This window comes from Brucella sp. NBRC 113783 (assembly GCF_040372265.1).
Classification (GTDB): domain Bacteria; phylum Pseudomonadota; class Alphaproteobacteria; order Rhizobiales; family Rhizobiaceae; genus Brucella; species Brucella teleogrylli.
Genome location: NZ_BAABRX010000002.1, coordinates 511,335 through 565,900, shown reverse-complemented (window position 1 = coordinate 565,900; position 54,566 = coordinate 511,335). Strand labels below are relative to the sequence as shown.

The following is a 54,566-nucleotide window of genomic DNA, read 5'->3' as shown; positions in this document are numbered from 1 at the left end:
CCGGATGAAACCGGCATCGACATTTATATCGGCATCGGCGGCGCACCGGAAGGCGTGCTGGCTGCGGCAGCTCTGCGCTGCATCGGCGGCCAGATGCAGGGCCGTCTCCAGTTGAACACGGACGAGAAAGTCGCCCGTGCGCTGAAGATGGGCATCTCGGATCCCAAAAAGGTCTACACGATGGAAGAAATGGCCAAAGGCGACGTGCTCTTCGCCGCCACCGGCGTGACGGACGGCAACATGCTTTCTGGCGTGAAATTCGCCCGTGATTACATCCAAACGCATACTATCGTGATGCGCTCGAGCTCGCAGACCGTGCGCGAAATCAAGGCTCGCCATCAGGATCTGTCGAAGTTCTAGAGCATTTCCAGCAAAAGTGCGAAGCGGTTTTGCGTCGGATAATGCGATAAAATAAAGAACCCAATCGCGTCGAACATCACGACGAACCGGCAAATCCCGAAAAGCCCCGCGCTTTTCGGGATTTCTGTTTATGGAGCCTTGCGCAGATGCTTTGGCCAAAGATTTGTCATTTTGATCGCGACTGTGTTCAATCACCTTTGATGAAAAAATGGAGTGGGCATGACCGAAACGCCGAACAAGCTACGGATCGCGGTACTCTTTGGCGGGCGTTCCGCCGAGCATGAGGTGTCGGTTCTTTCCGCAACAAATGTCATGACTGCGTTGGATCCCGCGAAATATGAAGCCATTCCGATCTATGTCACCCATGAGGGGCAATGGCTTTTGGCGAGTTTTGCAGGCGGCAAGCTGGAACGGCCCGAACACGGTACTGAAGTGTCATTGCTGCCGGGCGGCAAGGGACGCGCTGTTGCGCTGCCCGAAAACGGTTTGCCTTATGAACTGGCGCGGATCGATATCGTCTTCCCGGTCTTGCACGGGCTTCACGGCGAGGATGGCAGCGTGCAGGGGCTGACCGAAGTGGCGCGTGTGCCGATGGCGGGTTGCGGTATCTGTGGTTCAGCCAATGCGCTCGACAAGGATATTGCCAAGCGCCTGCTGTCCGAAGCGGGCATCCCGGTGGCGCGCGCCATGACGATTACGCGCGACACGGTTCCATCCTTCGATGTGCTGATCGAAGCACTCGGCCTGCCGATCTTCATCAAGCCCGCGCGCCAGGGGTCATCTGTCGGTGTCAGTAAGGTTCAGACAGAAGCCGATTATCAAAAGGCGCTGGCGGAAGGTTTCAGGCACGACGCCAAGCTTCTGGCGGAAGAGTTCATACAAGGCCGCGAAATCGAATGCGCAGTGCTGGAGGACGAGAATCACGGCCTGTTCGTGTCGCGAACGGGCGAGATAGTCCCGGCAGAAAGCCACGGTTTTTATAGCTATGATGCCAAATATATTGATGAAGACGGTGCGGCGCTGAAAGTCCCGGCAGAGTTGCCGGCGGATATCGAGACCGAACTTCAGGCGGTCGCGGCGCGGGCGTTTCGAGCGCTCGGTTGTGACAGCATGGCGCGTGTCGATTTCTTCGTGACGCCGGACATGCGGTATTTGATCAATGAGCTGAATACCATACCGGGCTTCACCAATATCAGCATGTATTCGAAAGTCATGGCGGTGAGTGGCGTCAGCTATCCCGAGGTCATTGACCGGCTCGTGGCGCACGGACTGGCCCGGGCAGCGCGCGACAATTAAGGTTGGGCACGGCTGATAAATTGCGGGCGGCATTGCAAAGATGCCGCCTTTTGTGTCTTTAAGAGTTTATGACGACAGAGCGCCTTTTCCTTGGAATAAAACAATCTGCAACCGGCCAGAAATGGGTGGATCGACTGGGCTTGCGCGAATCCAACACCGCGCTTGCCATTGCCCAGCATCACGGCATTTCCGATCTGGTGGCGCGGGTTCTGGCGGGGCGGGGCGTAACGGTGGAAGGCGCGCCGGAATTCGTTGATCCCACACTGCGCAATCTCATGCCCGACCCGGCCACGTTGACCGATATGGAGAGCGCGGCAGGCCGCATTGCCGATGCCATCGAGCGCCGCGAGACCGTTGCGATCTTCGGCGACTATGACGTGGATGGTGCCTGTTCATCGGCGCTGATGGCGCGTTTTCTGAAGCATTACGGCATCCAGCATTCGATCTATATTCCTGACCGGATTTTCGAGGGTTACGGCCCAAATCCCGATGCCATGCGCGAGTTGGTTTCCAAAGGCGCGAGCCTGATCGTCACCGTGGACTGCGGCACGAACAGCGTGCCCTCAATCAGTGCAGCCAAACAGGCTGGGGCGGATGTGGTCGTGCTCGATCACCATCAGGTGGGCGGCGATCTGCCGGAAGATGCGGTGGCCATCGTCAACCCGAACCGCGAAGACGATATTTCGCAACAGGGCCATCTTTGCGCTGCGGGCGTTGTGTTCCTGACACTGGTACAGGTCACCAAGATATTGCGCGAGCGCGGCAAAGGTGCTGCACCTGATCTGTTGTCGCTGCTTGATCTCGTCGCGCTGGCAACGATCTGCGATGTGGTGCCGCTGCAAGGCGTCAATCGCGCCTTCGTCGTCAAAGGTTTGCTGGTTGCGCGAGCGCAGAGCAATGCCGGATTGGCGGCGCTTGCGCGGGTGTCCCGTATCGGCGAGCCGATCAATGTCTTCCATCTTGGCTATCTCATCGGTCCGCGCATCAATGCGGGCGGTCGCATTGGCGATGCCGGACTGGGCGCAAGGCTGTTGACGCTCGACGATCCATCGATGGCAGATCGCATCGCCATCGAACTCGACCGGCTCAATCAGGAACGTCAGGCGATGGAAGCGGAAATGCTTCTGGAAGCCGAAGCGGAAGCATCGCTTGAGATTTCCGGCGGTGCAGGCGCTTCGGTGATCGTGACGGCCAGTGAACGCTGGCACCCGGGCATCGTTGGCCTGCTGGCATCGCGATTGAAGGAAAAGGCACGGCGACCTGCCTTCGCTATCGCTTTCAATGCCAATGGCGTCGGCTCCGGTTCGGGGCGCTCGATCAGCGGTCTGGACCTTGGCAGACTGGTGCGCGGCGCGATGGAGCGCGGGCTGCTTGTCAAGGGCGGTGGCCACGCCATGGCGGCCGGCATCACCATTGAACGGGCCAAGCTTGGCGCGCTTCGTGCCTATCTGGAAGACGAATCCGCCCATATCGTTGCGCGTCTCCGTGAAAATCAGAGCCTTTCCATCGATGGCGCGCTTGCCGCTTCCGGCGCGACTGTTTCGCTTTATGAAGCCTTGCAGAAGGCCGGACCTTACGGTTCCGCCCATCCGCAGCCAACTTTGGCCCTACCGCATCATGTGCTGGCCGATGTGCGTGGTGTCGGTCGCGACCATGTGCGCGTCGTCTTACGCGGCGCCGATGGCAAGCGGGTCAATGCCATTGCGTTTCGTGTGGCGGAAGGCGATCTCGGGCGCTTTCTGTTCAACAATATCGGGCAGAGCGTTCATGTGGTCGGCAACCTGTCGCTCAACCATTGGAACGGTTCGGTCTCGCCGCAAATCCAGATTCTGGATGCGGCAAAGCCGCTTTGACCGCATTTGAAATTTCTCGATTTTTTTGAGTTCACGCCCTTGTGAAGAACGGGGGGCAATTCCCATATGTGCAATGATTTAAACATTCAGTCATGTCTCTAAATGGGAGTAAACAATGCCGGGTTTCGGAAACCGCCTGACAAAACTGACCGCCGCGATGGTTCTGGGCCTGATCGCCTCATTCGCCGCTGTCGATTTCGCCGAGGCTCGCCGTGCAGGCGGAGGCGGTTTTGGCAGCCGTGGGGCGCGTACCTATCAGGCGCCTGCGCCGACGCGCACCGCACCGAATAATGCAGCACCAATTGAACGTTCAATGACGCCGAATACCGGCGCAACGCAGACGACCCGTCCTGCCGCCGCTGGCGCGCAGAATGCGGCTCCGGCACGTGCGGGTGGCATGTTTGGCAATTTCGGTCGCTCCATGTTGGGCGGCCTGCTCGTTGGCGGTCTGATCGGTATGATGCTCGGTAACGGCCTCGGTGGTCTCGCTGGCATGTTCGGTCTTCTGTTGCAGGTGGGCGTGATTGCGCTGATCGCAATGTTCGTCATGCGCATGTTTGCCAATCGTCGTCAGGGCGCGACCGCAACGGCAGGCGCTGGCAATGCCAACGCTCAGCCTTTTGGTTCAGCGCAGCCTTTCGGCGCAGCCAAGAGCGCCGCGCCACAGCAGGCTGGCAACTTCGGCGGTCGCACGCCTTCGGTCAATCCATTCGGCGCGGGCGCCAAGCAGGCTGAAGAGCCGGTGGCTCAGGCTGTTGAAGATGAACCGATGGATGTCGGACAGGAAGAGCTTGATCGTTTCGAGCAGATGCTTTCGGAAATCCAGAGTGCCTATGGCCGCGAGGATTACGCAGCGCTCCGCAAGCTGACCACGCCGGAAGCCATGTCCTATCTGGCGGAAGAACTGGGTGAAATTGCTTCCAGCGGTATGCGCAACGAAGTGAAGGACGTGAAGCTGCTTCAGGGCGATGTTTCGGAAGCCTGGCGTGAAGGCAATGTCGAATATGCCACCGTGGCGATCCGCTACTCCGCAATCGACCTCATGCTTGACCGCAACACGGGCGCGGTTGTCGAAGGCAACCCGAACGAGCCGGTCGAAAGCACCGAAATCTGGACCTTCACCCGCGTTGACGGCGGAGATTGGCTGCTCGCAGCCATTCAGGGAACGGAATAAGCGTTCTAATCAAAAAAAAGCCCGGTCGCGAGACCGGGCTTTTTTCGTTTAAGCATTTCTCGCGAAACTGCGAAGCGGTTTTCGCGCAGGATAATGCGTGCAAGCAGAGTGTTTTACCAGCTGCCGACATTCTCGGCGGAAGCCCATGGCTCCTGCGGTGCGAGGCGCTCGCCCTTCTGGATCAGTTCGATGGATATGCCATCCGGCGACTTGATGAAAGCCATGTGGCCGTCGCGTGGTGGGCGGTTGATGGTGATTCCGGCATCCTGCAGCTTCTGACAGGTGGCGTAGATATCGTCCACTTCATAGGCGAGGTGGCCGAAATTGCGCCCGCCCGTATAGGCTTCCTGATCCCAGTTATAGGTCAGTTCGATGGTCGGTGCGCGCTCTGACTTGGCGCGTTCAGCATCGCCCGGAGCGGCAAGAAAGATCAGCGTGTAGCGCCCTTTTTCGTTTTCGATGCGACGGGTTTCTTCAAGGCCGAATTTATTCACGTAGAAATCGAGTGATTCGTCGATGTCGCGGATTCGAACCATCGTGTGCAAATAGCGCATTTTATTCTCCTGAAGCATTTCCAGCATGTGGCGAAGCGTTTGGGGCTCGCGAAGGGATATAGCAAATAGCGGGCGCTTTTCCACTTTCCTCTTTGGGTTTTGATTTCTGGTAAGGTGCAGTCACGCGCAATGTCGGCAAAAAACATCAATTGGGGAATTGCCCTCGAGCGTCGTTGCCATATGTCCCGAAATGAAGCCGGTTTCGAGGCTTTGCGGCAGGTGCGCTAACCATGGAAACACAAAGTCTGTGATGATCTCGGGGGAGAACAAAAGTTTAGGCTTGCCGCCTCCGGTTAAGGAAGTGTTATTCTTTGGACAAGAATCAGCTTTGAATCGCAACGGAAGAATAGAGGAGGGGCGAACGCATGGCGGACAAGTCTGTGTCGAATGACCAGTTTCACAGCCAGCACGCCTCGGAAGAGCTGGGCGATATCATTGAAATATCGGGCCATATCAAATGGTTCGACGTGGCCAAGGGCTACGGTTTCATTGTGCCGGATCAGCCGGGCCTGAACGATATCCTGCTTCATGTGACGTCGCTTCGTCGCGATGGCTTCCAGACGGCGCTGGAAGGCGCACGTATCGTCTGCGAAGTTCGCAATGGCGATCGCGGCCTGCAATGTTTCCGTGTTCTCTCGATGGACACATCCACAGCGGTTCATCCGGCGCAGATGCCGCCGCAGCGCACCCATGTGACGGTTACCCCGTCGAGCGGCCTTGAGCGTGTCATCGTCAAGTGGTTCAACCGTACCAAGGGCTTCGGCTTTCTCACCCGCGGTGAGGGCACCGAGGATATTTTCATCCATATGGAAACGCTGCGCCGTTTCGGCATGATGGAACTGCGCCCGGGTCAGGTTGTGCTTATTCGCTTCGGCACGGGCGACAAGGGCCTGATGGCTGCTGAAATTCACCCAGATATCGGCACGGCTATCCCGGTTTCGCACTGATTTACATCAAATTGAGCATGTCATCCCACAGTGAAATCCTTTGGGAGCGGCTATGTGTGGAGACAATCCACATCGCCCTGTGAACTGCCCTTGACGTTCTCGGTCAAAAGGCGGTGAGGGGTGGGTCTTCGTCTCTTGTCCCCATTATACCGCGTTGATAATCTCCCCGCCCGAATTGCAGGTTTTTGGCGTGGGTTGAGTATGGCTCGATTATTTTTTGTTATCGCATTTTTATTTGGAGCTTTTGGCGCGCAGGCGCAGGAAAAGCAGCCGATGCGGCTGCCGGTGGATGCCGCGCCGCTGACCTTCATTACGGCCAAGGGCAATAAACTCCCCTTCGCACTGGAAGTGGCGGATTCTGACGATGCGCGTGTGCGCGGGCTGATGTGGCGCACCGATTTTCCCAAGGACCGCGCGATGATCTTCATCTTCGGTGAGATGCGCCGCGTCATGATGTGGATGCAGAACACCCCGCTGCCGCTCGACATGGTTTTCCTTGACGAGAAGGGCCGTGTCACGGCAATCCATGAAAATGCGGTGCCCTATTCGGAAGATATCATTTCATCCGAGGTTCCCGCAGCCTTTGTTGTCGAGCTTCTGGCCGGTACGGTAAAGCGCACGGGCATCAAGAAGGGCGACAGAGCTGTCCATCGCGTGATATGCGGCGCGTGTCGATCCTGAAATCGCGCCGAACACCGCCGACGGAACAATCATAAGGAATAAACAGTTGAGTGCCCTCGATATCGAATATTTCGACCATGACGGCTTGCGTCTTGCATATCGTCAGGATGGAGAAGGCGATCCGATCCTGCTGATCCACGGCTTTGCGTCGTCAAGCCTTGTCAATTGGGTTTCGCCCGGCTGGTTCCGGACTCTGACCGAGGCAGGCTATCGCGTTATCGCCATCGACGATCGCGGACATGGGTTTTCGGCCAAAAGCCACAACGCGGATGATTATACGCCGACCAAGATGGCAGGCGATGCAGCAGCGCTGCTCGATCATCTGGGCATCGAAAAGGCGCATGTGATGGGCTATTCGATGGGCGCGCGGATCACCGCTTTTCTGGCTATCGAGCATCCCGAGCGGGTTCACAGCGCAATCTTTGGCGGATTGGGCATCGGCATGGTCACCGGCGCTGGCGACTGGGAGCCGATCGGCGAGGCGCTTCTGGCCGAAGATCCGACGACGATCACCCATCCGCGCGGGCAGATGTTCCGCAAATTCGCCGACCAGACCAAGAGCGACCGCATCGCGCTGGCCGCCTGTGTGATCACCTCGAAGGAACTGGTTCCGGCGGAAGCCATTGCGCGCATCATGCAGCCGGTGCTGGTTGCCGTCGGCACGACCGACGACATTGCCGGTAATCCGCAGGAACTGGCGGATTTGCTGCCGAACGGTCAGGCGCTCGATATTCCGGGGCGCGACCACATGCTGGCTGTCGGCGACAAGGTCTACAAGAAGGCGGTTCTGGAGTTTCTCGCGGAAAATCCGCTCTGATCTTCCTTTGAGGCCTGTGTCAATTTCTGCGGTGTCAAGGCAAAGCATTTTCAGTTATGCTGCGCGCCGAACTCGTATTGCGGCGCGGAGCCATGCCGGAAATTCGGCTTTCGTCTGGCCTGCGCGGTGCAAAACCGGAGTATATCTATGTCTATTCGCTCAACTGCTAAAGTGAATGCCAGCCTTGGGCAAGTTGATCCAATCTGGCACTCGGTCCGCGCTGAAGCGGAGGAAGCCGCCAAGTCCGATCCCGTGCTTGGAGCCTTTCTTTACGCGACTATCCTTAATCAGCCGAGCCTTGAAGATGCGGTCATGCACCGCATCGCGGAACGCCTCGGTCATGCCGATTTGAGCGCCGATATTCTGCGCCAGACATTCGATGTGATGCTGGACGCCAATCCGGAATGGTCGCAGACTGTTCGCGTGGATATTCAGGCCGTTTACGACCGCGACCCGGCCTATAGCCGTTTCATGGACCCGATCCTCTACCTGAAAGGCTTTCATGCAATCCAGACGCACCGTCTGGCGCATTGGCTCTATCATCAGGGCCGCCGGGATTTTGCCTTTTATCTCCAGAGCCGTTCGTCTTCGATCTTCCAGACCGACATTCACCCGGCAGCGCAATTGGGCAGCGGGCTTTTCCTCGATCACGCGACCGGGCTGGTCGTCGGCGAGACCGCGGTGATCGAAGACAATGTGTCGATCCTGCATGGCGTCACGCTCGGCGGCACCGGCAAGTCGAGCGGTGATCGTCATCCCAAGATTCGCCATGGCGTTCTAATCGGCGCGGGCGCGAAGATTCTCGGCAATATCGAAGTGGGGCATTGCTCGAAGGTCGCGGCGGGTTCTGTCGTCGTCAAGCCTGTACCGAATAATGTCACGGTTGCCGGTGTTCCTGCCAAGATCATCGGTGATACGGGCTGCGCTGAACCGTCCCGCGTCATGGACCAGTTGCTGGGCGACGGCGTGCTGGGTGACGGCATTTAATCGCGCAAACGCCGAATGCACAGAATCCGGGCCGCTTGCTGGTTTTTCTCCGCGAGCGGCCTATATTTTGTCGAAAGCGGTGGTTAGGCGCTAAAACCCCGAGGGACTACTCCCCCAGGGGTTTACATCACAAAAGCCCGGGTGCAATAAACCGGCTTGAATTCAATATCAGGAGAAGCCGGTTGAAACCCGAAGAACTAAAAAAACTGGACGCCTATTTCAAACGGACCTTCAACAATCAGGGCCTTCAGGTGAAGGCGCGCCCGCGCAAGAACGACTCGGCCGAGCTTTATATTGACGACGAGTTTTTGGGCCTGATCTACAAGGATGAGGACGAAGGCGAACTGTCCTACAATTTCTCGATGGCTATTCTCGACGTCGATCTCTAAGGCGCGGCTTGGGAAAAATCGCGAGATTTTTCGAGAGTTGTCCATGATGATCCGTCACAGCCCGACGATCTGACGCCCTTTCCGCTTTGCGGAGAGGGCGTTTTGTTTAGTCATTCCCCAACAAGTGCCCGGTTGCGAACTGTCGCATGGCTTCATCGAGTGTTTTCCACTCGGCCAGCATATCGCGGGGAAAACGATAGAGAATCTGCAGCCCTTTTCCAAACTGGATATCGCGCTCGCAGGCGTTGAAATTTTCCGCTGATGCATCGCTCATGCAACGGGCGACGAAGGCCGGATTACCGCTTGCGATATCGGAGAGGACCAGTTCTTCTCCGGTATAACCACTGCCTTCCAGAAACCGGTGGACCATCAGTCCTCCCGGGAGAGATTCACCCTCCGGATCGATCAGCGCAGCATAGATCGGCAGATAGCGTCCGCTCATGTCGCGGGACATGGTGCGCTCTTCAATCGACATGAATAGCAATTGGCGCTTCGGCGTGAGCAGATTGAAGATTGCCCGGTCTGCTTCCGTATAGCCGGTCAGTCCGGGCCAGCGCGCGTAGAGATCGAGGCGCGTTGTCAGACCGTCCCGCCGCTGATTGGAAAAGCGGATCATATTGGCTGGCATTGACAGGACATTGTTGCCGATCAGCACTTTATAGAGATGCGTGCTGTCGGAATGGCCGCTGCGCGCGATCATTGGGCCAAGCAGGCGACCACCAATATTGATCGCAACGGAAGCCACAACAAGCACGACAACAACCAGCAAGATGCGGACGAAGAGCCGATTGCCATCTTTTGTCGTGGTAGTTTCGATTGCGCTGTCCATTGGCGGGAAGGCCATGCTGATGATATTGCAGCGATTATTGGTCTTTTATGGTTAACGGAGGGTGAAGCCGCGCTTGTCCCTCATCCAAAAAAAGCTTAGCTCTTTTCATGAAGACATTCTGATGGAGGAGCCCACATGCCGATATATGCTTATAACGGACACAAGCCGCAATTCGCAGACCGCGCCAGCAACTGGATTGCACCGGATGCGACACTGATCGGCAAGGTCGTCGTGGGCGAAAATGTGGGCTTCTGGTTCGGCGCCGTCCTGCGCGGCGATAATGAGGTGATTGCCATCGGCGACGACACCAATGTGCAGGAACTTTGCGTCATGCATACCGATATCGGCTATCCGCTGACGATTGGCGCGGGCTGCACCATCGGCCATCGGGCGATCCTGCATGGCTGCACCATCGGTGAGAACACCCTGATCGGCATGGGAGCCATTGTGCTCAATGGCGCGAAGATCGGCAAGAACTGCCTTATCGGAGCCGGGGCTCTGGTGACGGAGGGCAAGGAAATTCCGGACAACTCGCTGGTTGTCGGCTCGCCAGCGCGCGTTTTGCGTGGACTGGACGAGGTTGCGGTGGAAAAGCTGAAGCAATCCGCCAAGCATTATGTGGAGAAGGGGCATTCCTTCATGCGCGGCATGGAACCGGCCTGACGGTTTGATATTTAAAAAGGACGGGGCCAGAGGGAGACTGGCGACCCGTCCTTTGAACTTCATCGGTGTCTGATCAGTTTTTGATGCTGCCGACGAGAATGTCGCGGTCATCCTTGATCGAAACCCAACTGCCGCTGTTCGCGGTCGACTGACGCTTCAGGTAGGTGTAGTCGGTCTTGTTCCAGGCCAGAACGCGCTCATCGAGATTGTCGAGAATGAAATCGCCGCGGTCGGTGCGAAGCGTCAGGACGGCGTGGCCATCGCCATTCGGCTGGCGAACGACGGTGAACAGAAGCGTGTTGGCAGGAATGCCAAGCGCCATCAGTTCGCGCTGCTTTTCCAGCATGTAGTCGTCGCAGTCGCCGGCGGTTACCGGATATTCCCAATATTCTTCGCGACCCCAGACTTCCATGTCGGTGGCTGGCTTGATTCGCGTGTTCACGCTGTCATTGACGGCAATGATCTGCTGCCAGAGCTTCGGCGTCAGCTTGAGAGCATTGGTGTTGCGGCTGACGATCTTGCACTCAGCCGGGTAGCGCTCGCAAAATTCATAATGCCCGATTGGCTGCGAGGTGCGTTCGCCGGTGCTCATCCATGGCGATTTTGATGCCGGGTTCGCTGCTTGCGCCAGTCCGACGCCGAGCAGCAGAAGGATCGCTGCGATGATGGTTTGCTTGGTCATTCTTTTATCTCCCTGTTGGAGATCAAAATGACCGGGACAATTTGAAGGCGCGCAAATTTGAGCGCGAAAATGCGAGTCAAATTCGATTAAAACTGCGCGGAATATTGAAAGTTTTTGTAAAGAAAGCGGCCAATTCAGCCCGAAAACGCGGGTTTTCGCGATATTTTACTGTTTATACCCGCGCGGGCGGTTTGCCAATCCGTAACCTTGACGCGCGTTCATCTTTTCAGCCGTACAAAGTTTAGCTGAAAAGACTGTCGAGCGTCGTGCTGGTCTGGATTGTGGCGAACTCGATGGCGAAACCGTCTGCGAAATGGCGCACGACCCGTCCGCGGATCGGCCCAAGCAGGACGCCGCTCTTGATCGCCGGTTTGACATCGCATTCGATAGCCGCGCCCGAAAGCGACAAGTCGGCGATGCGGCAGAGCAATTGGGTGCCATCCGGGAAGGTGACATTCTGATGCGACTTGCGCGGAACGACACGCTCATGGCGGCGATCTTCCGGCAGCGAGAGTTCATGCCGATTGGCAAGCCATGTCAGCTGCGCCGAAAGCTTGTCCTTCTTGGTCGCGGTATTGGTGAGGAGAAGATGAAAGCCTTCCGCCGAAATCTGGTAGGCCGTACCTTCGATGCGCCCGACATGATCGATATAGGCAATGATACGCTCGCCATTACGCGGCGTGGCGATACCGGTCATCAAGGCAGTGCCGGGCGACATGCGCTTCAGGACACAAGGATACTCGTTGCGATTTTCGAGCATATAGCGACCGTTGAGATCAACGTTCACGGCATTGAAATTATCCTGCCGCCCGCTGTTTGCAGGTGATGCCGCCGCGAATCCCCTCATTGAAGCTGGCCCATCTCAGTCTTTCGCCAATAAGCTGTTATTTATATTATACTTAAAGCAGTTCGGCGCAAAAGAGAAACGCGATTTCAAGCTTTGCCGCCATTGATGACGCGCAGATGCGGCGCCTTGCGCATGGGTGGTGTTGCCAATCGGGTTTCCGTCCACTGACGGGTGCGATTCGATGCATTGACCGTAAAGATCGCCGCCTTTACCGCTTCGTCGGCAAGCGCCACATCCGGTGCAATCGGCTCGATGTGATTGAGATGGCCGAGCACCAGAGGGTCGGCACCCGCCCAGGTCACATTGTCCAGAACGGCGATGCTGCCCATCAGGCCCAAGCGACCGTTGCTCGCTTCTAAGGGCGCGAGCAGCATTTCAAAGCTGAGACTGCGGCCCGAAAGGCTGATTCCATCATGCAGGCTAAGTGCGGGGATCTGCATTGCGCTGACATTCTGCGCCAGTTCGCTGAGGGCAGGGCGGTCGCGCTCCGGCCACAGGGATAAAAGGCGCACACCTTTCAACTCGCGACCGAACAGGGTGCAGATTCGTGTACCGCCAAGACGAAAGACAAGTTCGCCATTTTCATCGGCTTCTACGAAAAAAAGATCGGACAAATGCCGTCCAAGCCGACGCGGTTCGATATCGGTCCGCTGCGGCGCTTGAAAGCCGTGCTCCAGATCGTCATTGCGATCAAAGGCCAGTCGCTGCCATTCGCTGAATATCGCGATCGTGCTGCGGTGTTTCATCGTGCGCCGTTCGTTTGATTCTGGGTGAATTGGGACTGTTGATCGATTTCGAAGCGCCGTGGCTCCGTCTCACGACCATTAAAATAGTATTAACGGCGCGGATGCCAGCTTAACCCTTTCTTCATCCACGGCGCTCAGCTGTTAAGGTTAACGGCAAGTAACTGTTGCAATGGCAAGAGCACAGGCGTTTGATGAACACATCAGATGAAGCCGTTGTCTTGATTTGTGTTTTTCTGAGATCCAGTCGTTAATTTTGCGAATCTCGCTGGTTCGCATCAGGGCCGGTGGTTGACCTCCACTGGCCTTTATTTTTAACGATTTCTATCTTATCAAATGCTGGTTTCGCCACGCGAACGGTCCGACCGGGCCGATTTTCGTTTCCGGGCCTCATTGGCCCCATCGCGGTTTCGCAATCTGGAAAGCAGTGTTCATGGTCCTTCCGCAACCGGAAATGCAGGATAATCGCGGTCGTTCCGGCGGAAGTGAGCCGATCTTCAATATTCCAGGCGTGGTGATCGCGCTGATCGGCATCTGCGTGGCGGTCTATGTTTATGAGAACTACCTGATCAGCGAGCAGCAGAACTATGAGTTCATGCTGAACTTCTCACTGATCCCGGCGCGGTTCTCAATGGCTGGCGGTTTTTCTGACCCGGCAGGCCTGTTCACTTTGATCAGCTATTCCTTCATGCATGGCGGTATCGAGCATATCGTGGTCAATATGATCTGGCTCGCCGCCTTCGGCTCTCCGCTCGCCGGGCGAATCGGAACCGCGCGCATGATCATTTTCTGGATTTTCACGGCGATCATCGCCGGATTGACCCATTACGCGATTTATCCGGATAGCGTGACGCCGCTGGTTGGAGCATCGGGCGCGATTTCCGGCATGATGGGTGCTTCGGCGCGCTATGGGTTCAGGCGCGTGAATGCTGGACGACGCGCGGAATTTGCCGGTCCTGTGCTGCCGGTCGGCTTAACGCTGACGCTGAAACCGGTCATCACCTTCGTTGGCGTCTGGTTCGTGATCAATATCATCACCGGCATTTACACGACCGGCGGGGCTGATCTGTCGGGCATCGCCTGGGAAGCACATATTGGCGGTTTTATCGCCGGTTTCTTCGGGATTTCGCTGCTGGATCGTCCGCGCAGCTATGACGCGGTTCTAAGGCGTTAGAAGAGTTACCTCCCAGTTTTATGGTACTTGCTAATCGGGCAATCAAAGCGCACCATCATGGAACGCGGCGGGAGGAGCTGCGTTCTGTTTTCAGGTGTTTGAGCGCCTGAAACAGCGAATGCTAAATCTTTGGAGGGACTTGGCATGACAGTAAGATCGATTCTCGAACATAAGGGCAGAGACGTTGTCGTCATCGCACCTGCCGACACGCTTTCCCACGCCGTCGCCATGTTGAACCAACACAAGATCGGCGCTCTGGTGGTTTGCGACGAGGCCGGTCATATCAAAGGCATTCTTTCCGAACGCGACGTGGTCCGGGCGCTGTCCCTCAAGGAAAGCGGCGCGATGGCCATGCCGGTTGCCGAGGTCATGACCGCAAAAGTGCAGGTCTGCCGGGAACATCACACGATCAATCAGGTCATGGAAATCATGACGCGTAGCCGTTTCAGACATATGCCGGTTGAAGAACACGGCAAGCTTGTCGGAATCATCTCCATCGGTGACGTCGTGAAACGGCGAATCGAAGATGTGGAACGCGAAGCCGAAGAAATTCGCACCTATATTGCGACCGCTTGAATCAGTTCGTTCGCAAACTCCATGCGCCGGTCGGGATTGCCGATACGGCGCATGAAAACCGAATCAACGATTGCGCAGATAACGCTCCGCCGCATAAAGCGAAATCGCTGCGGCGTTTGAGACGTTCAGCGATTTGATTTCGCCGGGCATGTCGAGGCGGGCAAGCGCGGTCACTGTTTCCCGCGTCTTCTGGCGCAGGCCTTTGCCTTCCGCGCCGAGAACCAGTGCGATTCGTCCACCGGCAAGCGCTGCTTCCATTTCCTGCGGGCCTTCCGAATCAAGGCCGATGGTCTGGAAACCCAGAGCGTGTAGCTCTTCAATCGCTTCGGCGAGGTTTCTGACCTCAATATGTGGAATCATTTCCAGCGCGCCGGAGGCAGCCTTGGCCAGAACGCCAGTTTCCTGCGGACTGTGGCGGCTGGTTGTGATCAGCGCACCCGCGCCAAAAGCCACAGCAGAGCGCATGATGGCGCCGACATTATGCGGATCGGTTACCTGATCGAGCACCAGCAAAAGCGGGCTTTCCCGCAATTCAGAGAGTTTCTTGGCGCGCAGCGGCTCGGCTTCGATCATCACGCCCTGATGCACGGCGTCGGAACCGGTTTCCTTGTCGATATCCTTCGGGTCGACAATCTCGACCGGGAAGGGGAGCGAATCGGCTTCTCCGATTTCAAGCCGCGCAAAACCATTGCGCGTCGCGCGCATACGCAGAATCCTGCGGGCAGGGTTTTCAACGGCTGCGCGCACCGTATGCAGCCCGTAAAGGCGCACGGTGCCATCCGCGACGGCGCTGGCTGAAATAGACGGGCGCTGTGGTCTGTGCGGTGCCTTGCCTTCTGCGAGGGCCTTCTGGTCGCGATGCTGGCGGCGCAGGCGCGCATAATGTGTATCTTTAGGGGTGCGGGGCGTGTTTTGATCGGTCATGGCGCGCTTATAACTCTTATAGGAGAGGGAAGATAGCTGTTTGCCCTGTAAATGCTATCAGGCTGTTATGGCTGCCTATTAAGAGGCGAAAGCCCGCATATCCCGATTTTTCCGCATGTCGGAATGCATGGGCGAGCCCGGTCTTCCGGAATGCTTTGGCCAAACTGTGGATAGGCATGCATTCTTTTCGCTTTTACCCTGTTGACAGGGGAAGCGCTTATCGTCATAAGGCCCCCCGTGGAGCGACGGCGCGGCCAACAGCCAACCGACTGCTTCACGAAAATGCCTAGTTACTCGACTCTGCTGATAGTGATATTAGGAGGAATGCCCGAGCGGTTAAAGGGGACGGACTGTAAATCCGTTGGCTAAGCCTACGTTGGTTCAAATCCAACTTCCTCCACCACTGTCGGATCAGAGTTTAGAGTATGCGGGTATAGCTCAATGGTAGAGCAGCAGCCTTCCAAGCTGAATACACGGGTTCGATTCCCGTTACCCGCTCCAGTTTTCAAGAGCGGATAGGCGTGTAAGGAATCATCGACGGGCGGTTCGCCGTTCCGTTTTGGCATAAATGCTGGCCCCGAAGCCGATCGGCTTTTGCGCTGGCGCTTGAGCGGTTCTAGAACGAAGAGAACAACGGCGATGGCTAAGAGCAAATTCGAACGTACGAAGCCCCACGTTAACATCGGCACCATCGGTCACGTTGACCATGGCAAGACCTCGCTGACTGCAGCGATCACGAAGTTCTTCGGTGAATTCAAGGCGTATGACCAGATCGACGCTGCACCGGAAGAACGCGCCCGCGGTATCACGATCTCGACGGCTCACGTTGAGTACGAAACTGCCAACCGTCACTACGCACACGTCGATTGCCCAGGCCACGCTGACTATGTGAAGAACATGATCACCGGCGCTGCACAGATGGACGGCGCGATCCTGGTTGTTTCGGCAGCTGACGGCCCGATGCCGCAGACCCGTGAGCACATCCTGCTCGCTCGTCAGGTTGGCGTTCCGGCAATCGTTGTGTTCCTGAACAAGTGCGACCAGGTTGACGACGCAGAACTGCTCGAACTGGTTGAACTGGAAGTGCGCGAACTTCTCTCGAAGTACGACTTCCCGGGCGACGAAGTTCCGATCATCAAGGGCTCGGCTCTTGCAGCTCTCGAAGATTCCTCGAAGGAACTCGGCGAAGACGCAATCCGCAACCTGATGGACGCTGTCGACAACTACATCCCGACCCCGGAACGTCCGGTTGACCAGCCGTTCCTGATGCCGATCGAAGACGTGTTCTCGATCTCGGGTCGCGGTACGGTTGTGACGGGTCGCGTTGAGCGCGGTATCGTCAAGGTCGGCGAAGAAGTTGAAATCGTCGGCATTAAGGCAACCTCGAAGACGACGGTTACCGGCGTTGAAATGTTCCGCAAGCTGCTCGATCAGGGCCAGGCTGGCGACAACATCGGTGCACTGGTTCGCGGCGTTGGCCGTGACGACGTTGAACGCGGTCAGGTTCTCTGCAAGCCGGGTTCGGTCAAGCCGCACACCAAGTTCAAGGCAGAAGCTTACATTCTGACCAAGGACGAAGGTGGTCGTCATACGCCGTTCTTCACCAACTACCGCCCGCAGTTCTACTTCCGTACGACTGACGTGACCGGTATTGTGACCCTGCCGGAAGGCACGGAAATGGTTATGCCTGGCGACAACGTTACCGTTGACGTTTCGCTGATCGTCCCGATCGCCATGGAAGAGAAGCTCCGCTTCGCTATCCGTGAAGGTGGCCGCACCGTCGGTGCAGGCATCGTCGCTTCGATCATCGAGTAATGAATTATCATTGATCGGCGGTTCGCCGCCGGTCATTATGACGCCTAGCGTCATATAGGGGTATAGCTCAGTTGGTAGAGCGACGGTCTCCAAAACCGTAGGTCGCGGGTTCGAGCCCTGCTGCCCCTGCCATTTTTGATACGGGTGTATGCGGCTTGACTGCATGCGCCCGTTTTCTATATAAAGAAAAGTCTGGCGGCGTTTGCGCTGCCTTAACTTTTTCAGTTTTGTTCGTGTCGAGCGCTTTATGAGCGGTCCATGACATTGCTGGAAAACGATAATTCCCTGGCGGATATGTTGGCCGGGCAGGGAAGGCCGTAATCACACGATTGAATGGTGTGATAGAGCGGTGTGTGCAAGGGTCGGGTTTCCGACAAGCCTGTATGGTATTCTTTTAACCTTTGGGCTTGTGTTTTGTGGGAATCGATTCTATGTAACGTCAACAGACACGCGGTGCGTGGGGCTGATAATTCAGCTTTGCGCGCCGTATACGCGTGGGTTCCGGCTTCTGATTCGCTGATTGATATGATTGGCAGTTCAAAGTTTGGAGGTCGCGCTCGATCAATGACAGAGCGGCAGATGGCATCCAAAACGAATCCGATCACCTTTCTTCAGCAGGTCCGCGCCGAAACGGCAAAGGTAACCTGGCCGACCCGGCGTGAAACGGTCATCTCCACTATTATGGTGGTGATTATGGCGTTTCTGGCTGCTGCGTTCTTTTTCCTTGCCGACCAGCTTATGGCCTATGGCGTAGAATTTATTCTCGGCCTTGGTCGATAAGTCAGGATTGGGGAGTTTTTAGATGACGGCGCGCTGGTACATCGTTCACGCCTATTCAAATTTCGAAAAGAAGGTAGCTGAGGATATCGAAGCCAAAGCTGCGCAGAAGGGTCTGTCCAATCTGATTGAACAGATCGTTGTGCCGACCGAAAAGATCGTTGAAGTGCGCCGCGGCCGCAAGGTCGATGCCGAGCGCAAGTTTTTCCCGGGTTACGTGCTCGTGCGTGCCACGCTGACCGACGCTGTCTTTTCGCTGATCAAGAATACGCCGCGCGTCACCGGTTTCCTCGGTGACTCCAAACCGGTCCCGGTTTCCCAGAAGGAAGTCGATCAGATTCTGAACCAGGTTCAGGATGGCGTTGATCGTCCGAAGACTTCGGTCTCCTTCGAAATCGGTGAGCAGGTTCGCGTTTCCGATGGTCCGTTTGCATCGTTCAACGGTATCGTTCAGGAAGTCGACGAAGAGCGCGCGCGTCTCAAGGTCGAAGTTTCCATCTTTGGGCGCGCGACGCCTGTGGATCTGGAATACGGTCAGGTCGATAAGCTCTGATCGTTTGCCCATAAGGGCATTTCACTCCGGAGCGAGATCCTGAATTGAGCCTGAGGGCATAAGCGGGATCAAAATTCCAACCGGAGTGGAAGTGGTGGAAGGGAAGGTGGCTTAGCCGGTCGTCGATCTCCGCACCACCGAACTGCCCGCCAGTCCGACATTTGTCTGGTTGGCGTCAGTCGAAAGCCGGGTTTCCCGGCGTCAATCGAGAAGCCGGTTTTCCGGCATTGTAAAAAAGGCAGAAAGTAATGGCTAAGAAAATTGCAGGCCAGCTCAAGCTGCAGGTAGCAGCCGGTGCGGCCAATCCGTCGCCTCCGATCGGCCCGGCTCTGGGTCAGCGCGGCATCAACATCATGGAATTCTGCAAGGCGTTCAACGCTGCCTCGCAGGAAATGGAAAAGGGTTCGCCGATTCCAGTCGTGATTACCTATTACCAGGACAAGTCTTTCACTTTTGTGATGAAGACCCCTCCGGTGACCTACTTCCTCAAGAAGGCCGCTAACCTGAAGTCCGGTTCGAAGACCCCGGGCAAGGCAAGCGCCGGCACGATCTCCCGCGACAAGGTTCGCACGATCGCTGAAGCGAAGATGAAAGATCTGAACGCCGCTGACATTGAAGCAGCGATGCGCATGATCGAAGGTTCTGCCCGTTCGATGGGCCTGGAAGTGGTGGGCTGAGACGATGGCGAAGATTTCCAAGCGCATTAACAAGATCCGCGAAGGCGTTGATCGTAACAAGCTGTACGATCTGTCGGCTGCTATCGGTCTCGTCAAGGAACGTGCTGTCGCAAAGTTCGATGAAACCATCGAAATCGCGATGAACCTCGGCGTTGATCCGCGTCACGCTGACCAGATGGTTCGCGGCGTTGTCAACCTGCCGAACGGCACTGGCCGTACGGTTCGCGTTGCTGTTTTCGCACGTGGCGACAAGGCTGAAGAAGCCAAGAAGGCTGGCGCCGACATCGTCGGTGCGGAAGAACTGTTCGAAATCGTCAATGGCGGCAAGATCGATTTCGATCGCTGCATTGCAACCCCGGACATGATGCCGCTCGTCGGTCGTCTCGGTAAGGTGCTCGGCCCGCGTGGCATGATGCCGAACCCGAAGGTTGGCACCGTCACCACTGACGTTGCTGCTGCTGTTGCTGCTTCCAAGGGCGGTGCAGTCGAATTCCGCGTCGAAAAGGCTGGTATCATCCATGCCGGTATCGGCAAGGTTTCGTTCGACTCGCAGAAGCTCGAAGAAAACATCAAGGCTTTCGCTGACGCCGTCATCAAGGCAAAGCCGTCGGCTGCCAAGGGCGAATACGTCAAGCGCGTTTCGCTTTCCTCGACCATGGGCGTTGGCGTCAAGGTCGATCCGGCAACCGTCAAGGTCGTCGCTTAATTTATCTGGGCTCCGGTTCGCCGGAGCCTAAGCCTTTCCTTCGGGGGAGGTGAAACGGTGGCACGCCGGGGATGCGAAGGCAGACCGAAGTGCAAGAATTCCGGATCGCAAGATCCGGATAGCCGGACGAAAGTCCGGTTATCCTGTCCGAGATTGCAGGCGGATCATCATCTTCGGGTGATAATCCTTAAACATACGGCCTGCATGAGACGTGGAATAACCCTGTTTCGCACGAATGTGCATGCAAGGTTTGAACCGTAGTTGCCTTTGAGTGATGCCTGGTTTCCAGGATAGCTGAAGGGGACAGGATCCTCGAGCGCCGGACCAACTGTGAAGTTTGTTCGGCAAAGGCAACCGGCAGGGCCATGTGGTCCTGCCTACTGGAGAGAGACAGTGGATAGAGCGGAAAAACGCGAATTTGTCTCGTGGCTGAACGGCGCTTTTAAAGAGTCCGGTTCGGTCGTCGTGGCCCACTATACCGGTCTCACCGTTGCGCAGATGAGCGATCTTCGCTCGAAGATGCGTGATGCAGGTGGGTCCGTTAAAGTCGCGAAAAACCGCCTTGCCAAAATCGCTCTTCAGGGCACGGAATCGGAAGGCATTTCTGATCTGTTTACAGGTCAGACGGTTGTTGCTTATGCAAACGACCCGATTGCTGCTCCGAAAGTAGCCGTCGAATTCGCCAAGGCTAACGACAAGCTCGTTATCCTCGGTGGTGCAATGGGTGCAACGACGCTTAACGCCGATGGCGTCAAGTCGCTTGCTTCGCTCCCATCGCTCGACGAACTGCGCGCAAAGCTGGTTGGAATGATCCAGACCCCGGCTCAGCGTCTCGCAGTACTTACCAGCGCACCAGCGGGCCAGATCGCTCGCGTTATTGGCGCGCACGCCCGGAAGAACGAGGCGGCGTAAGGCCGTTTTTCGCTGTCAATTGTTCAAACCTTGAAACTAAGGAAATACCAAAATGGCTGATCTCGCAAAGATCGTTGACGACCTGTCGGCACTGACCGTTCTCGAAGCTGCTGAGCTTTCGAAGCTTCTCGAAGAGAAGTGGGGCGTTTCGGCTGCTGCTCCTGTAGCAGTTGCTGCTGCTGGTGGCGCTGCTCCGGCTGCTGCTGCTGAAGAAAAGACCGAATTCGACGTCGTTCTCGCTGACGGCGGCGCTAACAAGATCAACGTGATCAAGGAAGTGCGCGCAATCACCGGTCTCGGCCTCAAGGAAGCCAAGGACCTGGTCGAAGGCGCTCCGAAGGCTGTCAAGGAAGGCGCTTCGAAGGACGAAGCTGAGAAGATCAAGGCACAGCTCGAAGCTGCTGGCGCCAAGGTCGAACTCAAGTAAGTTCGGACTATTCTGGCGGATGGTTTCCATCCGCCAGTTTCCGCCCGTGAAACGGTGGATCGACTGACTGGAAACCCTTTTTCTGAACGCCAGAATGGCTTTCAGAAAACGGGTTTTAGCCCATTAGAGCGCCACGCGTCGGTACGACGCGTAAAGGCCGCTCTAATTTGAGAGTTTGCGCATGATCCTTTCTTCAAATCTATCCGATTTGAAGGGTTATGCGCTTGAAGGACCGCCGAAAGGCGGCGCACGATAAAGGCCGCAAGGCGTGAGCAAGCCGCAAGGCTATAGAACGAGGAGCGACGATGGCTCAGACCCATTCATTCAATGGTCGCAAGCGCGTACGCAAATTTTTCGGCAAGATCCCAGAGGTCGCCGAGATGCCGAACCTTATCGAGGTTCAGAAGGCATCTTACGACCAGTTCCTAATGGTTGAAGAACCATCCGGTGGGCGTCCTGACGAGGGTTTGCAGGCGGTTTTCAAGTCTGTTTTCCCTATCCAGGATTTCTCCGGCGCTTCCATGCTCGAATTCGTCCGTTACGAATTCGATCCACCGAAGTTCGACGTTGACGAATGCCGTCAGCGCGACCTGACCTATTCCGCGCCGCTCAAGGTGACGCTGCGTCTTATCGTATTCGATATTGACGAAGATACCGGCGCGAAGTCCATCAAGGACATCAAGGAGCAGGACGTGTACATGGGCGATATGCCGCTCATGACCGACAACGGCACCTTCATCGTCAACGGTACGGAGCGCGTGATCGTTTCGCAGATGCACCGTTCGCCGGGCGTCTTCTTCGATCATGACAAGGGCAAGACCCATTCTTCGGGCAAGCTCCTGTTCGCTGCTCGCGTCATTCCTTACCGTGGTTCCTGGCTCGACATCGAGTTCGATTCCAAGGACATCGTCTACGCGCGTATCGACCGTCGCCGCAAGCTGCCGGCAACGACGCTGCTCATGGCGCTCGGCATGGACGGCGAAGAGATTCTGTCGACCTTCTACAAGACCGTCACCTATTCGCGTGATGGCGACAACTGGCGCATTCCGTATTCGGCCGAACGCTTCAAGGGCATGAAGATCATTTCTGATCTCATCGACGCGGATACGGGCGAAGTTGTTCTGGAAGCCGGCAAGAAGCTCACGGCCCGTTCGGCCAAGCAGCTCGCTGAAAAGGGTCTGAAGGCCATCAAGGCCACTGAAGACGACCTGTTCGGCGCTTATCTGGCGGAAGACGTCGTCAATTACGCAACCGGCGAGATCTATCTCGAAGCTGGCGACGAAATCGACGAGAAGGTCCTCAAGACGCTGCTCGACACCGGTGAAACCGAGATCAACATCCTGGACATCGATCATATCAACATCGGCGGTTACATCCGTAACACGCTGGCTGTCGATAAGAACGAAAGCCGTCAGGATGCACTGTTCGACATCTATCGCGTGATGCGTCCGGGCGAACCGCCTACGATGGATTCCGCCGAAGCGATGTTCAACTCGCTGTTCTTCGATGCAGAACGTTACGACCTTTCGGCCGTCGGTCGCGTCAAGATGAACATGCGTCTGGACCTTGATGCGGAAGACACCGTGCGCGTGCTGCGCAAGGAAGACATCCTGGCCGTGGTCAAGATGCTGGTCGAACTGCGTGACGGTCGTGGCGAAATCGACGACATCGACAATCTCGGCAACCGCCGCGTGCGTTCGGTCGGCGAGCTGATGGAAAATCAGTACCGCGTCGGTCTGCTCCGCATGGAGCGCGCGATCAAGGAACGTATGTCCTCGATCGAAATCGACACGGTCATGCCGCAGGATCTCATCAACGCGAAGCCCGCAGCGGCTGCCGTTCGTGAATTCTTCGGTTCGTCGCAGCTGTCGCAGTTCATGGATCAGACCAATCCGCTTTCGGAAATCACCCACAAGCGCCGTCTTTCGGCTCTTGGACCGGGCGGTTTGACCCGTGAGCGCGCTGGCTTCGAAGTCCGCGACGTGCATCCGACCCACTATGGCCGTATCTGCCCGATTGAAACGCCGGAAGGCCCGAATATTGGTCTGATCAACTCGCTTGCAACCTTTGCCCGCGTCAACAAGTACGGCTTCATCGAGAGCCCGTACCGTAAGGTGATCGACGGCAAGGTAACGAACGACGTTGTCTATCTGTCGGCCATGGAAGAAGCCAAGCACTCGGTTGCCCAGGCAAACGTGGAGCTGGACGAGCAGGGCGGTTTTGTTGACGAATTCGTCATCTGCCGTCATGCCGGCGAAGTGATGATGGCCCCACGTGAAAACGTGGACCTGATGGACGTTTCGCCGAAGCAGCTCGTTTCGGTTGCAGCAGCGCTCATTCCGTTCCTTGAAAACGACGACGCCAACCGTGCTCTCATGGGCTCGAACATGCAGCGTCAGGCTGTGCCGCTCGTTCGCGCTGAAGCGCCGTTCGTCGGTACGGGTATGGAACCGATTGTGGCTCGCGACTCTGGTGCAGCAATTGCAGCGCGTCGTGGCGGTATTGTCGATCAGGTCGATGCGACCCGTATCGTTATCCGCGCTACGGAAGATCTCGATCCGTCCAAGTCGGGCGTCGATATCTATCGTCTGCAGAAGTTCCAGCGTTCGAACCAGTCGACCTGTATCAACCAGCGTCCGCTCGTTCGCGTCGGCGATCCGATCGGCAAGGGCGACATCATCGCTGACGGTCCGTCGACCGATCTCGGCGATCTGGCTCTCGGCCGTAACGTGCTCGTCGCGTTCATGCCGTGGAATGGTTACAACTACGAAGATTCGATCCTTCTCTCGGAAAAGATCGTTTCGGACGACGTGTTCACCTCGATCCATATCGAGGAATTCGAAGTTGCCGCCCGTGACACCAAGCTTGGACCTGAGGAAATCACCCGCGATATTCCGAACGTTTCGGAAGAAGCGCTGAAGAACCTCGACGAAGCCGGTATCGTCTACATCGGTGCTGAAGTGCATCCTGGCGACATTCTTGTCGGCAAGATCACGCCGAAGGGCGAAAGCCCGATGACGCCGGAAGAAAAGCTTCTGCGCGCCATCTTCGGTGAAAAGGCGTCCGACGTTCGTGACACCTCCATGCGTATGCCGCCCGGAACCTACGGTACGGTTGTGGAAGTTCGCGTTTTCAATCGCCACGGCGTTGAAAAGGACGAACGCGCCATGGCTATCGAGCGCGAGGAAATCGAGCGTCTCGCCAAGGACCGTGACGACGAACAGGCTATCCTGGACCGTAACGTCTATGGCCGTCTGGCCGACATGATCGATGGCAAGGTTGCCGCTGCCGGCCCGAAGGGCTTCAAGAAGGGCACGACGATCAGCCGCGAGCTCATGACCGAGTATCCGCGTTCGCAGTGGTGGCAGTTTGCCGTTGAAGACGAAAAGCTTCAGGGCGAGTTGGAAGCGCTGCGTGGCCAGTACGACGAATCCAAGAAGCTGCTCGAAGCACGCTTCATGGACAAGGTCGAAAAGGTACAGCGCGGCGACGAGATGCCTCCAGGCGTCATGAAGATGGTCAAGGTCTTTGTCGCTGTGAAGCGCAAGATCCAGCCAGGCGACAAGATGGCTGGCCGTCACGGCAACAAGGGCGTGGTTTCGCGCATTCTGCCAGTCGAGGACATGCCGTTCCTCGAAGATGGTACGCATGCCGACATCGTGTTGAACCCGCTTGGCGTTCCGAGCCGTATGAATGTGGGCCAGATTCTGGAAACCCACCTCGGCTGGGCATGCGCTGGCATGGGCAAGAAGATCGGTGAGCTTCTCGACGTTTACCGCAAGACGGCCAATATTGAGCCGCTGCGCGAGACGCTGGAGCACATCTATCCGGACAACGACCGCAACGAACCGATCCGGTCTTATGACAACGATTCCGTTGTCATGCTGGCTAATCAGGTGAAGCGCGGCGTGTCGATCGCAACCCCGGTCTTCGACGGTGCCGTCGAAGCCGACATCAATGCGATGCTGACGGATGCCGGTCTTGCGACCTCGGGTCAGTCGACGCTTTACGATGGACGTACGGGTGAGCCGTTCGACCGTCAGGTGACCATGGGCTACATCTATATGTTGAAGCTCCACCACCTGGTCGACGACAAGATCCACGCACGTTCGATCGGACCTTACTCGCTCGTTACGCAGCAGCCTCTGGGCGGCAAGGCCCAGTTCGGTGGCCAGCGCTTCGGCGAAATGGAGGTCTGGGCACTGGAAGCATATGGTGCGGCTTACACGCTGCAGGAAATGCTTACGGTCAAGTCGGACGACGTGGCAGGCCGTACCAAGGTCTACGAAGCCATCGTGCGCGGAGACGACACGTTCGAAGCGGGCATTCCAGAGAGCTTCAACGTTCTCGTCAAGGAAATGCGCTCGCTCGGCCTCAATGTCGAACTCGACGACACGCGTGATGCTGAACAGCCGGCCCTGCCGGACGCTGCAGAGTAAAAATATCGAGGCGCGCCATGGTCTTGCCGTGGCGCGCTCGTATATTCGTTTCATCAGAGTGGTTTTCTGAGCCGCTGGAGGGAACGAGACTACGGCAAGCCAGTTCAAAAACTGAGTAGTACCGCGATTTCTTTTCCAGATGGCAGGGATTTTCAGCCTGTCATCGACGACACACAGGGCGGCGGATCGCCCTTAAGGAGAACGGCATGAACCAAGAGGTCATGAATCTTTTCAATCCTCAGGCTCCAGCGCAAACGTTCGATTCCATCAGAATCTCGATCGCCAGCCCTGAGAAGATTCTGTCCTGGTCATACGGCGAGATCAAGAAGCCGGAGACGATCAACTACCGCACGTTCAAGCCAGAACGCGATGGTCTCTTCTGCGCGCGCATCTTCGGCCCGATCAAGGACTATGAATGCTTGTGCGGCAAGTACAAGCGTATGAAATACAAAGGCATCATCTGCGAAAAATGCGGTGTGGAAGTCACGCTCTCTCGCGTTCGTCGCGAGCGTATGGGCCATATCGAACTCGCAGCTCCGGTTGCTCACATCTGGTTTTTGAAGTCGCTGCCGAGCCGTATCGGCACGCTGCTGGACATGACGCTCAAGGATATCGAGCGCGTCCTGTATTTCGAAAACTACATCGTGACCGAACCGGGCCTGACCTCGCTGAAGGAGCATCAGCTTCTTTCGGAAGAGGAATACATGATCGCCGTCGATGAATTCGGCGAAGATCAGTTCACGGCTCTTATTGGTGCAGAAGCTATCTACGAGCTTCTGGCTTCGATGGAACTCGAAAAGATTGCCGCCGATCTGCGCGTCGATCTGGCCGAGACCACCTCGGACCTGAAGCAGAAGAAGCTGATGAAGCGTCTGAAGATCGTCGAAAACTTTCTGGAGTCGGGAAACCGTCCGGAATGGATGATCATGAAGATCGTGCCGGTCATCCCGCCGGATCTGCGTCCGCTCGTGCCGCTGGACGGCGGTCGTTTCGCGACGTCGGATCTGAACGATCTGTACCGCCGCGTCATCAACCGTAACAACCGTCTGAAGCGTCTGATCGAACTGCGCGCACCGGGCATCATCATCCGTAACGAAAAGCGCATGCTGCAGGAAGCTGTGGACGCGCTGTTCGACAACGGTCGTCGTGGCCGCGTGATTACGGGCGCCAATAAGCGTCCGCTGAAGTCGCTGTCCGACATGCTCAAGGGCAAGCAGGGTCGCTTCCGTCAGAACCTGCTCGGCAAGCGCGTCGACTATTCTGGCCGTTCGGTTATCGTGACCGGTCCAGAACTGAAGCTGCACCAGTGCGGTCTGCCGAAGAAGATGGCGCTCGAACTGTTCAAGCCGTTCATCTACGCTCGCCTTGACGCCAAGGGCTATTCGTCCACCGTCAAGCAGGCGAAGAAGCTGGTTGAAAAGGAACGTCCGGAAGTCTGGGATATCCTTGACGAAGTGATCCGTGAGCATCCGGTTCTTTTGAACCGCGCTCCGACGCTGCACCGTCTCGGCATCCAGGCCTTCGAACCCACTCTGATCGAAGGCAAGGCAATCCAGCTGCATCCGCTCGTTTGTACGGCTTTCAACGCCGACTTCGACGGTGACCAGATGGCTGTTCACGTGCCGCTGTCGCTTGAAGCCCAGCTTGAAGCACGCGTGCTGATGATGTCGACCAACAACATCCTGCACCCGGCCAACGGCGCGCCGATCATCGTTCCTTCGCAGGACATGGTTCTCGGCCTCTATTATCTGTCCATCGTGGCAGACAAGGAGCCGGGCGAGGGCATGATGTTTGCCGATATGGGCGAACTTCAGCACGCTCTGGAAACCAAGGTCGTCACGCTGCACACCAAGATCAAGGGTCGTTTCAAGACGGTCGATGCCGAAGGCAAGCCTGTGTCGAAGATTTACGACACGACGCCTGGCCGCATGATCACGGGTGAACTGCTGCCGAAGAACGCCAATGTGCCGTTCGATATCTGCAATCAGGAGATGACCAAGAAGAACATCTCCAAGATGATCGACCACGTCTACCGCCATTGCGGTCAGAAAGAGACGGTTATCTTCTGCGATCGCATCATGCAGCTCGGCTTTGCCCATGCCTGCCGTGCGGGTATCTCGTTCGGTAAGGATGACATGGTCATTCCGGACACCAAGGCGAAGATCGTTGCGGACACCGAAGCGCTCACGACCGAATACGAACAGCAGTACAATGACGGCCTGATCACTCAGGGCGAAAAGTACAACAAGGTCGTCGACGCCTGGGGCAAGGCAACCGATAAGATCACCGAAGAGATGATGGCGCGCCTGAAGGCCGTCGAATTCGATCCGGTGACCGGTCGCCAGAAGCAGATGAACTCGGTCTACATGATGTCGCATTCGGGTGCCCGTGGTTCGGTCAACCAGATGCGTCAGCTTGGCGGTATGCGCGGCCTGATGGCCAAGCCGTCAGGTGAAATCATCGAAACCCCGATCATCTCGAACTTCAAGGAAGGCCTTACCGTTAACGAGTACTTCAACTCGACCCACGGTGCCCGTAAGGGTCTGGCAGACACCGCCTTGAAGACGGCTAACTCGGGCTACCTGACCCGTCGTCTCGTTGACGTTGCACAGGATGCGATCATTTCGGAAGTCGATTGCGGCGCCGAAATCGGTCTCACCATGCAGCCGATCGTCGATGCCGGCCAGATCGTGGCTTCGATTGGTCAGCGCGTTCTGGGCCGAACGGCTCTTGATCCGATCCTGCATCCGGCAACCGGCGAAGTCATCGTCGAAGCTGGCCGCATGATCGAGGAAAAGGACGTCGAGATCATCGAGAAGGCTGGTATCCAGTCGATCCGCATCCGTTCGGCACTGACCTGCGAAACCCGTAACGGCGTTTGCGCCAAGTGCTACGGTCGCGACCTCGCACGCGGTACTCCGGTCAACCAGGGCGAAGCTGTCGGCGTGATCGCCGCTCAGTCGATTGGCGAGCCGGGCACCCAGCTCACCATGCGTACCTTCCACTTGGGCGGCACGGCACAGGTTGTCGACTCGTCCTATCTGGAAGCTTCGTATGAAGGCACCGTCAAGCTGCGCAACCGCAATGTGGTTCGCAACTCCGATGGCAACCTCGTAGTGATGGGCCGTAACATGGCTGTGCTGATCCTCGACAACACGGGCAAGGAACGTGCGGTCCATCGCGTGACCTACGGTTCGCGTCTGTTCGTTGACGAGGCCGACACGGTCAAGCGCGGTCAGCGTATTGCCGAGTGGGATCCGTATACCCGTCCGATCATGACCGAAGTTGAAGGCTACGTTGAGTTCGAAGATCTCGTCGATGGTCTTTCGGTTTCGGAATCGGCTGACGAGTCGACCGGTATCACCAAGCGCGTCGTTATCGACTGGCGTTCGACCCCGCGCGGTTCGGATCTCAAGCCTGCCATGGTCATCAAGGACAAGGCCGGCAAGATCCTCAAGCTGTCGAAGGGTGGTGATGCCCGCTTCATGCTCTCGGTGGAATCGATCCTTTCGGTCGAACCGGGCGCGCATGTGAAGGCTGGTGACGTTATCGCCCGTCTGCCGATGGAAAGCGCCAAGACCAAGGACATCACCGGTGGTCTGCCGCGCGTTGCCGAACTGTTCGAAGCACGTCGTCCGAAGGACCATGCCGTCATCGCAGAGATCGATGGTACTGTTCGTTTCGGTCGCGACTACAAGAACAAGCGTCGCATCATCATCGAGCCGAACGACGACACGGTCGAGCCGGTCGAGTACCTCATTCCGAAGGGCAAGCCGTTCCATCTTCAGGACGGTGACGTCATCGAAAAGGGTGAGTACATCCTCGACGGCAACCCGGCACCGCATGACATTCTGGCGATCAAGGGCGTCGAAGCTCTGGCTTCGTACCTCGTGAACGAAATCCAGGAAGTCTATCGTTTGCAGGGCGTTTTGATCAACGACAAGCACATCGAAGTGATTGTCCGTCAGATGCTGCAGAAGGTCGAGATCACCGAATCCGGCGATACCGGTTACATCACCGGCGATCACGTGGATCGTATCGAACTCGACGAGATCAACGAACGTCTGGTCGAAGAAGGCAAGAAGCCGGGTTACGGCAATCCTGTCCTCCTCGGCATCACCAAGGCTTCGTTGCAGACTCCGTCCTTCATCTCGGCTGCGTCGTTCCAGGAAACGACCCGCGTGCTTACCGAAGCTGCGGTTGCCGGCAAGATGGACACGCTGCAGGGGCTCAAGGAAAACGTCATCGTCGGCCGTCTTATCCCGGCCGGTACTGGCGGCATGACCAACCAGATCCGTCGTATCGCGACAGCTCGCGACGAGCTGATCATCGACGAGCGCCGCAAGTCTTCCGGTTCGTCGGAAGCCAATGCGATGCTGGTGGACATGACCAACAACGCTGCCGAGTAATCGGTAGATACAAAACTGAAAAGGCCGCCCTTCGAGGCGGCCTTTTTGTTTGTCCCTTTGAGCAGGAGATGGGGCGCTATGAAAGCAAAAGAAAAAGGCGCATCCGGTTTTCGGAATGCGCCTTGTTCACGGAAGCATTTTCCGCGGAGTGCTTCGCACCCGTACCGGAAACGCTTTCGCTAAATCTTACTCTTCTTCTTCGTCGTCGCCGTCAAATTCGATCAGCGCGACTTCACCGCTCAGAGCGGTTGCCCATGCACTTTTGTGCGGCTCTTCAGCAGGCTCTTCGGTGAGGGTGCCCATCTCAAGAAGTTCGGCTTCATGATAACCTTCCTCAGCGAGAATGCCGAGAACGGTCTGAACCAGATCTTCGTCTTCGTCCGCCTTCAAGAGCAGATGCACTTCGACGGGGGATTCTTCACCCTCGTTCCAGACGTCGGCGATGACCAGGTGGACGGTTGGCGAATCGTCGCCGGTGGATGCAGTGGTGGAAGACATTGAGAATCTCTTAATATTGGGTTGCGTTTCGACTCGGATGTGTTTCAATAACGGCTCACGGGCGCCAACACCATGGTGCCACGTGAAAATGACGGTTTTGATCGCGAAATAAGTGCGATTTCGCGCCGATTACAGCGCAATAACCTGTCCGGCGAAGGCCGAAACGCCGGTTTCCTGCCCTTTGGCGAAGAAACTTGGCCCAACTCCCTTGACGAAACGTCGCTAAAGACGTATCAGCAGCCCATCTGAGCCGATGTGAGGCAGGCTTGTTCGGGACGACGCGTCCTGAAGTTCGTCTCAAACAGGGTTCGTTTTACGATCGAAATGCAATTTGCCGTTCGCATGAAGCGTCAGCTTCCTCTGCTTTTGTTCGGGGTGGTCACCGGTTGTCGTGACTTGTCCCGAATTCGTGCATCAGCATGGCGGTGAAACGGCCCATATGGGCGTGGATACGAGATTTTTTATAGAGGAAGGTTGTATGCCAACCGTAAACCAGCTTATCCGCAAGCCGCGCATTGCGCCGGTAAAGCGCAATAAGGTTCCTGCACTGCAGGCAAACCCTCAAAAGCGCGGCGTTTGCACCCGCGTGTATACGACGACCCCGAAGAAGCCGAACTCGGCTCTCCGTAAGGTTGCCAAGGTTCGTCTGACGAACGGCTTCGAAGTTATCGGTTATATCCCTGGTGAAGGGCATAACCTGCAGGAGCACTCGGTCGTCATGATCCGCGGCGGTCGTGTAAAGGACTTGCCGGGTGTGCGTTACCACATCATCCGCGGCGTTCTCGATACCCAGGGTGTCAAGAACCGCAAGCAGCGCCGTTCGAAGTACGGTGCAAAGCGTCCGAAGTAAGATTTTCCGGGGATACCGGCCGCCAGAAGGCGAGCTGAGCCCGATGTAATTGAAAGAAGAGACGAAATGTCCAGACGCCATAAGGCTGAGAAGCGTGAGATTAATCCGGATCCAAAGTTCGGCGATCTCGTTATCACGAAGTTTATGAATGCAGTCATGCTGCATGGCAAGAAGTCGGTTGCTGAAAGCATCGTTTACGGTGCGCTCGATTCAATCGAAGCCAAGGCGAAGTCCGAGCCGGTCGCGCTGTTCCATCAGGCGCTCGACAACGTAGCTCCGCACATCGAAGTCCGTTCGCGCCGCGTTGGTGGTGCAACCTATCAGGTTCCGGTCGATGTGCGTCCAGAACGCCGCCAGGCGCTTGCCATCCGTTGGCTCATTAATGCTGCTCGTGGCCGTAACGAGACGACAATGATTGATCGTCTGTCCGGTGAGCTGCTTGATGCTGCTAACAACCGTGGTTCTGCTGTGAAGAAGCGTGAAGACACGCATCGCATGGCTGAAGCCAACCGCGCCTTCTCGCATTACCGCTGGTAATCGTCGAAACCTATTCAAAGAGCGACTATCATGGCCCGCGAATACAAAATCGAAGACTACCGCAATTTCGGTATCATGGCTCACATCGACGCCGGTAAGACGACGATGACCGAGCGCATCCTGTTCTATACCGGTAAGAACCATAAGATCGGCGAAACCCACGATGGTGCGTCGACCATGGACTGGATGGAGCAGGAACAGGAACGCGGTATCACCATCACGTCCGCTGCTACGACCACGTTCTGGCAGGGCCGGGATGGCAAGAAGCGCCGCTTCAACATCATCGACACTCCGGGCCACGTCGACTTCACGATTGAAGTTGAACGTTCGCTCCGCGTTCTCGACGGCGCGATCGCGCTGCTCGACGCCAACGCTGGCGTTGAGCCTCAGACGGAAACCGTGTGGCGTCAGGCTGAAAAGTACCACGTCCCCCGTATGGTCTTCGTCAACAAGATGGACAAGATCGGTGCTGACTTCTACCGTTGCGTAGAAATGGTTGGCTCGCGTCTTGGCGCTGTTGCACTTCCGGTTCAGCTGCCGATCGGCGCTGAAAACGAGTTCACCGGCGTTATCGACCTGATCGAAATGAAGGCCCTGACCTGGGATGGCACCATCGGCGCAGCTGCCGAAGTTGGCGAAATTCCTGCAGACCTCAAGGACAAGGCTGAAGAATACCGCGAAAAGCTCATCGAGCTGGCCGTGGAAATCGACGAAGCCGCGATGGAAGCATATCTGGAAGGCACCATGCCGACCAATGATGAGCTGCGCGCGCTGATCCGCAAGGGCACGATCGACGTCAAGTTCCATCCGATCCTCTGCGGTACCGCATTCAAGAACCGTGGCGTTCAGCCGCTTCTTGACGCTGTTGTCGAGTTCCTGCCGGCTCCGACCGACGTTCCTGCCATCAAGGGCATTGACGTCAAGACGGAAACCGAAACGACCCGCGAATCTTCGGATGAAGCTCCGCTGTCGATGCTTGCGTTCAAGATCATGAACGACCCGTTCGTCGGTTCGCTCACCTTTGCTCGTATCTACTCTGGCAAGCTGACCAAGGGCGTTTCGCTGGAAAACACCGTCAAGGGCAAGCGTGAGCGTATCGGCCGTATGCTGCAGATGCACTCGAACAGCCGTGAAGACATCGAAGAAGCCTTTGCTGGCGACATCGTTGCTCTGGCTGGCCTCAAGGAAACCACCACTGGCGATACGCTCTGCGATCCGCTGAAGCCGGTTATCCTTGAACGCATGGAATTCCCGGATCCGGTTATCGAAATCGCGATCGAGCCGAAGACCAAGGCCGACCAGGAAAAGATGGGCATCGCGCTCAATCGTCTGGCAGCTGAAGATCCTTCGTTCCGCGTAAAGTCGGATGAAGAATCCGGTCAGACCATCATCGCCGGCATGGGCGAACTTCACCTCGACATTCTCGTCGATCGCATGAAGCGCGAATTCAAGGTTGAAGCCAACGTCGGTGCTCCGCAGGTTGCTTACCGTGAATCGATCACCCGTCAGGCTGAAATCGATTACACCCACAAGAAGCAGTCGGGTGGTTCGGGTCAGTTCGCTCGCGTGAAGATCATCTTCGAACCGCATGATGGCGACGATTTCATCTTCGAATCGAAGATCGTCGGCGGATCGGTTCCGAAGGAATACATTCCGGGTGTCCAGAAGGGTATCGAAAGCGTCATGGGTGCGGGTCCGCTCGCCGGCTTCCCGATGCTCGGCGTGAAGGCCACCCTGATCGACGGCGCGTACCATGACGTTGACTCGTCTGTTCTCGCCTTCGAAATCGCGTCCCGTGCAGCGTTCCGTGAAGGTGCGCAGAAGGCTGGCGCTCAACTCCTCGAGCCGATCATGAAGGTCGAGGTTGTTACGCCGGAAGATTACGTTGGTGACGTTATCGGCGATCTGAACTCGCGTCGCGGTCAGATTTCCGGCACCGAAGCCCGCGGCATCGCCACGGTCGTCAATGCAAACGTTCCGCTGGCCAACATGTTTGGCTACGTGAATTCGCTGCGTTCGATGTCCCAGGGCCGTGCACAGTACACGATGCAGTTCGACCATTATGAGCCGGTTCCGACGGCGGTCGCACAGGAAATCCAAAAGAAGTTTGCGTAATCGGAGCGCATGTCTCCCGGAAGTGGATACCGGTTCCGGGAGAAAGACATGCGTAATCTGAAGGTTACGCTCCCAATCAAAAGAATGCCTGAGCAGGCTAAATTTACGGAGAGCTCAAATGGCAAAGAGTAAGTTTGAACGTACGAAGCCCCACGTTAACATCGGCACCATCGGTCACGTTGACCATGGCAAGACCTCGCTGACTGCAGCGATCACGAAGTTCTTCGGTGAATTCAAGGCGTATGACCAGATCGACGCTGCACCGGAAGAACGCGCCCGCGGTATCACGATCTCGACGGCTCACGTTGAGTACGAAACTGCCAACCGTCACTACGCACACGTCGATTGCCCAGGCCACGCTGACTATGTGAAGAACATGATCACCGGCGCTGCACAGATGGACGGCGCGATCCTGGTTGTTTCGGCAGCTGACGGCCCGATGCCGCAGACCCGTGAGCACATCCTGCTCGCTCGTCAGGTTGGCGTTCCGGCAATCGTTGTGTTCCTGAACAAGTGCGACCAGGTTGACGACGCAGAACTGCTCGAACTGGTTGAACTGGAAGTGCGCGAACTTCTCTCGAAGTACGACTTCCCGGGCGACGAAGTTCCGATCATCAAGGGCTCGGCTCTTGCAGCTCTCGAAGATTCCTCGAAGGAACTCGGCGAAGACGCAATCCGCAACCTGATGGACGCTGTCGACAACTACATCCCGACCCCGGAACGTCCGGTTGACCAGCCGTTCCTGATGCCGATCGAAGACGTGTTCTCGATCTCGGGTCGCGGTACGGTTGTGACGGGTCGCGTTGAGCGCGGTATCGTCAAGGTCGGCGAAGAAGTTGAAATCGTCGGCATTAAGGCAACCTCGAAGACGACGGTTACCGGCGTTGAAATGTTCCGCAAGCTGCTCGATCAGGGCCAGGCTGGCGACAACATCGGTGCACTGGTTCGCGGCGTTGGCCGTGACGACGTTGAACGCGGTCAGGTTCTCTGCAAGCCGGGTTCGGTCAAGCCGCACACCAAGTTCAAGGCAGAAGCTTACATTCTGACCAAGGACGAAGGTGGTCGTCATACGCCGTTCTTCACCAACTACCGCCCGCAGTTCTACTTCCGTACGACTGACGTGACCGGTATTGTGACCCTGCCGGAAGGCACGGAAATGGTTATGCCTGGCGACAACGTTACCGTTGACGTTTCGCTGATCGTCCCGATCGCCATGGAAGAGAAGCTCCGCTTCGCTATCCGTGAAGGTGGCCGCACCGTCGGTGCAGGCATCGTCGCTTCGATCATCGAGTAATTAAGGTTTGTGCAGGAGCGTCTCTCCGGAGACGCTCCGCGTAACAAGGAACAGATGAAATGAACGGTCAAAATATCCGCATTCGCCTTAAGGCGTTTGATCATCGGATCCTTGACGCTTCGACGCGGGAAATCGTGTCGACTGCCAAGCGTACCGGTGCAAATGTGCGCGGACCGATCCCGCTTCCAACACGGATCGAGAAGTTCACGGTAAACCGGTCGCCGCACATCGACAAGAAGAGCCGCGAGCAGTTCGAGATGCGCACGCACAAGCGTCTTCTCGATATCGTTGACCCGACCCCGCAGACTGTTGACGCGCTGATGAAGCTCGATCTGTCCGCCGGTGTCGATGTCGAGATCAAGCTTTAATCGGCTTGAGGACGGAAGGAACGAACCCGATGCGTTCAGGTGTTATTGCACAGAAGCTGGGCATGACCCGCGTCTATAACGACGCCGGCGAGCATGTGCCGGTGACGGTTCTCCGCATGGAGAATTGCCACGTGGTAGCTCAGCGTACAGTTGAAAAGAATGGTTACACGGCTGTTCAGCTTGGCGTTGGTATCGCCAAGGTAAAGAACACGTCCAAGGCTATGCGCGGTCATTTCGCGAAGGCCGAGGTCGAGCCCAAGGCGAAGCTTGCGGAATTCCGCGTTTCTCCGGACAACCTCCTCGAAGTCGGCGCGGAAATCACCGCCGAACACTTCGTCGCCGGCCAGAAGGTCGACGTGACGGGTACTTCGATCGGTAAAGGTTTTGCCGGTGTTATGAAGCGTCACAATTTTGCTGGTCATCGCGCCTCCCACGGTAACTCCATTACCCACCGCGCTCACGGCTCGACCGGTCAGCGTCAAGACCCGGGTAAGGTGTTCAAGGGCAAGAAGATGGCTGGTCATATGGGCCAGACCCGCGTGACCACGCAGAATATTGAAGTTGTCTCGACGGACACTGATCGTGGCCTCATTCTGGTCCGCGGTGCGGTTCCGGGCTCCAAGGGCGCCTGGATCATCGTCCGCGACGCAGTCAAGGTCTCGCTGCCTGAGAACGCGCCGAAGCCGGCCGCTCTGCGTGCAGGTGCCGCCAAGGCTGAAGCCGCCGCGACTGAGGGAGCCGAATAATGGATCTCACGATTACAACTCTTGAAGGCAAGGATGCCGGCAAGGTCAAGCTGAACGAAGATATCTTCGGCCTCGACCCGCGTGACGACATTCTTCAGCGCGTTGTGCGCTGGCAGCTGGCTCGCCGCCAGCAGGGCTCCCATCAGGCTCAGGGCCGTGGCGACGTAAGCCGCACCGGCGCGAAGATGTACAAGCAGAAGGGTACGGGTCGCGCTCGTCACCATTCGGCTCGTGCTCCGCAGTTCCGCGGTGGTGGTCAGGCTCACGGACCAGTTGTCCGTAGCCATGAACACGACCTGCCGAAGAAGGTTCGCGCTCTTGGCCTGCGTCATGCTCTTTCCGCCAAGGCAAAGGCATCCGACCTGATCATCATCGATGATCTGGCGGCTTCCGAAGCCAAGACGAAGCAGCTTGTTTCTCAGTTCGCCAAGCTCGGTCTTGAAAATGCACTGCTCATCGGCGGCGCAGAGATCGACGTGAACTTCCAGCGTGCGGCTTCGAACATCCCGAACATCGACGTTCTGCCAGTGCAGGGCATCAATGTTTACGACATTCTTCGCCGTGGCAAGCTCGTGCTTTCCAAGGCGGCTGTCGAAGCCCTCGAGGAGCGTTTCAAATGACTGATCTTCGCCATTACGACGTGATCGTCAGCCCGGTTATCACCGAGAAGTCTACTCTGGTTTCTGAACACAACCAGGTCGTCTTCAACGTAGCCCGCAAGGCAACGAAGCCGGAAATCAAGGCTGCAGTCGAAGCGCTGTTCGGCGTCAAGGTTACCGCAGTCAACACTGCAGTGCGCAAGGGTAAGGTCAAGCGGTTCCGCGGCATTATCGGGCGCCAGAGCGACGTCAAGAAAGCGATCGTTACTTTGGCTGAAGGCCAGAGCATCGACGTTTCGACCGGTCTCTGAGAGGCCTTGGAGTAAGAAACAATGGCACTCAAGCATTTTAATCCGACCACGCCGAGCCAGCGTCAGCTGGTCATCGTGGATCGCTCGGAACTCTACAAGGGCAAGCCGGTCAAGTCCCTGACCGAAGGTCTGTCCAAGAAGGGTGGCCGTAACAACACCGGTCGTATCACTGTTCGCTTTCAGGGCGGTGGTCACAAGCGTTCGTACCGCTTCATCGATTTCAAGCGTCGCAAGCTTGACGTCGTGGGCACCGTCGAACGCCTGGAATACGATCCGAACCGCACCGCGTTCATCGCGCTGATCCGTTACGAAGACGGCGAACTCGCATACATCCTGGCTCCGCAGCGTCTTGCTGTCGGCGACAAGGTGATTGCTGGTAATTCCGTCGACGTTAAGCCGGGCAACGCAATGCCGCTTGCTTCGATGCCAGTTGGCACGATCGTCCACAACGTCGAACTGAAGCCTGGTAAGGGCGGTCAGATCGCACGTTCGGCTGGCACCTACGCCCAGCTCGTCGGTCGCGACCAGGGCATGGCGATCCTGCGCCTCAACTCTGGTGAACAGCGTCTGGTTTCCGGCGCCTGCTTCGCTTCGGTTGGTGCAGTTTCGAACCCGGATCACGGCAATATCAACGACGGCAAGGCCGGTCGTTCGGTATGGCGTGGCAAGCGTCCGCACGTTCGCGGTGTTGCAATGAACCCGGTCGATCACCCGCATGGTGGTGGTGAAGGTCGTACCTCGGGTGGTCGTCACCCTGTCACTCCGTGGGGCAAGCCTACGAAGGGCAAGAAGACGCGCTCGAACAAGGCGACTGACAAGTTCATCATGCGTTCGCGCCATCAGCGCAAGAAGTAAGAGAGGTAGTCTAAAGTGGCTCGTTCAGTTTGGAAAGGTCCGTTTGTCGACGGCTATCTTCTCAACAAGGCTGAGAAGGTACGCGAAGGCGGTCGTAACGAAGTTATCAAGATGTGGAGCCGCCGCTCCACCATCCTGCCGCAGTTTGTCGGTCTGACTTTCGGCGTCTACAACGGCAACAAGCATGTGCCGGTGTCGATTTCGGAAGAAATGGTCGGACACAAGTTCGGTGAATTCGCGCCTACGCGTACCTACTACGGTCACGGCGCGGACAAGAAGGCAAAGAGGAAGTAACGATGGGCAAGGCCAAGGCTCCCCGCCAGCTTAAGGATAACGAGGCGAAAGCCGTCGCCCGTACGCTCCGCGTCAGCCCGCAGAAGCTTAACCTTGTCGCGAGCATGATTCGCGGCAAGAAAGTGAATGCGGCACTTGCCGATCTGACGTTCTCGCGCAAGCGGATCGCCGATACGGTTAAGAAGACGCTAGAGTCGGCGATTGCAAACGCTGAAAATAATCACGACCTCGACGTCGATGCTTTGATCGTCGCCGAAGCCTATGTGGGCAAGTCGATCGTCATGAAGCGCTTCCACGTCCGTGGCCGTGGCCGCGCGAGCCGTATCGAGAAGCCGTTTTCGCATCTCACCATTGTTGTCCGCGAAGTCGCGGAAAAAGGGGAGGCCGCATAATGGGTCAGAAGATTAATCCGATCGGTCTTCGTCTCGGCATCAACCGCACCTGGGATTCGCGTTGGTACGCAAATACCGGTGAGTACGGCAAGCTGCTGCATGAAGATGTGAAGATCCGCGAGTTCCTCACCGAGGAACTCAAGCAGGCTGCGATTTCGAAGATCGTAATTGAGCGTCCGCACAAGAAGTGCCGCGTGACGATCCACTCGGCTCGTCCGGGCATCATCATCGGCAAGAAGGGTGCAGACATCGAAAAGCTCCGCAAGAAGCTTTCCGAGATGACCAATGCCGATACTTCGCTCAACATCGTTGAAGTTCGCAAGCCGGAAATCGACGCTACGCTGATCGCTCAGTCGATCGCTCAGCAGCTCGAACGCCGTGTGGCATTCCGTCGCGCCATGAAGCGTGCCGTTCAGTCGGCAATGCGTCTTGGAGCCGAAGGTATCCGTATCAACTGCTCGGGTCGTCTGGGTGGTGCGGAAATCGCTCGCATGGAATGGTACCGTGAAGGTCGCGTTCCGCTTCATACTCTGCGCGCCGATATTGACTACGGTACAGCAGAAGCGAAGACCGCTTATGGTATCTGCGGCGTGAAGGTCTGGGTCTTCAAGGGCGAGATCCTTGAACACGATCCGATGGCTTCCGAACGTCGTGCGGTCGAGGGTGACAATCAGGGTTCCTCGTCGAACCGCCGCCGCGAAAACGCTTAAAAAGCGGGCCGCGGGCGAGAAATTTGGAGTAGAGAACAATGATGCAGCCTAAGCGCACCAAGTTCCGCAAGCAGTTCAAGGGCCGTATCCACGGCAACTCGAAAGGCGGCACGGATCTGAATTTCGGTGCTTTCGGTCTGAAGGCTCTCGAGCCGGAACGCGTCACCGCACGTCAGATCGAAGCGGCTCGCCGCGCGATCACCCGTCACATGAAACGTGCCGGTCGCGTGTGGATCCGCATCTTCCCTGACCTGCCGGTAACTTCGAAGCCTACCGAAGTCCGTATGGGTAAAGGTAAGGGTTCGGTTGACTTCTGGGCATGCCGTGTGGCACCAGGTCGCGTGATGTTTGAGCTTGACGGCGTACCCGAAGATGTGGCACGCGAAGCCCTCAGACTCGGCGCAGCAAAGTTGCCGATCAAGACGCGCTTTATCCAGCGCATTGCTGAATAAGGAGAGGCAACGATGAAAGCCGCAGACGTTCGGGCGAAAAGCACCGATCAGATGAACGACGAGTTGGCCGCACTGAAGAAAGAACAGTTCAATCTGCGCTTTCAGAAGGCTACCGGCCAGCTCGAAAAGACCGCGCGCGTGAAGCAGGTTCGCCGCGACATCGCGCGTATTAAGACTATTGCCCGCCAGAAGGCGGCCGAAAGCAAGGCATAAGGAAAAAATATCATGCCTAAACGCGTTCTGCAGGGCGTTGTCGTCAGCGATAAGAACGACAAGACTGTTGTGGTTAAGGTTGAGCGTCGCTATTCGCATCCGCTCCTCCAGAAGACCGTGCGTCAGTCGAAGAAGTACAAGGCGCATGACGAAAACAACCAGTTCAAGGTTGGTGATTCCGTTTCCATTCAGGAATCGGCTCCGATCTCGAAGGACAAACGCTGGGTCGTTCTGACGAACGAAGCAGCGGGCTAAATTACAAACACGCAGCTTAGGTAGGGCAGGAGCCCTTAACCAGCTGAAGGAAAAGAAGGCGGCCAGTCATGATTCAGATGCAAACAAACCTCGACGTGGCGGATAACTCCGGCGCACGTCGTGTCATGTGCATCAAGGTGCTGGGCGGCTCGAAGCGGCGTTATGCTTCCGTTGGCGACATCATTGTGGTGTCGATCAAGGAAGCTATTCCGCGCGGCCGCGTCAAGAAGGGTGACGTGATGAAGGCGGTTGTTGTACGCACCGCCAAGGACATCCGTCGTCCGGACGGCAGCGTAATTCGTTTTGATAACAACGCAGCTGTTCTCATCGATAACAAGAAAGAGCCTATCGGCACGCGTATCTTCGGACCGGTTCCGCGCGAACTTCGCGCAAAGAACCACATGAAGATCATCTCGCTGGCTCCGGAAGTTCTGTAAGGAAGCACAACGATGCAAAAGATTCGCAAAGGCGACAGCGTTGTCGTGCTGTCCGGTAAGGACAAGGGCCGTAAGGGCGAGGTTCTTAAGGTTATGCCTAAGGACGAGCAGGCGCTCGTTCGTGGCATTAATATTGTGAAGCGTCATCAGCGCCAGACCCAGACCCAGGAAGCCGGCATTATCTCCAAGGAAGCGCCGATCCACCTGTCCAACCTGGCAATTGCTGATCCCAAGGATGGCAAGCCGACCCGCGTCGGTTTCCGCGTTGAGGACGGCAAGAAGGTTCGTGTCGCAAAACGTTCTGGAGCGCTGATCGATGGCTGAAGCTAAGGCACTTCCACGCTTCAAGAAGCTTTATCAGGATAATATCCGTAAAGCGCTCCTTGAAGAGTTCAAATACGACAACGAGATGCAGATTCCACGCATCACGAAGGTTGTCCTCAATATGGGCGTTGGCGAAGCCACCGGCGATTCGAAGAAGCCTTCGGTTGCCGCTGAAGACCTCAGCCAGATTGCCGGCCAGAAGGCCGTCATCACACGCGCCCGTAACTCGATCGCAACCTTCAAGTTGCGTGAAGGCATGCCGATTGGCACGAAGGTTACCCTTCGCCAGGACCGCATGTATGAATTCCTTGATCGTCTGGTGACGATCGCTCTTCCTCGCGTTCGCGACTTCCGCGGCCTGAACCCGAAGAGCTTCGACGGACGTGGCAACTACGCCATGGGCATCAAGGAGCACATCGTGTTCCCCGAAATCAACTACGATAAGGTTGATCAGATCTGGGGCATGGACATCATCGTTTGCACGACCGCCAAGACGGATGATGAAGCGCGCTCTCTTCTGCGTGCATTCAACTTCCCGTTTCGGCAGTAACGGCAAGCGTAGCGAGGTATAGATAACATGGCCAAGACTAGCGCAGTCGAAAAAAACAAGCGCCGCGAAAAGTTGGTTAAGCGTCATGCTGAAAAGCGTGCACGTCTGAAGGCGATCGTAATGGATCAGGGCCTTCCGCTGGAGGAGCGCTTCCGCGCCACTATCCGGCTTGCCGAACTGCCGCGCAATTCGTCGAAGGTTCGTATTCGCAATCGTTGCGAAGTATCGGGCCGTCCGCGTGGTTATTACCGTAAACTGAAGATGTCGCGTATTGCGCTGCGTCAGTTGGGTTCGCTCGGACAGATTCCGGGCGTCGTCAAGTCGAGCTGGTAAGGAGTAGCATATGTCTGTGTCAGATCCTCTCGGCGATATGCTGACCCGTATCCGCAACGCAGTAGGCCGCAAGAAGACCAAGGTTACGACCCCGGCTTCGAAGCTGCGCGCTCGCGTTCTCGATGTTCTTCAGTCTGAAGGTTACATCCGCGGATACTCGCAGAGCGAATTCGTGAACGGCAAGGCCGAGATCGAAATCGAGCTGAAGTATTATGAAGGTGTTCCGGTTATCCGTGAGATCAGCCGCGTATCGAAGCCTGGCCGTCGCGTTTATGTGTCGGTCAAGTCGATCCCGCAGGTTGCAAACGGCCTCGGCATCTCGATCCTCTCCACGCCGAAGGGCGTAATGGCGGATCATGAAGCCCGTGAACAAAACGTTGGTGGTGAGCTGCTCTGCCGCATCTTCTGATGCGGTTGACAGCGAACAGATAAAAGACAGGTATTAAAATGTCTCGTATCGGTAAAAAACCCGTGCCGGTCCCGGCAGGCGTGACCGCCAGTGTTGATGGGCAGATCGTCAAGGCCAAGGGCGCGAAGGGTGAACTCTCCTTCGTCGTGCACGATGAAGTTCTGGTCAAGATGGAAGACGGCGCTATCAGCGTCGATCCGCGCGACCAGTCGAAGGAAGCTCGTTCGAAGTGGGGCATGTCCCGCACGATGATCTCCAACATTTTTGTTGGCGTGAAGGACGGCTTCGAGAAGAAGCTCGAAATCAGCGGCGTCGGTTACCGCGCTGCCATGCAGGGCAAGAACCTGCAGCTTTCTCTCGGCTTCAGCCATGAAGTGGTCTATGACGTGCCTGCTGGCATCACTGTTGCCGTGCCGAAGCCGACGGAAATCGTCGTCACCGGTATCGACAAGCAGCAGGTCGGTCAGGTCGCGGCTGAGATCCGCGAATATCGCGGCCCCGAGCCTTACAAGGGCAAGGGCGTCAAGTATGCTGGCGAGAAGATCGTCCGCAAAGAAGGCAAGAAGAAGTAAGGGAAGCGCGTCATGGCATCGCCAAAAGAAACTTTGCAGCGTCGCGCTGCTCGCGTGCGCCGTCAGCTCAAGTCTGCCGCCAACGGCCGACCACGCCTCAGCGTACACCGCTCTTCGAAGAACATCTACGCCCAGATCATCGACGACGTCCGCGGCGTTACGCTTGCGGCCGCTTCGACCCTCGATGGCGACCTCAAGGGCAAGCTCAAGACCGGCGCAGACCAGGCAGCAGCAGCTGCCGTTGGCAAGCTGGTTGCTGAGCGCGCCGTCAAGGCTGGCGTTAAGGACGTAGTGTTCGACCGTGGTGCATTTATTTTCCACGGCCGCGTGAAGGCTCTCGCCGAAGCTGCCCGCGAAAGCGGCCTCAGCTTCTAATAGAAGTTTGTGCTTCCGGAAAAGAAAAAAGGAAATCAGGATATGGCACAGAGAGAACGTAACCGCGAAGACCGCGGTCGCGAGGAGCGCGACAGCGAGTTCGTTGACAAGCTCGTTCACATCAATCGCGTAGCCAAGGTCGTCAAGGGCGGCCGTCGCTTCGGTTTTGCTGCTCTCGTCGTCGTTGGCGATCAGAAGGGCCGCGTAGGCTTCGGTCATGGCAAGGCACGTGAAGTGCCGGAAGCTATCCGTAAGGCTACCGAAGCTGCCAAGCGCGACATGATCTTCGTTCCGCTGCGTTCGGGTCGTACTCTGCATCATGACGTCGAAGGCCGTCACGGTGCTGGCAAGGTTCTGCTCCGTGCAGCTCCTGCCGGTAAGGGTATCATCGCCGGTGGTCCGATGCGTGCAGTGTTCGAAACGCTCGGCGTTCAGGACGTTGTCGCCAAGTCGCTCGGTTCGTCGAACCCATACAACATGGTTCGCGCGACGTTTGATGCTCTCAAGCATCAGATGCATCCGAAGGATATCGCGGCACAGCGCGGCATCAAGTACTCGACCCTTCAGGCTCGCCGCCATGATGTGGTCGGTTCGGAAGAATAGCCGATAGTTTGTGTTAGTCCGGGGTCTGACAGTTTCTGCAAGAATTTGCATTCGACACTGAAACAGGCCACCGGATACGCCATAGACAAAGGATTTGAGTGATGGCTGAGAAGAAGGGTAAGACGGTTACGGTCGAACAGATCGGAAGCCCTATCCGTCGTCCAGCCGAACAGCGTGCAACGCTGATCGGCCTCGGACTTAATAAAATGCACCGCCGCCGCACGCTGGAGGATACTCCTTCGGTTCGTGGCATGATCGCCAAGGTTCAGCATCTCGTCCGCATCGTGGACGAGGCCTGATAACGCAGGGGATAGAGACATGAAACTCAACGATCTGCGTGACAAGCCAGGTTCCGTCAAGGCGCGCAAGCGCGTTGGCCGTGGTATCGGCTCGGGCACAGGTAAAACCGCTGGCCGCGGCGTCAAGGGTCAGAAGTCCCGTTCGGGCGTCTCGATCAATGGCTTCGAAGGCGGCCAGATGCCAATCTACCGTCGTCTGCCGAAGCGCGGCTTCACCAACATCTTTGCAAAGAGCTTCAACGTTGTGTCGCTCGGCCGTGTTCAGGCCGCTATCGACGCCGGCAAGCTGGACGCCAAGGCTGTTGTGAACCTCGAAGAGCTGAAGGCTGCTGGTGTGATTCGTCGCGCCAAGGACGGCGTTCGCATTCTTTCGGATGGCGAACTGAAGGCAAAGGTAACCTTTGAGGTTGCTGGCGCTTCCAAGTCGGCAGTCGAGAAGATCGAAAAGGCTGGCGGTAGCATTAAGCTTCCTGAAGTAGCAGCTGCCGAATAAGGCTTCTGCATCAAAATTATAAGCGGCGGCCCAGGGCAATTCCGGGAAAGATGCAGTGCATTTTTCCATTTGGAACTGCGATAAAAACTGGGCCGCCGCTTGCACATTTATGCCAATGCGCATATCTGGGTTGGGTCTTCTTGTCCGGAAGGACGCGGGTTGATTAAACGCGTGTCGATGGGAGTAGGGGACCGGAGACTTTTCACCGGAGAAATTTAATGGCATCGGCTGCTGAACAGCTAGTTTCCAATCTCAATTTCTCGGCTTTCTCGAAAGCTGATGAACTCAAGAAGCGCATCTGGTTCACACTGGGCGCTTTGCTCGTATATCGGTTCGGCACCTATATTCCGCTTCCGGGAATCAATCCTGACGCTCTTGCGCAGGCTTTCCAGCAGCATAGTCAGGGTGTACTCGGACTTTTCAACATGTTCGCCGGTGGCGCCGTTGGTCGTATGGCCATTTTCGCGCTCGGCATCATGCCTTACATCTCGGCTTCCATCATCGTGCAGCTCATGACGTCGGTTGTTCCGTCGCTTGAAGCGCTGAAGAAGGAAGGCGAGGCGGGTCGCAAGATCATCAATCAGTATACGCGTTACGGCACCGTGCTTCTGGCGCTTGTGCAGGCCTATGCCATTTCGGTGGGCTTGCAGTCGGGTAACGGCATTGTCATGAATCCGGGGCCGTTCTTCATCGTTTCATCGGTGATTACGCTCGTTGGCGGCACCATGTTCCTGATGTGGCTCGGTGAGCAGATCACGGCACGCGGTATCGGCAACGGTATCTCGCTCATCATCTTCTCCGGTATCGTCGCGAACCTTCCGCATGCCATTTCCGGCACGCTGGAACTGGGCCGTACCGGCGCTCTGTCGACGGGCCTCATTCTGGGCGTCATCGTGCTCGCAATCGCCTTGATTGCGGTCATCGTGTTCGTCGAGCGCGCTCAGCGCCGTCTTCTGATCCAGTATCCGAAGCGTCAGGTTGGCAACCGTATGTTCCAGGGCGACACGTCGCATCTGCCGCTGAAGCTCAATACTGCAGGCGTCATTCCGCCGATCTTCGCATCGTCGCTGTTGCTTCTGCCCGCGACCGTTGCTGGCTTTGCCAACACGACGGAAATGCCTGCCTGGGCTACCACGGTTCTCAACGCATTGGGCCATGGACAGCCGCTTTACATGCTGTTCTACGCTGGCTTGATGGCGTTCTTCTGCTTCTTCTACACGGCCATCGTGTTCAATCCCAAGGACACGGCTGACCAGCTCAAGAAGCATTCCGGCTTCATCCCGGGCATTCGCCCCGGTGAGCGGACTGCGGAATATATAGACTATGTGTTGACCCGCATCACGGTTGTCGGCGCCATCTATATTATGCTTGTCTGTCTTCTGCCGGAATTCCTGATTTCCGCGACCGGCGTGCCGTTCTATCTTGGCGGTACATCGCTGCTAATTGTCGTGAGCGTTACGCTCGATACGGTTGCGCAAGTTCAGGGACATCTTATCGCCCATCAGTATGAAGGGCTGATCAAGAAGTCCAAACTCAGAGGTGGGAAACGCAATAAATGAGACTGATACTTCTTGGGCCGCCCGGAGCAGGTAAGGGGACGCAGGCTGGACTTCTTACCAAGAAGCATGGAATTCCGCAGCTTTCGACTGGCGATATGCTGCGTTCGGCAGTCGCTCAGCAGAGCGAAGTCGGAAAGCGCGCCAAGGCGGTCATGGATGCCGGTCAGCTGGTTTCCGACGAGATCGTCAACCAGATCGTGTCGGAGCGCATCGACGCTCCGGATTGCGCGAACGGTTTCATTCTCGACGGCTACCCGCGTACGGTTCCGCAAGCTGAAGCTCTCGGCGGAATGCTCGCAAACAAAGGCCTGAAGCTCGATGCAGTCATCGAGTTGAAGGTTGATGAGAATGCCCTGGTCAAGCGGATGGAGAGCCGCGTGGCCGAAACGATCGCCAAGGGCGGTCAGGTGCGTTCGGACGACAATCCGGAAGCTTTCCGCAAGCGTCTGATCGAGTATCGCGAAAAGACCGCGCCGCTTTCGAGCTATTACGCCGGAACCGGTGAACTGCGTGTCCTCAACGGCATGGCGCCGGTTGAAGAAGTGACTGCCGAAATCGAGAGAATTCTCGTTCCGGCGTGAAGGCTTGGACGAACGCATCGGCCCAAAAATCGGGATCGTTTTTTGGAAAGCACGATGCGCAGATTCAAACACGGGCAGAAAAGCGGTTAGCGTTTTCTGCCCGTTTATTGCTTCCAGAAGTCGATTCGATTGTCTGTAAGGCCGGTTTAACGGCTTTACGAACGTTTAAGAGTTGACTTTTTCGGGCGATTCCGTCAAAGACTGCGCCACTTCATTTGGTTTTGAATGGCAGGTAGCGGCGGAAATCGAAAAGAGGCCGATACCGGTCATTTTATGCTGTCTGGGGGATTAGTCTTTCAGGCGGAAGTGATTAACATTAAGGAGAACAGACGTGGCACGTATCGCTGGCGTCAACATCCCGACGAACAAGCGCGTTGTTATTGCGCTTCAGTACATCCACGGGATTGGACCGAAATTTGCTCGGGAAATCGTAACGAAGGTTGGCATTGCCGACGAACGTCGCGTTAACCAGCTGACGGATGCTGAAGTCCTTCAGATCCGCGAAGCAATCGATGCTGACTACCAGGTCGAAGGTGACCTGCGTCGTGAAGTTTCGATGAACATCAAGCGCCTGATGGACCTGGGTTGCTACCGCGGCCTGCGTCATCGTCGTTCGCTGCCGGTTCGCGGCCAGCGCACGCATACCAACGCACGCACCCGTAAGGGTCCGGCGAAGGCTATCGCAGGCAAGAAGAAGTAATTTCGACGGAACGTTTCGTTCCGTCGGGCCTTTCCGGTGCGCCGGTTGGGTTTGATACTGGTCCTTTCGTGAGGACCGGTGTAGCCGCTGGAATTACGGCGGTGTAGAGATCGATTGAAAGGACTATCATGGCCAAGGAAGCCACGCGCGTTCGCCGTCGCGAGCGTAAAAACATCTCGTCGGGCGTTGCCCACGTAAATTCGACGTTCAACAACACCATGATCACCATCACGGACGCTCAGGGCAATGCGATTGCCTGGTCTTCCGCAGGTGCTCAGGGTTTCAAGGGTTCGCGTAAGTCGACCCCGTTTGCCGCACAGATCGCTGCCGAAGATTGCGCCAAGAAGGCTCAGGAACACGGCATGCGCTCCCTCGAAGTCGAGGTTTGCGGACCGGGTTCTGGCCGTGAATCCGCGCTGCGCGCCCTTCAGGCTGCCGGCTTTGTGATCACGTCGATCCGCGATGTTACGCCGATCCCGCACAACGGTTGCCGTCCGCGCAAGAAGCGCCGGGTCTAATCCTCGTTCACATGCCGCACGAACCCTGGAGCAATTCAGGGTTCCTCTGCGGTTTCTACACTTGATCGCTACGATAGGATGGTAGCGACGATTGATAGAGGGATACTTACATGATCCAGAAGAACTGGCAGGAACTGATCAAGCCGAACAAGGTGGAATTTATCACCCACGGCTCCCGCACGCATGCAACCGTCGTTGCTGAACCGCTAGAACGCGGTTTCGGTCTGACGCTCGGCAATGCTCTGCGTCGCGTGCTTCTGTCGTCGCTGCGCGGCGCTGCCGTGACCGCGGTACAGATCGACGGCGTTCTGCATGAATTCTCTTCTATTCCGGGCGTCCGCGAAGACGTTACGGATATCGTTCTGAACGTCAAGGAAATCGCCATCCGTATGGAAGGTGAGGGCCCGAAGCGCATGGTCGTCCGCAAGGAAGGCCCAGGCGTCGTTACGGCTGGCGACATTCAGACTGTCGGCGATGTCGAAATCCTGAACCCGGATCACGTCATCTGCACGCTGGATGAAGGCGCTGAAATCCGCATGGAATTCACTGTCAACACCGGCAAGGGCTATGTGCCTGCCGACCGCAACCGTGCGGAAGATGCTCCGATTGGGCTTATCCCGGTCGACAGCCTGTATTCCCCGGTTCGCAAGGTGTCGTACAAGATCGAGAACACCCGTGAAGGCCAGGTTCTCGATTATGACAAGCTGACGCTGAACATCGAGACCAACGGTTCGGTCACGGGTGAAGACGCAGTGGCTTATGCTGCTCGTATTCTCCAGGACCAGCTGGCGATCTTCGTCAACTTCGAAGAGCCTCAGAAGGAAGCTCCGCAGGAACAGGTTGCGGAACTCGCTTTCAACCCGGCTCTGCTCAAGAAGGTGGACGAGCTCGAGCTGTCTGTCCGTTCGGCAAACTGCCTGAAGAACGACAACATCGTCTACATCGGCGATCTGATCCAGAAGACGGAAGCCGAGATGCTGCGGACTCCGAATTTCGGCCGCAAGTCGCTCAACGAGATCAAGGAAGTTCTCGCGTCGATGGGTCTCCATCTTGGTATGGAAATCCCGTCCTGGCCGCCTGAAAATATCGAAGATCTCGCAAAGCGCTACGAAGACCAATACTAAGCATTTCCAGCGAAAGTGCGAAGCGGTTTCGCGCGGGATAATGCTTGAATTAAAGACCAGCATTTCCAGCGAAAGTGCGAAGCGGTTTCGCGTCGGACAATGCGTTAATCGAAAATAAGACCGGCATATCCCGGTACGTTACGAATTAAAGGAGAAGGCCATGCGCCACGGTAATGGACAGCGTAAGCTGAACCGCACTGCCTCGCATCGCAAGGCAATGTTCGCCAACATGGCGGCTTCGCTCATCGAGCACGAACAGATTGTGACCACGCTTCCGAAAGCCAAGGAAATCCGTCCAATCGTTGAAAAGCTTGTCACGCTCGGCAAGCGCGGCGATCTGCATGCACGCCGTCAGGCTATCTCGGCTATCCGCGACGTTAAGGTCGTGGCTAAGCTGTTCGATACGCTGGCTACGCGCTATGCAACCCGCAACGGCGGCTACATCCGCATCATGAAGGCTGGCTTCCGCGCTGGCGACAACGCGCCTCTGGCCGTTGTTGAATTCGTGGAACGCGATGTCGATGCAAAGGGCAAGGCTGACCGCGCCCGCGTCGAAGCTCAAGCTGCTGCTGAAGCCGACGCTGCGTAATTCACGCTGATAAAGATTTAAAAAGGGCCGCCTTGTGCGGCCCTTTTTATTTGCGCTGCTGCTTGCATATGCGGCCACACGTTGATGTGACGGAAAATTGCACCGGCTTTTTGCATGTGGTCACAATGTGGCCCTTTATCCTTGGCCTCACTTCATTACATATGGACAACGAGCCCCGTATTCCTCCATTGGGAGTTGAACGGGAAGGCTGGGAAAGCGCGGAGTTTGTGCATGAATTGGCGACGTTTCGGAATCACGGGCATCATTCTGGCATCGATTGGCATGGCAGGACTGCCAGCCATAGCGCAGGATGCGCCAGCACCGGCAAAGCAGATACCGCTCAGCCGGGCTGATATGCAGCTTTCCTTCGCCCCTTTGGTCAAGGAAACCACACCCGCCGTTGTCAATGTCTACGCTGCGCGACAGGTGCAGGCTCAGGCGCAGTCGCCATTTGCGGGCGATCCCTTCTTTGAGCAGTTCTTCGGCAGGCAGTTTCGCGACACCAAGCCCCGCATCCAGCAGTCACTCGGCTCCGGCGTTATTGTCGATGCGTCGGGCATCGTCGTGACCAATAATCACGTCATCAAGGACGCGGACGAAATCAAGGTCGCGCTGTCCGATGGCCGGGAATTCGAAAGCAAGCTTCTGCTGCGCGATGAGACCACAGATCTGGCCGTCTTGAAAATCGAATCCAAGGAGAAATTTCCGGTCCTGTCGTTGGGTAATTCCGACGAAGTGGAAGTGGGCGATCTTGTGCTTGCTGTCGGCAACCCGTTTGGCGTCGGTCAGACCGTGACGAGCGGCATCGTCTCGGCGCAATCGCGCACGCAGGTCGGTATTTCCGACTTCGATTTCTTTATTCAGACAGATGCTGCGATCAATCCCGGCAATTCCGGCGGTGCTCTGGTGGATATGCGCGGGCGGCTGATCGGGATCAATACGGCGATCTATTCGCGTTCCGGCGGTTCTGTCGGCATTGGCTTCGCCATTCCGTCTAATATGGTGCGCGCTGTGATTCAGGCCGCGCAAAGCGGCAGCAGCAGCTTCGAACGCCCTTATATCGGTGCGACCTTTCAGGGCGTGACGGCGGATATAGCCGAAGGCCTCGGCATGGAGAAGCCTTATGGCGCCCTGATTACGGCGGTTGCCAAAGGCGGACCGGCTGAAGCCGCAGGCTTGAAGGTTGGCGATGTGGTGCTTTCCGTGCAGGGTACGCGCATCGATAATCAGGATGTGCTCGGCTATCGTCTTTCGACCGCCGGCATCGACAGCACGGTGTCCATTGCGATCCTGCGTGGTGGCGAAAATCTGACCCTGCCGGTCAAGCTGACCAAAGCACCCGAGGTGAAGCAAACCGCGCCTTTGGTTATTGAGGGTGATAACCCATTTGCCGGTGCCGCTGTGCAGGAGCTGACGCCGTCCACTGCCGCAAAATTGCGCCTGAAGCGCGATGCAAACGGCGTGGCGGTGATGGATGTTTATTCCGGCTCGCCAGCCGCACGGCTGGGCTTACGCCCCGGCGATATCATTCGCAACCTGAATGGCAATGTGATCCGCAGCGTAACCGATCTTTCTTCGGTCCTGAATGCGGGCCGCGGTCTGGCATGGCGTATGGAAATCGAACGCAACGGCACGCTCCTGCGCCAGTTCGTTCGATAAACCGGCTACAGAAAGTTGCATGCCGCTTCAGGTAAGCTTATGCCTTCATGTCTGATCCAAAAGTCGCCATGCCGGGCTGCAAATGGCAATTTCTGCGCTTACCTAGGCTCACGTACCCTAATGTACGCTGCGCTCCGGTTCTCGAAATCACCATTTTCCCCACGGCCTGCCGCTTTTTGATTTAGACACTGAAGCGGCATTTATTTTTCGACAGAGTCATCGAATGAGCGATCTTTTTTCATCGGCGTCAGACCCGAATGCGGACCGTAATCGTCCGCTGGCCGACCGTCTGCGTCCGAAGCATCTGTCTGAGGTCACCGGTCAGGAACATCTGACCGGGCCGGAAGGCGTGTTGACGCGCATGATCGCATCCGGTTCGCTCGGTTCGATGATTTTCTGGGGGCCGCCCGGAACCGGTAAAACCACCGTTGCCCGACTGCTGGCTGGCGAAACCGATCTTGCCTTCGAGCAGATTTCTGCAATCTTTTCCGGTGTTGCCGATCTCAAGAAAGTTTTTGAGACGGCCCGCGCGCGGCGCATGTCCGGGCGGCAGACCTTGCTGTTTGTCGACGAAATTCATCGCTTCAATCGTGCGCAGCAAGATTCCTTCCTGCCGGTGATGGAAGACGGCACCGTCATCCTGATTGGCGCGACCACCGAAAATCCATCATTCGAACTCAATGCCGCTCTTTTGTCGCGCGCGCGGGTGCTGACCTTTCATCCGCATGACGCGGAGAGTATTGCGACGCTGCTGATCCGCGCCGAAGAGCAGGAAGGCCGTCCGCTGCCGCTGGATGAGGAGGCGAGGGCGAGCCTTATCCGTATGGCCGACGGGGATGGCCGTGCTGCATTGACGCTGGCCGAGGAAATCTGGCGTGCCGCAAGGCCAGACGAGGTCTTTACGGTAGAAAAACTTCAGGACGTGGTGCAGCGTCGTGCGCCGGTCTACGACAAGAGCCAGGACGGGCATTACAATCTGATCTCGGCGCTGCATAAATCGGTGCGCGGGTCTGATCCCGACGCGGCGCTTTATTATCTGTCGCGCATGTTCGATGCAGGGGAAGACCCGCTTTATCTCGGGCGGCGCCTGGTGCGTATGGCGGTTGAAGATATCGGGCTGGCAGATCCGCAGGCGCTCGTCATCTGCAACGCGGCCAAGGATGCCTATGACTATCTGGGTTCGCCGGAAGGTGAACTGGCGCTGGCGCAGGCCTGCGTTTATCTGGCAACCGCACCAAAGTCGAATGCCGTTTACTTGGCTTATAAAGCTGCGATGCGCGCAGCCAAGGAAAATGGCTCTCTGGTGCCGCCAAAGCATATTTTGAACGCTCCTACCAAGCTGATGAAGAACGAGGGCTATGGCGACGGTTACGCCTATGACCACGATCAGCCTGATGCTTTTTCGGGTCAGGATTATTTCCCCGAAAGTCTCGGACGGCAGAAATTCTATGATCCGCCGGAGCGCGGCTTTGAACGCGATATCCGCAAACGGCTCGACTATTGGGCACGTCTGCGCCAGGAGCGTCAGGGCAGGAACCGATAGGCCTGCCCGCTTGTCGCTCAATGCAATAGTGCAGCATGCCGTACAGGATTGCCGTGATCGTAATCGCAAAGGCTGGGTGCCAGCCCCGATAGTACGAATAGGCAAGCAGGCGCCCCTGATCATGCCGCGAAACAACACTTCTCCCGCAAAGGCGACGAAGACGAGATTGTTGACGGCCCAGATCCCCAAATAGGGCATGATCTTCGGGTCGAACTTCATATAGCCGATCGCCAAGGCGAGAGGAATCACGGTTATAAGGCAACCACTCAACATCATTCCGATGATGTTGAGTGTTCTGGCCGTTCCCGCCGCGCAGTCCGGTTAATAGGACGTTTACTTTTACATTTTATCAATCTTTATAATTTGACGAGGTTTCCCATGATGCGCGTTTTGTGTCTCGTAGCGCTCGTGATCCTTGGAGGCTGTGCGACCGCCCCGCGGCAGGTCAGCAATGTATGCGCAGTCTTCGATCAGCGTGACGGTTGGTTTAACAATTGGCAGAGTGCCGCCACGCGCGTTTCGCGTGAATTCGGCGTGCCGGTTCCGGTTTTGATGGCGACGATCTATACGGAATCGGGCTTCCAGCCCTATGCACGACCGCCCCGCACGAAGATTCTCTGGATCATTCCATGGAAGCGCGCATCCAGCGCCTATGGCTATTCGCAAGCGCTCGACGGGACCTGGGATCGCTACAAGCGGGAGACTGGGCGCTGGACCGCTTCGCGCACCAATTTTGCCGACGCTATCCATTTCATCGGCTGGTATCACTATCAAAGCTATCAGAAGAACGGCATCAACCGCGCGGATGCGTATAGCCTCTATCTGGCTTATTACAGCGGCCATGGCGGCTATGCGCGTGGGGCCTGGCGTGGGAATGCGACGGCGCTCAATGGCGCGAAGAGGGCCCAGGCCATGGCCAATCGTTATGCGGCACAGTTGCGTTCCTGTGGCGGGATTAGCTAAAAGGTGAGGACGGGGGATTCAAATACGAAATTTGGAACACCGTCCGGCCTTAATCGCAACTATCATGCGCGCGGAATCGCAAATTGAGGATGACCTTTGCATGTTGAAAAAAATCGGTATCGGCCTGATTGGAGCCACCTTGCTGGCGGGCTGCACCACTGACCCTTATACGGGCGAACAGAAGATGTCGAACACGGCGGGCGGTGCTGCTATCGGCGCTGCCGTCGGCGCTTTG

The 54,566-nt window shown here is 56.8% G+C and carries 64 protein-coding genes and 3 tRNA genes (2 of these 67 cut by a window edge); 60 read left to right on the top strand and 7 right to left on the bottom strand.

Annotation, left to right across the window (positions count from 1 at the left end; all coding sequences use genetic code 11):
* The 4 genes from glpX to ABWW11_RS08090 form a co-directional block, all read left to right on the top strand.
* Positions 1–360: the 3' end of a class II fructose-bisphosphatase gene (gene glpX, locus ABWW11_RS08105; RefSeq protein ID WP_109369253.1), read on the top strand. 627 nt of this gene lie to the left of the window's left edge; 360 of the gene's 987 nt are visible here — the last part of the coding sequence; the start codon falls outside the window, past its left edge; it ends in the stop codon at positions 358–360.
* 219 nt (positions 361–579) lie between these two features.
* Positions 580–1,656: a D-alanine--D-alanine ligase family protein gene (locus ABWW11_RS08100; RefSeq protein ID WP_109369252.1), complete on the top strand. Its 1,077-nt coding sequence runs from the start codon at positions 580–582 to the stop codon at positions 1,654–1,656.
* Positions 1,657–1,724: 68 nt separating this feature from the next.
* Entirely contained in the window at positions 1,725–3,509 is a 1,785-nt protein-coding gene (recJ, locus tag ABWW11_RS08095; RefSeq protein ID WP_109369251.1) for a single-stranded-DNA-specific exonuclease RecJ, read from the top strand.
* A gap of 115 nt (positions 3,510–3,624) precedes the next feature.
* Positions 3,625–4,683, top strand: coding sequence for a Tim44 domain-containing protein (locus ABWW11_RS08090; protein ID WP_109369250.1), 1,059 nt, complete (start codon positions 3,625–3,627; stop codon positions 4,681–4,683).
* A 113-nt stretch (positions 4,684–4,796) separates the two neighbouring features.
* Here the strand turns inward: ABWW11_RS08090 and gloA are convergent, their stop codons facing one another.
* On the bottom strand, positions 4,797–5,237 hold the full coding sequence (gene gloA, locus ABWW11_RS08085) for a lactoylglutathione lyase (protein ID WP_109369249.1): 441 nt from the start codon (positions 5,235–5,237) through the stop codon (positions 4,797–4,799).
* Between the two features lie 365 nt (positions 5,238–5,602).
* Here gloA and ABWW11_RS08080 point away from each other — a divergent pair, with 365 nt between their 5' ends.
* The 5 genes from ABWW11_RS08080 to ABWW11_RS08060 all read left to right on the top strand — a co-directional run bounded on the left by ABWW11_RS08080 (position 5,603) and on the right by ABWW11_RS08060 (position 9,058).
* Positions 5,603–6,184, top strand: coding sequence for a cold-shock protein (locus ABWW11_RS08080; RefSeq protein ID WP_109369248.1), 582 nt, complete (start codon positions 5,603–5,605; stop codon positions 6,182–6,184).
* Positions 6,185–6,385: 201 nt separating this feature from the next.
* Positions 6,386–6,865: a DUF192 domain-containing protein gene (locus ABWW11_RS08075; protein ID WP_109369247.1), complete on the top strand. Its 480-nt coding sequence runs from the start codon at positions 6,386–6,388 to the stop codon at positions 6,863–6,865.
* 46 nt (positions 6,866–6,911) lie between these two features.
* Positions 6,912–7,682, top strand: coding sequence for an alpha/beta fold hydrolase (locus ABWW11_RS08070; RefSeq protein WP_109369246.1), 771 nt, complete (start codon positions 6,912–6,914; stop codon positions 7,680–7,682).
* Between the two features lie 147 nt (positions 7,683–7,829).
* Positions 7,830–8,669 carry a serine O-acetyltransferase gene (gene cysE / locus ABWW11_RS08065; RefSeq protein WP_109369245.1) on the top strand — a complete coding sequence of 280 codons (840 nt, stop codon included), beginning with the start codon at positions 7,830–7,832 and terminating at the stop codon, positions 8,667–8,669.
* Positions 8,670–8,851: 182 nt separating this feature from the next.
* Positions 8,852–9,058 (top strand): DUF3126 family protein, encoded by a 207-nt coding sequence (locus tag ABWW11_RS08060; protein ID WP_078339271.1) that lies wholly within the window; start codon positions 8,852–8,854, stop codon positions 9,056–9,058.
* A 106-nt stretch (positions 9,059–9,164) separates the two neighbouring features.
* Here the strand turns inward: ABWW11_RS08060 and ABWW11_RS08055 are convergent, their stop codons facing one another.
* On the bottom strand, positions 9,165–9,887 hold the full coding sequence (locus tag ABWW11_RS08055; protein WP_319080684.1) for a hypothetical protein: 723 nt from the start codon (positions 9,885–9,887) through the stop codon (positions 9,165–9,167).
* A 135-nt stretch (positions 9,888–10,022) separates the two neighbouring features.
* On the opposite strand from ABWW11_RS08055, the gene ABWW11_RS08050 reads away from it, so the two are divergent.
* The gene (locus tag ABWW11_RS08050; RefSeq protein ID WP_109369244.1) at positions 10,023–10,550 is read left to right on the top strand and encodes a gamma carbonic anhydrase family protein; all 528 of its coding nucleotides are present in this window, start codon (positions 10,023–10,025) and stop codon (positions 10,548–10,550) included.
* Between the two features lie 73 nt (positions 10,551–10,623).
* On the opposite strand, the gene ABWW11_RS08045 is transcribed toward ABWW11_RS08050, so the two are convergent.
* The 3 genes from ABWW11_RS08045 to ABWW11_RS08035 form a co-directional block, all read right to left on the bottom strand.
* Positions 10,624–11,232 carry a transglutaminase-like cysteine peptidase gene (locus tag ABWW11_RS08045; protein ID WP_109369243.1) on the bottom strand — a complete coding sequence of 203 codons (609 nt, stop codon included), beginning with the start codon at positions 11,230–11,232 and terminating at the stop codon, positions 10,624–10,626.
* A gap of 241 nt (positions 11,233–11,473) precedes the next feature.
* Positions 11,474–12,079, bottom strand: a complete 606-nt coding sequence (locus tag ABWW11_RS08040; protein WP_109369242.1) for a PilZ domain-containing protein — start codon at positions 12,077–12,079, stop codon at positions 11,474–11,476.
* Positions 12,080–12,165: 86 nt separating this feature from the next.
* Positions 12,166–12,825, bottom strand: a complete 660-nt coding sequence (locus ABWW11_RS08035; RefSeq protein WP_109369241.1) for a PAS domain-containing protein — start codon at positions 12,823–12,825, stop codon at positions 12,166–12,168.
* A 430-nt stretch (positions 12,826–13,255) separates the two neighbouring features.
* Here ABWW11_RS08035 and ABWW11_RS08030 point away from each other — a divergent pair, with 430 nt between their 5' ends.
* Together ABWW11_RS08030 and ABWW11_RS08025 are read left to right on the top strand one after the other, a co-directional pair.
* Positions 13,256–13,996 carry a rhomboid family intramembrane serine protease gene (locus ABWW11_RS08030; RefSeq protein WP_109369240.1) on the top strand — a complete coding sequence of 247 codons (741 nt, stop codon included), beginning with the start codon at positions 13,256–13,258 and terminating at the stop codon, positions 13,994–13,996.
* A gap of 144 nt (positions 13,997–14,140) precedes the next feature.
* Entirely contained in the window at positions 14,141–14,572 is a 432-nt protein-coding gene (locus ABWW11_RS08025) for a CBS domain-containing protein (protein WP_109369239.1), read from the top strand.
* 63 nt (positions 14,573–14,635) lie between these two features.
* Here ABWW11_RS08025 and rlmB read toward each other — a convergent pair whose 3' ends face one another.
* Positions 14,636–15,496 (bottom strand): 23S rRNA (guanosine(2251)-2'-O)-methyltransferase RlmB, encoded by an 861-nt coding sequence (gene rlmB, locus ABWW11_RS08020; RefSeq protein WP_109369238.1) that lies wholly within the window; start codon positions 15,494–15,496, stop codon positions 14,636–14,638.
* 318 nt (positions 15,497–15,814) lie between these two features.
* Between rlmB and ABWW11_RS08015 the strand changes: the two genes are divergently transcribed.
* The 12 genes from ABWW11_RS08015 (at position 15,815) to rpoC (ending at position 30,211) form a co-directional block, all read left to right on the top strand.
* Positions 15,815–15,899 (top strand) — tRNA-Tyr (locus ABWW11_RS08015).
* 24 nt (positions 15,900–15,923) lie between these two features.
* Positions 15,924–15,997 (top strand) — tRNA-Gly (locus ABWW11_RS08010).
* 138 nt (positions 15,998–16,135) lie between these two features.
* Complete coding sequence (gene tuf / locus ABWW11_RS08005; protein ID WP_109369229.1) at positions 16,136–17,311, top strand: elongation factor Tu; 1,176 nt, start codon at positions 16,136–16,138, stop codon at positions 17,309–17,311.
* Between the two features lie 56 nt (positions 17,312–17,367).
* Positions 17,368–17,443, top strand: a tRNA-Trp gene (locus ABWW11_RS08000).
* Positions 17,444–17,890: 447 nt separating this feature from the next.
* Complete coding sequence (gene secE, locus ABWW11_RS07995; RefSeq protein WP_109370252.1) at positions 17,891–18,091, top strand: preprotein translocase subunit SecE; 201 nt, start codon at positions 17,891–17,893, stop codon at positions 18,089–18,091.
* Positions 18,092–18,113: 22 nt separating this feature from the next.
* Positions 18,114–18,641 carry a transcription termination/antitermination protein NusG gene (gene nusG / locus ABWW11_RS07990; RefSeq protein ID WP_109369237.1) on the top strand — a complete coding sequence of 176 codons (528 nt, stop codon included), beginning with the start codon at positions 18,114–18,116 and terminating at the stop codon, positions 18,639–18,641.
* Between the two features lie 248 nt (positions 18,642–18,889).
* Positions 18,890–19,318, top strand: a complete 429-nt coding sequence (gene rplK, locus ABWW11_RS07985) for a 50S ribosomal protein L11 (protein WP_010659903.1) — start codon at positions 18,890–18,892, stop codon at positions 19,316–19,318.
* 4 nt (positions 19,319–19,322) lie between these two features.
* A complete protein-coding gene (rplA, locus tag ABWW11_RS07980; protein ID WP_109369236.1) occupies positions 19,323–20,024 on the top strand; it encodes a 50S ribosomal protein L1 in 702 nt (233 codons plus the stop codon).
* A gap of 393 nt (positions 20,025–20,417) precedes the next feature.
* On the top strand, positions 20,418–20,936 hold the full coding sequence (gene rplJ, locus ABWW11_RS07975; protein WP_010659905.1) for a 50S ribosomal protein L10: 519 nt from the start codon (positions 20,418–20,420) through the stop codon (positions 20,934–20,936).
* 52 nt (positions 20,937–20,988) lie between these two features.
* Complete coding sequence (gene rplL, locus ABWW11_RS07970) at positions 20,989–21,363, top strand: 50S ribosomal protein L7/L12 (RefSeq protein ID WP_010659906.1); 375 nt, start codon at positions 20,989–20,991, stop codon at positions 21,361–21,363.
* A gap of 305 nt (positions 21,364–21,668) precedes the next feature.
* Positions 21,669–25,802: a DNA-directed RNA polymerase subunit beta gene (gene rpoB / locus ABWW11_RS07965; RefSeq protein ID WP_109369234.1), complete on the top strand. Its 4,134-nt coding sequence runs from the start codon at positions 21,669–21,671 to the stop codon at positions 25,800–25,802.
* 206 nt (positions 25,803–26,008) lie between these two features.
* The gene (gene rpoC, locus ABWW11_RS07960) at positions 26,009–30,211 is read left to right on the top strand and encodes a DNA-directed RNA polymerase subunit beta' (protein ID WP_109369233.1); all 4,203 of its coding nucleotides are present in this window, start codon (positions 26,009–26,011) and stop codon (positions 30,209–30,211) included.
* A 186-nt stretch (positions 30,212–30,397) separates the two neighbouring features.
* Here rpoC and ABWW11_RS07955 read toward each other — a convergent pair whose 3' ends face one another.
* On the bottom strand, positions 30,398–30,709 hold the full coding sequence (locus ABWW11_RS07955; RefSeq protein ID WP_109369232.1) for a hypothetical protein: 312 nt from the start codon (positions 30,707–30,709) through the stop codon (positions 30,398–30,400).
* Between the two features lie 72 nt (positions 30,710–30,781).
* Between ABWW11_RS07955 and ABWW11_RS07950 the strand changes: the two genes are divergently transcribed.
* The 36 genes from ABWW11_RS07950 to ABWW11_RS07775 form a co-directional block, all read left to right on the top strand.
* Positions 30,782–30,958 (top strand): hypothetical protein, encoded by a 177-nt coding sequence (locus tag ABWW11_RS07950; protein ID WP_167836016.1) that lies wholly within the window; start codon positions 30,782–30,784, stop codon positions 30,956–30,958.
* A gap of 229 nt (positions 30,959–31,187) precedes the next feature.
* Entirely contained in the window at positions 31,188–31,559 is a 372-nt protein-coding gene (rpsL, locus tag ABWW11_RS07945) for a 30S ribosomal protein S12 (RefSeq protein WP_006471111.1), read from the top strand.
* Between the two features lie 66 nt (positions 31,560–31,625).
* Positions 31,626–32,096 carry a 30S ribosomal protein S7 gene (gene rpsG / locus ABWW11_RS07940; RefSeq protein ID WP_109369231.1) on the top strand — a complete coding sequence of 157 codons (471 nt, stop codon included), beginning with the start codon at positions 31,626–31,628 and terminating at the stop codon, positions 32,094–32,096.
* A 30-nt stretch (positions 32,097–32,126) separates the two neighbouring features.
* Complete coding sequence (gene fusA, locus ABWW11_RS07935; protein ID WP_109369230.1) at positions 32,127–34,211, top strand: elongation factor G; 2,085 nt, start codon at positions 32,127–32,129, stop codon at positions 34,209–34,211.
* Positions 34,212–34,329: 118 nt separating this feature from the next.
* Positions 34,330–35,505, top strand: coding sequence for an elongation factor Tu (gene tuf / locus ABWW11_RS07930; protein ID WP_109369229.1), 1,176 nt, complete (start codon positions 34,330–34,332; stop codon positions 35,503–35,505).
* A gap of 59 nt (positions 35,506–35,564) precedes the next feature.
* Positions 35,565–35,873 carry a 30S ribosomal protein S10 gene (gene rpsJ / locus ABWW11_RS07925; RefSeq protein ID WP_002964363.1) on the top strand — a complete coding sequence of 103 codons (309 nt, stop codon included), beginning with the start codon at positions 35,565–35,567 and terminating at the stop codon, positions 35,871–35,873.
* A 29-nt stretch (positions 35,874–35,902) separates the two neighbouring features.
* Positions 35,903–36,619 carry a 50S ribosomal protein L3 gene (rplC, locus tag ABWW11_RS07920; protein WP_109369228.1) on the top strand — a complete coding sequence of 239 codons (717 nt, stop codon included), beginning with the start codon at positions 35,903–35,905 and terminating at the stop codon, positions 36,617–36,619.
* A complete protein-coding gene (rplD, locus tag ABWW11_RS07915) occupies positions 36,619–37,239 on the top strand; it encodes a 50S ribosomal protein L4 (protein WP_078340772.1) in 621 nt (206 codons plus the stop codon). The genes rplC and rplD overlap by 1 nt, the downstream gene beginning before the upstream one ends.
* The gene (locus tag ABWW11_RS07910; RefSeq protein WP_078340773.1) at positions 37,236–37,529 is read left to right on the top strand and encodes a 50S ribosomal protein L23; all 294 of its coding nucleotides are present in this window, start codon (positions 37,236–37,238) and stop codon (positions 37,527–37,529) included. Before rplD ends, ABWW11_RS07910 begins: the two co-directional genes overlap by 4 nt.
* A 21-nt stretch (positions 37,530–37,550) precedes the next feature.
* A complete protein-coding gene (rplB, locus tag ABWW11_RS07905; protein ID WP_109369227.1) occupies positions 37,551–38,384 on the top strand; it encodes a 50S ribosomal protein L2 in 834 nt (277 codons plus the stop codon).
* A 15-nt stretch (positions 38,385–38,399) separates the two neighbouring features.
* Positions 38,400–38,678: a 30S ribosomal protein S19 gene (gene rpsS, locus ABWW11_RS07900; protein ID WP_109369226.1), complete on the top strand. Its 279-nt coding sequence runs from the start codon at positions 38,400–38,402 to the stop codon at positions 38,676–38,678.
* A 2-nt stretch (positions 38,679–38,680) separates the two neighbouring features.
* A complete protein-coding gene (gene rplV / locus ABWW11_RS07895; protein WP_109369225.1) occupies positions 38,681–39,070 on the top strand; it encodes a 50S ribosomal protein L22 in 390 nt (129 codons plus the stop codon).
* A complete protein-coding gene (gene rpsC / locus ABWW11_RS07890) occupies positions 39,070–39,780 on the top strand; it encodes a 30S ribosomal protein S3 (protein ID WP_006467024.1) in 711 nt (236 codons plus the stop codon). Before rplV ends, rpsC begins: the two co-directional genes overlap by 1 nt.
* Before the next feature lie 38 nt (positions 39,781–39,818).
* Positions 39,819–40,232: a 50S ribosomal protein L16 gene (gene rplP / locus ABWW11_RS07885; protein ID WP_109369224.1), complete on the top strand. Its 414-nt coding sequence runs from the start codon at positions 39,819–39,821 to the stop codon at positions 40,230–40,232.
* 12 nt (positions 40,233–40,244) lie between these two features.
* Positions 40,245–40,445: a 50S ribosomal protein L29 gene (gene rpmC, locus ABWW11_RS07880; RefSeq protein WP_078340776.1), complete on the top strand. Its 201-nt coding sequence runs from the start codon at positions 40,245–40,247 to the stop codon at positions 40,443–40,445.
* Positions 40,446–40,457: 12 nt separating this feature from the next.
* Positions 40,458–40,700 (top strand): 30S ribosomal protein S17, encoded by a 243-nt coding sequence (rpsQ, locus tag ABWW11_RS07875; protein ID WP_109369223.1) that lies wholly within the window; start codon positions 40,458–40,460, stop codon positions 40,698–40,700.
* A gap of 68 nt (positions 40,701–40,768) precedes the next feature.
* Positions 40,769–41,137 carry a 50S ribosomal protein L14 gene (rplN, locus tag ABWW11_RS07870; RefSeq protein ID WP_004683923.1) on the top strand — a complete coding sequence of 123 codons (369 nt, stop codon included), beginning with the start codon at positions 40,769–40,771 and terminating at the stop codon, positions 41,135–41,137.
* Positions 41,138–41,149: 12 nt separating this feature from the next.
* Positions 41,150–41,461, top strand: coding sequence for a 50S ribosomal protein L24 (rplX, locus tag ABWW11_RS07865; protein ID WP_006467020.1), 312 nt, complete (start codon positions 41,150–41,152; stop codon positions 41,459–41,461).
* Positions 41,454–42,011 (top strand): 50S ribosomal protein L5, encoded by a 558-nt coding sequence (gene rplE / locus ABWW11_RS07860; RefSeq protein ID WP_109369222.1) that lies wholly within the window; start codon positions 41,454–41,456, stop codon positions 42,009–42,011. The genes rplX and rplE overlap by 8 nt, the downstream gene beginning before the upstream one ends.
* Before the next feature lie 27 nt (positions 42,012–42,038).
* Positions 42,039–42,344 (top strand): 30S ribosomal protein S14, encoded by a 306-nt coding sequence (gene rpsN, locus ABWW11_RS07855; RefSeq protein ID WP_109369221.1) that lies wholly within the window; start codon positions 42,039–42,041, stop codon positions 42,342–42,344.
* A 10-nt stretch (positions 42,345–42,354) separates the two neighbouring features.
* The gene (gene rpsH / locus ABWW11_RS07850; protein ID WP_078340781.1) at positions 42,355–42,753 is read left to right on the top strand and encodes a 30S ribosomal protein S8; all 399 of its coding nucleotides are present in this window, start codon (positions 42,355–42,357) and stop codon (positions 42,751–42,753) included.
* Between the two features lie 38 nt (positions 42,754–42,791).
* Positions 42,792–43,325 carry a 50S ribosomal protein L6 gene (gene rplF, locus ABWW11_RS07845; RefSeq protein ID WP_109369220.1) on the top strand — a complete coding sequence of 178 codons (534 nt, stop codon included), beginning with the start codon at positions 42,792–42,794 and terminating at the stop codon, positions 43,323–43,325.
* Between the two features lie 12 nt (positions 43,326–43,337).
* Complete coding sequence (gene rplR, locus ABWW11_RS07840) at positions 43,338–43,700, top strand: 50S ribosomal protein L18 (RefSeq protein WP_078340783.1); 363 nt, start codon at positions 43,338–43,340, stop codon at positions 43,698–43,700.
* Between the two features lie 42 nt (positions 43,701–43,742).
* Complete coding sequence (gene rpsE, locus ABWW11_RS07835) at positions 43,743–44,303, top strand: 30S ribosomal protein S5 (RefSeq protein WP_006467009.1); 561 nt, start codon at positions 43,743–43,745, stop codon at positions 44,301–44,303.
* Positions 44,304–44,404: 101 nt separating this feature from the next.
* Positions 44,405–44,602 carry a 50S ribosomal protein L30 gene (gene rpmD / locus ABWW11_RS07830; protein WP_078340784.1) on the top strand — a complete coding sequence of 66 codons (198 nt, stop codon included), beginning with the start codon at positions 44,405–44,407 and terminating at the stop codon, positions 44,600–44,602.
* Positions 44,603–44,621: 19 nt separating this feature from the next.
* On the top strand, positions 44,622–45,095 hold the full coding sequence (gene rplO / locus ABWW11_RS07825; protein WP_319080689.1) for a 50S ribosomal protein L15: 474 nt from the start codon (positions 44,622–44,624) through the stop codon (positions 45,093–45,095).
* Positions 45,096–45,313: 218 nt separating this feature from the next.
* Positions 45,314–46,654: a preprotein translocase subunit SecY gene (gene secY / locus ABWW11_RS07820; protein ID WP_109369218.1), complete on the top strand. Its 1,341-nt coding sequence runs from the start codon at positions 45,314–45,316 to the stop codon at positions 46,652–46,654.
* On the top strand, positions 46,651–47,235 hold the full coding sequence (locus tag ABWW11_RS07815) for an adenylate kinase (RefSeq protein ID WP_109369217.1): 585 nt from the start codon (positions 46,651–46,653) through the stop codon (positions 47,233–47,235). Before secY ends, ABWW11_RS07815 begins: the two co-directional genes overlap by 4 nt.
* Before the next feature lie 331 nt (positions 47,236–47,566).
* A complete protein-coding gene (gene rpsM, locus ABWW11_RS07810; RefSeq protein WP_109369216.1) occupies positions 47,567–47,935 on the top strand; it encodes a 30S ribosomal protein S13 in 369 nt (122 codons plus the stop codon).
* A 128-nt stretch (positions 47,936–48,063) separates the two neighbouring features.
* Complete coding sequence (gene rpsK, locus ABWW11_RS07805; RefSeq protein ID WP_002964339.1) at positions 48,064–48,453, top strand: 30S ribosomal protein S11; 390 nt, start codon at positions 48,064–48,066, stop codon at positions 48,451–48,453.
* A gap of 110 nt (positions 48,454–48,563) precedes the next feature.
* Positions 48,564–49,577, top strand: coding sequence for a DNA-directed RNA polymerase subunit alpha (locus tag ABWW11_RS07800; protein ID WP_109369215.1), 1,014 nt, complete (start codon positions 48,564–48,566; stop codon positions 49,575–49,577).
* Between the two features lie 160 nt (positions 49,578–49,737).
* A complete protein-coding gene (gene rplQ, locus ABWW11_RS07795; protein ID WP_109369214.1) occupies positions 49,738–50,166 on the top strand; it encodes a 50S ribosomal protein L17 in 429 nt (142 codons plus the stop codon).
* 231 nt (positions 50,167–50,397) lie between these two features.
* Positions 50,398–51,825 (top strand): DegQ family serine endoprotease, encoded by a 1,428-nt coding sequence (locus tag ABWW11_RS07790; protein ID WP_109369213.1) that lies wholly within the window; start codon positions 50,398–50,400, stop codon positions 51,823–51,825.
* A gap of 223 nt (positions 51,826–52,048) precedes the next feature.
* Positions 52,049–53,368: a replication-associated recombination protein A gene (locus ABWW11_RS07785; protein WP_109369212.1), complete on the top strand. Its 1,320-nt coding sequence runs from the start codon at positions 52,049–52,051 to the stop codon at positions 53,366–53,368.
* 378 nt (positions 53,369–53,746) lie between these two features.
* The gene (locus tag ABWW11_RS07780) at positions 53,747–54,331 is read left to right on the top strand and encodes a transglycosylase SLT domain-containing protein (protein ID WP_121536272.1); all 585 of its coding nucleotides are present in this window, start codon (positions 53,747–53,749) and stop codon (positions 54,329–54,331) included.
* A gap of 100 nt (positions 54,332–54,431) precedes the next feature.
* Positions 54,432–54,566 carry the 5' portion of a YiaD family glycine zipper/OmpA-like lipoprotein gene (locus tag ABWW11_RS07775; RefSeq protein WP_109370251.1) on the top strand. It continues 531 nt past the right edge of the window, so the window shows 135 of its 666 coding nt (coding positions 1–135); its start codon is at positions 54,432–54,434; the stop codon falls past the right edge of the window.

Coding starts and splice junctions, on each gene's coding strand:
- ABWW11_RS08100 (WP_109369252.1), top strand. CDS start 580: ATGACCGAAACGCCGAACAAGCTACGGATCGCGGTACTCTTTGGCGGG.
- recJ (WP_109369251.1), top strand. CDS start 1,725: ATGACGACAGAGCGCCTTTTCCTTGGAATAAAACAATCTGCAACCGGC.
- ABWW11_RS08090 (WP_109369250.1), top strand. CDS start 3,625: ATGCCGGGTTTCGGAAACCGCCTGACAAAACTGACCGCCGCGATGGTT.
- gloA (WP_109369249.1), bottom strand. CDS start 5,237: ATGCGCTATTTGCACACGATGGTTCGAATCCGCGACATCGACGAATCA.
- ABWW11_RS08080 (WP_109369248.1), top strand. CDS start 5,603: ATGGCGGACAAGTCTGTGTCGAATGACCAGTTTCACAGCCAGCACGCC.
- ABWW11_RS08075 (WP_109369247.1), top strand. CDS start 6,386: ATGGCTCGATTATTTTTTGTTATCGCATTTTTATTTGGAGCTTTTGGC.
- cysE (WP_109369245.1), top strand. CDS start 7,830: ATGTCTATTCGCTCAACTGCTAAAGTGAATGCCAGCCTTGGGCAAGTT.
- ABWW11_RS08055 (WP_319080684.1), bottom strand. CDS start 9,887: ATGGACAGCGCAATCGAAACTACCACGACAAAAGATGGCAATCGGCTC.
- ABWW11_RS08050 (WP_109369244.1), top strand. CDS start 10,023: ATGCCGATATATGCTTATAACGGACACAAGCCGCAATTCGCAGACCGC.
- ABWW11_RS08045 (WP_109369243.1), bottom strand. CDS start 11,232: ATGACCAAGCAAACCATCATCGCAGCGATCCTTCTGCTGCTCGGCGTC.
- ABWW11_RS08040 (WP_109369242.1), bottom strand. CDS start 12,079: ATGAGGGGATTCGCGGCGGCATCACCTGCAAACAGCGGGCGGCAGGAT.
- ABWW11_RS08035 (WP_109369241.1), bottom strand. CDS start 12,825: ATGAAACACCGCAGCACGATCGCGATATTCAGCGAATGGCAGCGACTG.
- ABWW11_RS08030 (WP_109369240.1), top strand. CDS start 13,256: ATGGTCCTTCCGCAACCGGAAATGCAGGATAATCGCGGTCGTTCCGGC.
- ABWW11_RS08025 (WP_109369239.1), top strand. CDS start 14,141: ATGACAGTAAGATCGATTCTCGAACATAAGGGCAGAGACGTTGTCGTC.
- rlmB (WP_109369238.1), bottom strand. CDS start 15,496: ATGACCGATCAAAACACGCCCCGCACCCCTAAAGATACACATTATGCG.
- tuf (WP_109369229.1), top strand. CDS start 16,136: ATGGCTAAGAGCAAATTCGAACGTACGAAGCCCCACGTTAACATCGGC.
- secE (WP_109370252.1), top strand. CDS start 17,891: ATGGCATCCAAAACGAATCCGATCACCTTTCTTCAGCAGGTCCGCGCC.
- nusG (WP_109369237.1), top strand. CDS start 18,114: ATGACGGCGCGCTGGTACATCGTTCACGCCTATTCAAATTTCGAAAAG.
- rplK (WP_010659903.1), top strand. CDS start 18,890: ATGGCTAAGAAAATTGCAGGCCAGCTCAAGCTGCAGGTAGCAGCCGGT.
- rplA (WP_109369236.1), top strand. CDS start 19,323: ATGGCGAAGATTTCCAAGCGCATTAACAAGATCCGCGAAGGCGTTGAT.
- rplL (WP_010659906.1), top strand. CDS start 20,989: ATGGCTGATCTCGCAAAGATCGTTGACGACCTGTCGGCACTGACCGTT.
- rpoB (WP_109369234.1), top strand. CDS start 21,669: ATGGCTCAGACCCATTCATTCAATGGTCGCAAGCGCGTACGCAAATTT.
- rpoC (WP_109369233.1), top strand. CDS start 26,009: ATGAACCAAGAGGTCATGAATCTTTTCAATCCTCAGGCTCCAGCGCAA.
- ABWW11_RS07955 (WP_109369232.1), bottom strand. CDS start 30,709: ATGTCTTCCACCACTGCATCCACCGGCGACGATTCGCCAACCGTCCAC.
- ABWW11_RS07950 (WP_167836016.1), top strand. CDS start 30,782: ATGGTGCCACGTGAAAATGACGGTTTTGATCGCGAAATAAGTGCGATT.
- rpsL (WP_006471111.1), top strand. CDS start 31,188: ATGCCAACCGTAAACCAGCTTATCCGCAAGCCGCGCATTGCGCCGGTA.
- rpsG (WP_109369231.1), top strand. CDS start 31,626: ATGTCCAGACGCCATAAGGCTGAGAAGCGTGAGATTAATCCGGATCCA.
- fusA (WP_109369230.1), top strand. CDS start 32,127: ATGGCCCGCGAATACAAAATCGAAGACTACCGCAATTTCGGTATCATG.
- tuf (WP_109369229.1), top strand. CDS start 34,330: ATGGCAAAGAGTAAGTTTGAACGTACGAAGCCCCACGTTAACATCGGC.
- rpsJ (WP_002964363.1), top strand. CDS start 35,565: ATGAACGGTCAAAATATCCGCATTCGCCTTAAGGCGTTTGATCATCGG.
- rplC (WP_109369228.1), top strand. CDS start 35,903: ATGCGTTCAGGTGTTATTGCACAGAAGCTGGGCATGACCCGCGTCTAT.
- rplD (WP_078340772.1), top strand. CDS start 36,619: ATGGATCTCACGATTACAACTCTTGAAGGCAAGGATGCCGGCAAGGTC.
- ABWW11_RS07910 (WP_078340773.1), top strand. CDS start 37,236: ATGACTGATCTTCGCCATTACGACGTGATCGTCAGCCCGGTTATCACC.
- rplB (WP_109369227.1), top strand. CDS start 37,551: ATGGCACTCAAGCATTTTAATCCGACCACGCCGAGCCAGCGTCAGCTG.
- rplV (WP_109369225.1), top strand. CDS start 38,681: ATGGGCAAGGCCAAGGCTCCCCGCCAGCTTAAGGATAACGAGGCGAAA.
- rpsC (WP_006467024.1), top strand. CDS start 39,070: ATGGGTCAGAAGATTAATCCGATCGGTCTTCGTCTCGGCATCAACCGC.
- rplP (WP_109369224.1), top strand. CDS start 39,819: ATGATGCAGCCTAAGCGCACCAAGTTCCGCAAGCAGTTCAAGGGCCGT.
- rpmC (WP_078340776.1), top strand. CDS start 40,245: ATGAAAGCCGCAGACGTTCGGGCGAAAAGCACCGATCAGATGAACGAC.
- rpsQ (WP_109369223.1), top strand. CDS start 40,458: ATGCCTAAACGCGTTCTGCAGGGCGTTGTCGTCAGCGATAAGAACGAC.
- rplN (WP_004683923.1), top strand. CDS start 40,769: ATGATTCAGATGCAAACAAACCTCGACGTGGCGGATAACTCCGGCGCA.
- rplX (WP_006467020.1), top strand. CDS start 41,150: ATGCAAAAGATTCGCAAAGGCGACAGCGTTGTCGTGCTGTCCGGTAAG.
- rplE (WP_109369222.1), top strand. CDS start 41,454: ATGGCTGAAGCTAAGGCACTTCCACGCTTCAAGAAGCTTTATCAGGAT.
- rpsN (WP_109369221.1), top strand. CDS start 42,039: ATGGCCAAGACTAGCGCAGTCGAAAAAAACAAGCGCCGCGAAAAGTTG.
- rpsH (WP_078340781.1), top strand. CDS start 42,355: ATGTCTGTGTCAGATCCTCTCGGCGATATGCTGACCCGTATCCGCAAC.
- rplF (WP_109369220.1), top strand. CDS start 42,792: ATGTCTCGTATCGGTAAAAAACCCGTGCCGGTCCCGGCAGGCGTGACC.
- rplR (WP_078340783.1), top strand. CDS start 43,338: ATGGCATCGCCAAAAGAAACTTTGCAGCGTCGCGCTGCTCGCGTGCGC.
- rpsE (WP_006467009.1), top strand. CDS start 43,743: ATGGCACAGAGAGAACGTAACCGCGAAGACCGCGGTCGCGAGGAGCGC.
- rpmD (WP_078340784.1), top strand. CDS start 44,405: ATGGCTGAGAAGAAGGGTAAGACGGTTACGGTCGAACAGATCGGAAGC.
- rplO (WP_319080689.1), top strand. CDS start 44,622: ATGAAACTCAACGATCTGCGTGACAAGCCAGGTTCCGTCAAGGCGCGC.
- secY (WP_109369218.1), top strand. CDS start 45,314: ATGGCATCGGCTGCTGAACAGCTAGTTTCCAATCTCAATTTCTCGGCT.
- ABWW11_RS07815 (WP_109369217.1), top strand. CDS start 46,651: ATGAGACTGATACTTCTTGGGCCGCCCGGAGCAGGTAAGGGGACGCAG.
- rpsK (WP_002964339.1), top strand. CDS start 48,064: ATGGCCAAGGAAGCCACGCGCGTTCGCCGTCGCGAGCGTAAAAACATC.
- ABWW11_RS07800 (WP_109369215.1), top strand. CDS start 48,564: ATGATCCAGAAGAACTGGCAGGAACTGATCAAGCCGAACAAGGTGGAA.
- rplQ (WP_109369214.1), top strand. CDS start 49,738: ATGCGCCACGGTAATGGACAGCGTAAGCTGAACCGCACTGCCTCGCAT.
- ABWW11_RS07790 (WP_109369213.1), top strand. CDS start 50,398: ATGAATTGGCGACGTTTCGGAATCACGGGCATCATTCTGGCATCGATT.
- ABWW11_RS07785 (WP_109369212.1), top strand. CDS start 52,049: ATGAGCGATCTTTTTTCATCGGCGTCAGACCCGAATGCGGACCGTAAT.
- ABWW11_RS07780 (WP_121536272.1), top strand. CDS start 53,747: ATGATGCGCGTTTTGTGTCTCGTAGCGCTCGTGATCCTTGGAGGCTGT.